The 57671-nt window shown below is 28.2% G+C and carries 50 protein-coding genes and 1 other annotated feature; of the genes, 37 read left to right on the forward strand and 13 right to left on the reverse strand.

Features of this window, described 5'->3' with window-relative positions; translation table 11 throughout:
- The first annotated feature begins 179 nt into the window (after nucleotides 1-179).
- The 23 genes from AC4FQV_RS01355 (at nucleotide 180) to AC4FQV_RS01465 (ending at nucleotide 28913) form a co-directional block, all read left to right on the forward strand.
- On the forward strand, nucleotides 180-614 hold the full coding sequence (locus tag AC4FQV_RS01355) for a globin domain-containing protein (protein WP_491139257.1): 435 nt from the start codon (nucleotides 180-182) through the stop codon (nucleotides 612-614).
- A gap of 451 nt (nucleotides 615-1065) precedes the next feature.
- Nucleotides 1066-2064: a tyrosine-protein phosphatase gene (locus AC4FQV_RS01360; RefSeq protein ID WP_491139256.1), complete on the forward strand. Its 999-nt coding sequence runs from the start codon at nucleotides 1066-1068 to the stop codon at nucleotides 2062-2064.
- Nucleotides 2065-2241: 177 nt separating this feature from the next.
- Nucleotides 2242-5814 (forward strand): multifunctional 2',3'-cyclic-nucleotide 2'-phosphodiesterase/3'-nucleotidase/5'-nucleotidase, encoded by a 3573-nt coding sequence (locus AC4FQV_RS01365; RefSeq protein WP_491163960.1) that lies wholly within the window; start codon nucleotides 2242-2244, stop codon nucleotides 5812-5814.
- A 187-nt stretch (nucleotides 5815-6001) separates the two neighbouring features.
- Nucleotides 6002-9574, forward strand: a complete 3573-nt coding sequence (locus AC4FQV_RS01370; RefSeq protein WP_491163964.1) for a multifunctional 2',3'-cyclic-nucleotide 2'-phosphodiesterase/3'-nucleotidase/5'-nucleotidase — start codon at nucleotides 6002-6004, stop codon at nucleotides 9572-9574.
- A 112-nt stretch (nucleotides 9575-9686) separates the two neighbouring features.
- The gene (locus AC4FQV_RS01375; RefSeq protein ID WP_491163968.1) at nucleotides 9687-10277 is read left to right on the forward strand and encodes a hypothetical protein; all 591 of its coding nucleotides are present in this window, start codon (nucleotides 9687-9689) and stop codon (nucleotides 10275-10277) included.
- Nucleotides 10278-10490: 213 nt separating this feature from the next.
- Entirely contained in the window at nucleotides 10491-11096 is a 606-nt protein-coding gene (ruvA, locus tag AC4FQV_RS01380; RefSeq protein WP_491139252.1) for a Holliday junction branch migration protein RuvA, read from the forward strand.
- A gap of 13 nt (nucleotides 11097-11109) precedes the next feature.
- On the forward strand, nucleotides 11110-12150 hold the full coding sequence (gene ruvB, locus AC4FQV_RS01385) for a Holliday junction branch migration DNA helicase RuvB (protein ID WP_491139251.1): 1041 nt from the start codon (nucleotides 11110-11112) through the stop codon (nucleotides 12148-12150).
- Between the two features lie 20 nt (nucleotides 12151-12170).
- Complete coding sequence (gene queA / locus AC4FQV_RS01390) at nucleotides 12171-13196, forward strand: tRNA preQ1(34) S-adenosylmethionine ribosyltransferase-isomerase QueA (protein WP_491163971.1); 1026 nt, start codon at nucleotides 12171-12173, stop codon at nucleotides 13194-13196.
- A 22-nt stretch (nucleotides 13197-13218) separates the two neighbouring features.
- On the forward strand, nucleotides 13219-14361 hold the full coding sequence (gene tgt / locus AC4FQV_RS01395; protein WP_491139249.1) for a tRNA guanosine(34) transglycosylase Tgt: 1143 nt from the start codon (nucleotides 13219-13221) through the stop codon (nucleotides 14359-14361).
- Between the two features lie 35 nt (nucleotides 14362-14396).
- Entirely contained in the window at nucleotides 14397-14666 is a 270-nt protein-coding gene (yajC, locus tag AC4FQV_RS01400) for a preprotein translocase subunit YajC (protein WP_491139248.1), read from the forward strand.
- Between the two features lie 196 nt (nucleotides 14667-14862).
- Nucleotides 14863-15003: a six-cysteine ranthipeptide SCIFF gene (gene scfA, locus AC4FQV_RS01405; protein WP_003451489.1), complete on the forward strand. Its 141-nt coding sequence runs from the start codon at nucleotides 14863-14865 to the stop codon at nucleotides 15001-15003.
- 68 nt (nucleotides 15004-15071) lie between these two features.
- On the forward strand, nucleotides 15072-16445 hold the full coding sequence (scfB, locus tag AC4FQV_RS01410; RefSeq protein WP_491139247.1) for a thioether cross-link-forming SCIFF peptide maturase: 1374 nt from the start codon (nucleotides 15072-15074) through the stop codon (nucleotides 16443-16445).
- 97 nt (nucleotides 16446-16542) lie between these two features.
- On the forward strand, nucleotides 16543-17802 hold the full coding sequence (gene secD, locus AC4FQV_RS01415; protein ID WP_491139246.1) for a protein translocase subunit SecD: 1260 nt from the start codon (nucleotides 16543-16545) through the stop codon (nucleotides 17800-17802).
- A complete protein-coding gene (secF, locus tag AC4FQV_RS01420) occupies nucleotides 17795-18664 on the forward strand; it encodes a protein translocase subunit SecF (protein WP_491139245.1) in 870 nt (289 codons plus the stop codon). Before secD ends, secF begins: the two co-directional genes overlap by 8 nt.
- Nucleotides 18665-18863: 199 nt before the next feature.
- Nucleotides 18864-19718 (forward strand): DHH family phosphoesterase, encoded by an 855-nt coding sequence (locus AC4FQV_RS01425; RefSeq protein WP_491139244.1) that lies wholly within the window; start codon nucleotides 18864-18866, stop codon nucleotides 19716-19718.
- A gap of 43 nt (nucleotides 19719-19761) precedes the next feature.
- Nucleotides 19762-20280: an adenine phosphoribosyltransferase gene (locus AC4FQV_RS01430; protein ID WP_491139243.1), complete on the forward strand. Its 519-nt coding sequence runs from the start codon at nucleotides 19762-19764 to the stop codon at nucleotides 20278-20280.
- 143 nt (nucleotides 20281-20423) lie between these two features.
- A complete protein-coding gene (locus AC4FQV_RS01435; RefSeq protein ID WP_491163973.1) occupies nucleotides 20424-22604 on the forward strand; it encodes a RelA/SpoT family protein in 2181 nt (726 codons plus the stop codon).
- Between the two features lie 15 nt (nucleotides 22605-22619).
- On the forward strand, nucleotides 22620-23069 hold the full coding sequence (dtd, locus tag AC4FQV_RS01440; RefSeq protein WP_491139241.1) for a D-aminoacyl-tRNA deacylase: 450 nt from the start codon (nucleotides 22620-22622) through the stop codon (nucleotides 23067-23069).
- Between the two features lie 159 nt (nucleotides 23070-23228).
- Complete coding sequence (locus AC4FQV_RS01445) at nucleotides 23229-23849, forward strand: MBL fold metallo-hydrolase (protein ID WP_491139240.1); 621 nt, start codon at nucleotides 23229-23231, stop codon at nucleotides 23847-23849.
- Complete coding sequence (locus tag AC4FQV_RS01450) at nucleotides 23839-25281, forward strand: coproporphyrinogen III oxidase (RefSeq protein ID WP_491163976.1); 1443 nt, start codon at nucleotides 23839-23841, stop codon at nucleotides 25279-25281. The genes AC4FQV_RS01445 and AC4FQV_RS01450 overlap by 11 nt, the downstream gene beginning before the upstream one ends.
- A 30-nt stretch (nucleotides 25282-25311) precedes the next feature.
- Complete coding sequence (gene hisS, locus AC4FQV_RS01455; protein ID WP_491163979.1) at nucleotides 25312-26562, forward strand: histidine--tRNA ligase; 1251 nt, start codon at nucleotides 25312-25314, stop codon at nucleotides 26560-26562.
- Between the two features lie 17 nt (nucleotides 26563-26579).
- The gene (gene aspS / locus AC4FQV_RS01460; protein WP_491163983.1) at nucleotides 26580-28373 is read left to right on the forward strand and encodes an aspartate--tRNA ligase; all 1794 of its coding nucleotides are present in this window, start codon (nucleotides 26580-26582) and stop codon (nucleotides 28371-28373) included.
- Between the two features lie 267 nt (nucleotides 28374-28640).
- Nucleotides 28641-28913, forward strand: a complete 273-nt coding sequence (locus AC4FQV_RS01465; RefSeq protein WP_491139236.1) for a metal-sensitive transcriptional regulator — start codon at nucleotides 28641-28643, stop codon at nucleotides 28911-28913.
- 17 nt (nucleotides 28914-28930) lie between these two features.
- Here the strand turns inward: AC4FQV_RS01465 and AC4FQV_RS01470 are convergent, their stop codons facing one another.
- Nucleotides 28931-29452 carry a threonine/serine exporter family protein gene (locus tag AC4FQV_RS01470; RefSeq protein ID WP_491163986.1) on the reverse strand — a complete coding sequence of 174 codons (522 nt, stop codon included), beginning with the start codon at nucleotides 29450-29452 and terminating at the stop codon, nucleotides 28931-28933.
- A complete protein-coding gene (locus AC4FQV_RS01475) occupies nucleotides 29453-30223 on the reverse strand; it encodes a threonine/serine exporter family protein (protein WP_491139234.1) in 771 nt (256 codons plus the stop codon). It lies immediately after the preceding gene.
- A 178-nt stretch (nucleotides 30224-30401) separates the two neighbouring features.
- Here AC4FQV_RS01475 and glyA point away from each other — a divergent pair, with 178 nt between their 5' ends.
- The 3 genes from glyA to ymfI all read left to right on the forward strand — a co-directional run bounded on the left by glyA (nucleotide 30402) and on the right by ymfI (nucleotide 33597).
- Nucleotides 30402-31637 (forward strand): serine hydroxymethyltransferase, encoded by a 1236-nt coding sequence (gene glyA, locus AC4FQV_RS01480; RefSeq protein ID WP_491163990.1) that lies wholly within the window; start codon nucleotides 30402-30404, stop codon nucleotides 31635-31637.
- A 194-nt stretch (nucleotides 31638-31831) separates the two neighbouring features.
- Complete coding sequence (locus AC4FQV_RS01485; RefSeq protein ID WP_491163993.1) at nucleotides 31832-32794, forward strand: dipeptidase; 963 nt, start codon at nucleotides 31832-31834, stop codon at nucleotides 32792-32794.
- 56 nt (nucleotides 32795-32850) lie between these two features.
- Nucleotides 32851-33597 carry an elongation factor P 5-aminopentanone reductase gene (gene ymfI / locus AC4FQV_RS01490; protein ID WP_491163997.1) on the forward strand — a complete coding sequence of 249 codons (747 nt, stop codon included), beginning with the start codon at nucleotides 32851-32853 and terminating at the stop codon, nucleotides 33595-33597.
- A gap of 57 nt (nucleotides 33598-33654) precedes the next feature.
- Here ymfI and AC4FQV_RS01495 read toward each other — a convergent pair whose 3' ends face one another.
- Both AC4FQV_RS01495 and AC4FQV_RS01500 read right to left on the reverse strand, forming a co-directional pair.
- Entirely contained in the window at nucleotides 33655-35178 is a 1524-nt protein-coding gene (locus tag AC4FQV_RS01495) for a HAMP domain-containing sensor histidine kinase (protein ID WP_491139230.1), read from the reverse strand.
- The gene (locus tag AC4FQV_RS01500) at nucleotides 35178-35849 is read right to left on the reverse strand and encodes a response regulator transcription factor (RefSeq protein WP_491139229.1); all 672 of its coding nucleotides are present in this window, start codon (nucleotides 35847-35849) and stop codon (nucleotides 35178-35180) included. Before AC4FQV_RS01500 ends, AC4FQV_RS01495 begins: the two co-directional genes overlap by 1 nt.
- A gap of 94 nt (nucleotides 35850-35943) precedes the next feature.
- Between AC4FQV_RS01500 and AC4FQV_RS01505 the strand changes: the two genes are divergently transcribed.
- From AC4FQV_RS01505 to AC4FQV_RS01515, 3 genes are read left to right on the forward strand one after another with little or no spacing between them, the layout of a single operon-like run.
- A complete protein-coding gene (locus AC4FQV_RS01505; protein WP_491139228.1) occupies nucleotides 35944-37188 on the forward strand; it encodes a M16 family metallopeptidase in 1245 nt (414 codons plus the stop codon).
- Between the two features lie 5 nt (nucleotides 37189-37193).
- On the forward strand, nucleotides 37194-37832 hold the full coding sequence (gene recX / locus AC4FQV_RS01510) for a recombination regulator RecX (protein WP_491139227.1): 639 nt from the start codon (nucleotides 37194-37196) through the stop codon (nucleotides 37830-37832).
- Between the two features lie 5 nt (nucleotides 37833-37837).
- Nucleotides 37838-39004, forward strand: a complete 1167-nt coding sequence (locus tag AC4FQV_RS01515; protein WP_491164000.1) for a transglutaminase-like domain-containing protein — start codon at nucleotides 37838-37840, stop codon at nucleotides 39002-39004.
- A gap of 69 nt (nucleotides 39005-39073) precedes the next feature.
- Here AC4FQV_RS01515 and AC4FQV_RS01520 read toward each other — a convergent pair whose 3' ends face one another.
- Nucleotides 39074-39424 carry a tetratricopeptide repeat protein gene (locus AC4FQV_RS01520; RefSeq protein WP_491139225.1) on the reverse strand — a complete coding sequence of 117 codons (351 nt, stop codon included), beginning with the start codon at nucleotides 39422-39424 and terminating at the stop codon, nucleotides 39074-39076.
- A gap of 195 nt (nucleotides 39425-39619) precedes the next feature.
- Nucleotides 39620-39836: a binding site (T-box leader), on the forward strand.
- Nucleotides 39837-39961: 125 nt separating this feature from the next.
- Here AC4FQV_RS01520 and AC4FQV_RS01525 point away from each other — a divergent pair.
- From AC4FQV_RS01525 to AC4FQV_RS01535, 3 genes are all read left to right on the forward strand, one after another.
- Nucleotides 39962-42604 carry a valine--tRNA ligase gene (locus AC4FQV_RS01525; protein WP_491164003.1) on the forward strand — a complete coding sequence of 881 codons (2643 nt, stop codon included), beginning with the start codon at nucleotides 39962-39964 and terminating at the stop codon, nucleotides 42602-42604.
- Between the two features lie 170 nt (nucleotides 42605-42774).
- Nucleotides 42775-44097 carry a bifunctional folylpolyglutamate synthase/dihydrofolate synthase gene (locus AC4FQV_RS01530; protein ID WP_491164006.1) on the forward strand — a complete coding sequence of 441 codons (1323 nt, stop codon included), beginning with the start codon at nucleotides 42775-42777 and terminating at the stop codon, nucleotides 44095-44097.
- A 108-nt stretch (nucleotides 44098-44205) separates the two neighbouring features.
- Nucleotides 44206-45777, forward strand: a complete 1572-nt coding sequence (locus AC4FQV_RS01535) for a ClC family H(+)/Cl(-) exchange transporter (protein WP_491164009.1) — start codon at nucleotides 44206-44208, stop codon at nucleotides 45775-45777.
- Nucleotides 45778-45832: 55 nt separating this feature from the next.
- Here AC4FQV_RS01535 and AC4FQV_RS01540 read toward each other — a convergent pair whose 3' ends face one another.
- Nucleotides 45833-46309: a cupin domain-containing protein gene (locus tag AC4FQV_RS01540; protein ID WP_491139527.1), complete on the reverse strand. Its 477-nt coding sequence runs from the start codon at nucleotides 46307-46309 to the stop codon at nucleotides 45833-45835.
- 131 nt (nucleotides 46310-46440) lie between these two features.
- Between AC4FQV_RS01540 and trhA the strand changes: the two genes are divergently transcribed.
- The gene (gene trhA, locus AC4FQV_RS01545; protein ID WP_491164011.1) at nucleotides 46441-47082 is read left to right on the forward strand and encodes a PAQR family membrane homeostasis protein TrhA; all 642 of its coding nucleotides are present in this window, start codon (nucleotides 46441-46443) and stop codon (nucleotides 47080-47082) included.
- A gap of 40 nt (nucleotides 47083-47122) precedes the next feature.
- Here trhA and AC4FQV_RS01550 read toward each other — a convergent pair whose 3' ends face one another.
- From AC4FQV_RS01550 to AC4FQV_RS01560, 3 genes are all read right to left on the reverse strand, one after another.
- The gene (locus tag AC4FQV_RS01550; protein WP_491164013.1) at nucleotides 47123-48499 is read right to left on the reverse strand and encodes an LCP family protein; all 1377 of its coding nucleotides are present in this window, start codon (nucleotides 48497-48499) and stop codon (nucleotides 47123-47125) included.
- Nucleotides 48500-48713: 214 nt separating this feature from the next.
- Nucleotides 48714-49823, reverse strand: a complete 1110-nt coding sequence (locus tag AC4FQV_RS01555; RefSeq protein ID WP_491139219.1) for an AI-2E family transporter — start codon at nucleotides 49821-49823, stop codon at nucleotides 48714-48716.
- A gap of 64 nt (nucleotides 49824-49887) precedes the next feature.
- Nucleotides 49888-50418 (reverse strand): DUF4364 family protein, encoded by a 531-nt coding sequence (locus AC4FQV_RS01560; protein WP_491139218.1) that lies wholly within the window; start codon nucleotides 50416-50418, stop codon nucleotides 49888-49890.
- Between the two features lie 107 nt (nucleotides 50419-50525).
- Here AC4FQV_RS01560 and AC4FQV_RS01565 point away from each other — a divergent pair, with 107 nt between their 5' ends.
- Nucleotides 50526-51302 (forward strand): polysaccharide deacetylase family protein, encoded by a 777-nt coding sequence (locus AC4FQV_RS01565; protein ID WP_491139217.1) that lies wholly within the window; start codon nucleotides 50526-50528, stop codon nucleotides 51300-51302.
- Nucleotides 51303-51417: 115 nt separating this feature from the next.
- Nucleotides 51418-52074: a single-stranded DNA-binding protein gene (locus tag AC4FQV_RS01570; RefSeq protein ID WP_491139216.1), complete on the forward strand. Its 657-nt coding sequence runs from the start codon at nucleotides 51418-51420 to the stop codon at nucleotides 52072-52074.
- A gap of 35 nt (nucleotides 52075-52109) precedes the next feature.
- Here AC4FQV_RS01570 and dapD read toward each other — a convergent pair whose 3' ends face one another.
- Nucleotides 52110-52820: a 2,3,4,5-tetrahydropyridine-2,6-dicarboxylate N-acetyltransferase gene (gene dapD, locus AC4FQV_RS01575; protein WP_491139215.1), complete on the reverse strand. Its 711-nt coding sequence runs from the start codon at nucleotides 52818-52820 to the stop codon at nucleotides 52110-52112.
- Nucleotides 52821-53016: 196 nt separating this feature from the next.
- On the opposite strand from dapD, the gene AC4FQV_RS01580 reads away from it, so the two are divergent.
- On the forward strand, nucleotides 53017-53553 hold the full coding sequence (locus tag AC4FQV_RS01580) for a cob(I)yrinic acid a,c-diamide adenosyltransferase (RefSeq protein WP_491139214.1): 537 nt from the start codon (nucleotides 53017-53019) through the stop codon (nucleotides 53551-53553).
- Nucleotides 53553-54695, forward strand: a complete 1143-nt coding sequence (locus AC4FQV_RS01585; protein ID WP_491164017.1) for a pyridoxal phosphate-dependent aminotransferase — start codon at nucleotides 53553-53555, stop codon at nucleotides 54693-54695. The genes AC4FQV_RS01580 and AC4FQV_RS01585 overlap by 1 nt, the downstream gene beginning before the upstream one ends.
- 156 nt (nucleotides 54696-54851) lie before the next feature.
- Here AC4FQV_RS01585 and dapB read toward each other — a convergent pair whose 3' ends face one another.
- The 3 genes from dapB to AC4FQV_RS01600 all read right to left on the reverse strand — a co-directional run bounded on the left by dapB (nucleotide 54852) and on the right by AC4FQV_RS01600 (nucleotide 57561).
- A complete protein-coding gene (gene dapB / locus AC4FQV_RS01590; protein WP_491139212.1) occupies nucleotides 54852-55613 on the reverse strand; it encodes a 4-hydroxy-tetrahydrodipicolinate reductase in 762 nt (253 codons plus the stop codon).
- Between the two features lie 71 nt (nucleotides 55614-55684).
- Nucleotides 55685-56560, reverse strand: coding sequence for a 4-hydroxy-tetrahydrodipicolinate synthase (gene dapA, locus AC4FQV_RS01595; RefSeq protein ID WP_491164020.1), 876 nt, complete (start codon nucleotides 56558-56560; stop codon nucleotides 55685-55687).
- A gap of 23 nt (nucleotides 56561-56583) precedes the next feature.
- Nucleotides 56584-57561: an aspartate-semialdehyde dehydrogenase gene (locus tag AC4FQV_RS01600; protein ID WP_491139210.1), complete on the reverse strand. Its 978-nt coding sequence runs from the start codon at nucleotides 57559-57561 to the stop codon at nucleotides 56584-56586.
- Between the last annotated feature and the right edge of the window lie 110 nt (nucleotides 57562-57671).

Here is a 57671-nt window from a genome sequence, read left to right on the forward strand (position 1 = left end):
ACTTAATATGTGCTTTTTTATTTAAGAATAGTATTTAAGCATATTAAAATAATAGTTTTTTGATAGTTAACATAATAGTAAAGCATAGTTAACAATTATACTATTGTAAAAAATAAATTATAATATATAATGTAATTAATAATTGTTATCAATTAATATTAAATATCATGGAGGAAAAAATGTTAGATCAAAAAACAATAGATATAATTAAAAGTACAGTACCAGTTTTAAAATCTCATGGATTAGAGATTACTAAAACTTTCTATAAAAATATGTTTGAGCAAAATCCAGAGGTTAAGGTTTTATTTAACATGGACAAGCAACAATCAGGAGAGCAACCAAAAGCTTTAGCAATGACAATATTAGCTGCAGCTCAAAATGTAGACAACTTACAGGCTATTAAACCTGTTATAGATAGAATAGGGCTTATACATTGTAATGCAGAGGTTAAGCCAGAGCATTATCCAATAGTAGGAAAGCACTTATTAGGTGCTATAAAAGAGGTTTTAGGAGATGATGCAACAGAGGAAATTATAGAGGCATGGGCTAAAACTTATGAAGTAATAGCTGAAGTATTTATAAACAATGAAAAAGAAATTTATTCTAAAAGATAAATAAAATATAAGACGAGCTTATAAAAATAAGCTCGTCTTTTTTTATTTACAATAAACTTATAAAATAGATTTAATTTTAATCTATTTTATAGTGTCTCTTAGTGAGGTTGAGAATGCTGTCATAAGCATTATTAAAAATAGTAATATAAGTAATAATTCCATGGTACCTCCTTAAGCATAAATAAAATATATTTAAACCTATATAAAGTTTTATATAATTTAAAGTTAAAAACAAATAGTAAAATATAAAACAGATAAGGTTTACATCCTTTAATAATATATTACCATACATATTATGGAAAAACATTAATTCTTATAAAAAAATTTAAAAATTAAGAAGTTTTGTGAAATTTAACGAAGGAGATTAACTATTAAAATAATAATTAACAAATTATAAAGAGAAGTAGTATAATTAAAAAAAGAATTTTACTTGTATAGGAGATGATACTTTATGAAGAGGTTAAATGGAAATTTAATAAGAGTCTCTAAGGAAGTTTTAAAAATAACCTTAAATAAAGAAATTAATGGTAAATTATATTATTCTAATAAATTAGATGGAGAATTAAATTTTATTAGAAATATAGAAAGTGAAAATGAGTTTGAGTTTAAAGACCCAGAGGTAAGAAATAGAACTTTCTATTTTATAAAAGGTGAAAAAGAAAATCTTATGTTAGCAGAAAGATTAGTTCCTCTTAAAAAGTTCTGTAATTTTAGAGATTTAGGTGGATATGAAACAAGAGATGGAAGGTTTATAAAATGGGGATTATTTTATCGTTCCGAAGCTTTAAATAAATTAAGAGGAGAGGATTTAGAATATTTTAAAACCTTAGGAATAAAAAATATCTTTGATTATAGGTCTATAGAAGAAGTAAAGGTAAGTCCTGATAGAGAGGTTGAAGGAGTAAATAACATACATATATCTGCAATGAAGAATTTAGATAATCAAAATTTAAATATGGAATCATATTTAAAAGGAATATTATTAAAGGATAGTAAACAAGAATTACCAGAAAAAATACTTATGGATGGTTATACTGAAATGCCTTTAGATAATTTAGCTTTTAAAGAACTTATAAAAACAGTAGAAAATCCTGATAATTTAGCTATTTTACAACATTGTACATCAGGTAAAGATAGGACAGGCTTAGGCTCTGCCTTAATCTTATTACTTTTAGGTGTTTCAGAAAAAACAGTAATTGAAGATTATATGCTAAGTAATAAATACCTAGAAGGAGAAAATCATAAAATACTTCAGTTTTATGAAAAACATATCTCAAATGAAACCATAAAAGAATTAATTGAAGGGGTTTTAGGAGTTAAAAAGAAGTTTATAGAGCTTAGTTTAAATAGAATAAAAAGTACTTATGGAACTTATGAAACCTACTTTTTAAAAGAATATGGATTAAGCAAAGAGAAAATAGAATTAATAAGAAATAAGTATCTTTATTAGAGAAAAATAAGACTTAGAATATAAATAGTTTATTTTTATATTCTAAGTCTTATTTTTTGTTATATGTACTTTATATTAAAATATGTAACAAATTATTGAAAAAGTATTAATATATGTTACAATTAGTATGTATAAAATTTACTTTTATAACAAATAAAACTTCAAGGGGGATAATTTATGTTAAAGAAGCTTAGTAATAAGAAGATTACAGCTTTAATGGTTGTAATTGCTATGGTATTTAGTATTATATTACCAATACCAGTTAAGGCTGCTGAAATTTCTGAAAAAAGCAATTTAGCTTTAGCAGAAAGTTCAGATAAAAAAACTGTGGATATTCAAATACTTGCAACCTCTGATTTGCATGGAAAGTTTATGAATTATGATTATGCACAGGGAAGAGAGTATTCAGGTGGATTAAATCAAGTAGCTACTGTAGTTAAGGAAGCTAGAGAAAAAAATCCAAATACTTTAGTTTTAGATAATGGAGATACTATTCAAGGAAATTATAATCATTTATTTATGGATAAAGAAAATCCTATGATACTTGCTATGAATAAAATAGGTTATGATGTATATTCTTTAGGAAATCATGAATTTAATTTTGGAATGGATAAGTTAAACAATATTATAAGTCAAGCTAATCCTAATCTTCATGTTTTATGTGGTAACCTTTACAAAAGTGGAAAGAGAGTCTTTAATCCTTATACTTTAAAAGAAGTTGGTGGTTTAAAGGTAGCTATAATAGGAGTAGTAACTCCTCATATAATGAAATGGGACTCTCAAAATTTAAAGGGGTATGAAGCAAAGGACCCAACAGAAGAAGTTAAAAAAATAATAGGTGAAATAAAAGAAAATGGTGGAGCTGATTTATATATTGTAACTTCTCATGCAAGTTTAAATGGAGAGTATGGAGACGGAGATAGTGCAGCTAAAATTGCTGAAGAAAATCCAGAAGTAAGTGTAGTGGTTGCGGGACATAGTCATGATGCTGTTAAATCAGAGTTAAGAGGAAATGCTATAATAAGTGAGCCTGCATGTAGAGCTAAATATGTTTCTAAATTTGATTTAACTTTAGAAAAAGAAAATGGAAAAGTAAAAGTTGTTGATAAAAAAGCACAGCTTATAGACCTTAAGGATGTTAAGGAAGATGAAGAACTAAATAAAGTACTTAAACCTTTCCATGAGGAAGCTATAAATGATGCAACTGCAAAGATTGGAGAACTAAAGGGTGGGGATTTAGCAAAAGCTGATGAAGTTAAAGGAATTCCTCAATCAATAGTTGAAGATCAAGGGGTTACTGATTTTATAAATGAAGTAGAATTATATAACACTAAAAAGTTTTTAGAGAAAAAAGGAATAGATACAAATAATGCCTATATGGTTTCTTCAGCTGCATTATTTAGTCCTAAAGCTAACCTTAAAGAAGGGGCAATAAGTAAAGCTGATGTTTCTAACATATATAAATTTGACAATAAGTTATATATTGTAAAGACTACAGGAAAACAATTAAAAAAATATATGGAAGAAAACTCTAAATTCTTTAACAAGTATAAAGAGGGAGATTTAACTATATCCTTTGATGAAAATGTCAGAATGTATAAATATGATATGTTTGAAGGGGTTAATTATGAAATAAATATATCTAAAGAACCAGGAGAAAGAATAGAAAATTTAAAATTCTCTAAAGATGGTAAAAATGTTGAGGATAATGATGTTCTTTATTTAGCAGTAAATGATTATAGATATAATTCAGGCTTAGCTGCAGGAATAATGGATGAAGGTCAATATGAAAAAGTATACGATACAGTAAATGATGATATATCAGCTATAAGAGATTTAATAAGTGATTATATAATAAATGTTAAGCACGGAGAGATAACTAGAAATGTAGATAACAATTGGAAAATAACAGGTAATAATTGGGATGAAAATCAAAGAGCATTAGCTGTTAAGCTTATAAATGAAGGTAAAATAAATTTACCAACTTCTTCAAATGGAAGAACTCCAAATATTAAATCTATAACTGTAGAAGATATTTCAAAGTTTAATGAAGAAATGCCAAAGGAAAATAAAGAGGTTGAAATTCCTATTTTAACTTTTAATGATTTTCACGGTTCTTTAAAAGAAAATGGTGGAAACCCTGGTGCAGCTAAATTTGTTGGAGAAGTAAAAAGATTAAAAGAAAAAAATCCAAACACTATAGTTGTAAGTGGTGGAGATATGTATCAAGGTAGTGCTTTATCTAATCTTTTAAAGGGTAATCCAATTAGTGATATGAACAAAGCCCTAGGTGTTGATTTTTCTGCAATAGGAAATCATGAATTTGATTGGGGATATGATTTAATTCCAAGTTGGGCAAAAGCTGGAGGATTTGATTTCTTAGCCTCAAATATTTATGAAAAATCTACAGGAGAACCTGTAAAATGGGCTAAGCCTTATGGAATTATTGAAAAAGAAGGAAAGAAAATAGGATTTATAGGTCTTGCAACTCCTGAAACAGCTTATAAAACAAATCCAGATAATGTAGAATCTTTAGAGTTTAGAGACCCTAACAAAGAAGCAGAAAAGTGGGTTAAATATTTAAGAGATGTAGAAAAAGTTGATGCTGTAGTTGCTTTAACTCATATAGGAAGTCAACAAGATAAGGATACAAAGGAAATAACAGGAGAAGTTACAAATCTTACAAAGGTTAAAGGGCTAGATGCAATAGTATCTGCACATAGTCATATGCCTGTTAAAGGAATTGTTAACGGAGTTCCAATAGTACAAGCTTATAAAAATGGTCGTTCTATTGGTCTTGTAGATTTAAAATTTGATAAAGAAGGAAAATTAAATGTAGAAATAGACCGTATGGATATTTCAAAAAGAATAAGTGAATTACCAGTAGATAAGGATATGGAAAAAACTTTAGAAAAATATGAAAATGAATTATCACCAATATTGGATGTTAAAGTAGCTGATTTAAGTGAAGACCTTCCACATGATAGAGATTTAGGTCTTAGTAAAATGGGAGCTACTGTTACAGAAACTATGAGAAAAATAACAAATGCAGATATAGCAATAAATAATGGTGGTGGAGTAAGAGCACCTCTTAAAAAAGGAATAGTAACTGTAGGAGATATGTACACTATACTTCCTTTTGATAATACTATAGTAACTATGGAACTTAAAGGTAGCGAAATAATTAAAGTTTTAGAGCATGGAATAGCACCTAAAAACTTTGGATGGGGTCAGCATGCTGGGGTAAAATTCTGGTACAATAAAGATGCTGAAGAAGGAAAAAGAATAACTTCTATAGTATTATTAGATGGAAGTAAATTAGAACCTGATAAATACTATAAAGTAGCTACTAATGATTTTATGGCAGCTAATGGAGATGGATATGATTTCTCTAAAGCTAGAAATTTTAAAGATACTAATAAAGTATTAAGAGATGAAATAAGTAATTATTGGAAAGAAAATGGAATAAATCCAATAAGTGATTTATCAACTCTTATTGAAGAAGGAAATAATAATGAAAATTCTGCACCTGTAATAGAGGAAACTAAAAAAGATTCACAAGGTGTAGGTCAAGAAGAAAATAAAGATAACACTATCATTAAAGATAAAGATTCTAAGGGAGATACTGTAATATCTTTACCTAATACAGGAAATCCTATAGGTATAGAAGCTTTAGCAGTTATTGGATTTATATCAACTCTTACTGGTAGTATAATTATTAAAAAGAAAAATAATAAAGATGTAGCTTAATAAATAAAAAAGTAGCAGAGAAATCTGCTACTTTTTTATTTTAATAGCTTTTTAGTTATGTTAAAAAGTTAACTAAATTTAACGGATATTTAACAATAAAATGTTGAAAAATATTCGTGAAATGATATAAAATACATATGTATAAAATTTACTTTTGTAATAATAGGAAACCAAAAGGGGGAAAAATATGCTTAAAAAAGTAAGGGATAAAAAAATTACAGCCCTAGCTGTTGCAACTTCAATGGTTTTTGGAATTGCTACACCTATGACTACTGTAATGGCATCTGAAAATTTAGCACCGGAAAACTTAGAAGAGAAAAAAGGTGAAGGTACAAAAAAAGAAGAGGGAGATGTAACTATTCAGATTTTAGGAACATCAGACCTTCATGGTAAATTCATGAATTATGAATATGCTCGTAATGAAAAATCTGATGGAGGATTAAATCAAATATCTACATTAGTTAAAGAAGCTAAAGAAGCAAATCCTAATACTATAGTAGTTGATAATGGAGACACTATACAAGGTAACTTCAATCACTTATTTAGAAATGGTCCAAACCCTATGATTATGGGAATGAATGCAATAGGATATGATGTTTTTTCTTTAGGAAATCATGAATTCAACTATGGAATGGACAACCTTAATAATGTGGTTAGCCAAGCTAATGAAAATTTAGATGTATTATGTGCAAACTTATATAAAGATGGAGAAAGAGTTTATGATGGATATACAACTAGAGAGTTTGATGGAGTTGAAGTAGCTTTAATAGGTGTTGTAAGTCCTCATATAATGAAGTGGGATTCAGAAAACTTAAAGGGATATGAAGCTAAAAATCCTGCTGAAGAAGTTAATCTTGTAATAGATGAGATTGAAAATAGACCAGAGGGTGGTGCTGATGTATATGCAGTAGTATCTCATGTAGGTTTAGAAAGTGAATATGGAAATGGAGATAGTGCAAGAGCTATAGCTGAAATGAATCCAGAGGTATCTGCTATAGTAGCAGGACATAGTCATACAAATATCCCAGAAGAGAAGATAAATAATGCAGTTATAAGTCAACCTACAAGTAATGGACAAATGGTTTCTAAAATAGAATTAACAGTTAGAAAAGATGGAGATAATGTAGAAGTTGTAGGACAAGAGGCAGACCTTATAAGTACAAAGGGAGTAGCTGAAGATGAAAAAATAAATTCCTTACTTTCAGATTTTAACAATAGAGCAATTGCAGATGCAACAGCACCAGTTGGTCAATTAGTTGGTGGAAATTTAGCAGATAAAAATGAAGTAAAAGGAATACCTCAATCTTTAGTTGAAGACCAAGGTATAACAGACTTTATAAATGAAGTGCAATTATATAATAGTAGAAAGCACTTAGAATCAAAAGATATAAATCCAGAGGATGCATACATGGTATCAGCAGCAGCTTTATTTAGTGCTTCTTCAAATTTATATGAAGGAGATATAAGCAAAGCTGATATATCAAATATATATAAATATGACAATAAATTATATACTATAAAAACTACAGGAAAACAATTAAAAAGATACATGGAAGAAAACTCTATGTACTATAACACTTATAAAGAGGGCGACTTAACAGTATCCTTTAATGAAGATGTTAGAATGTATAAATATGATATGTTTGATGGTGTAAGTTATGAAATAAACATATCAAAAGAGCCAGGTGAAAGAATAGAAAATTTAAGATTTGAAAAAGACGGAAAAGTAGTTGAAGATTCAGACGTAGTTTATTTATCAGTAAATGATTATAGATATAATTCAGGCTTAGCAGCTGGAATTATGGAACCAGGTCAACATGAAAAAATATATGATACAAATAATGATGAAATATCAGATATGAGAGATTTAATAGTTGATTATATTCAAAATGTAAAAGGTGGAAAAATTTCTAAAAATGTTGATAATAACTGGAAAATAACAGGAAACGATTGGGATGAAGAACAAAGAGCATTAGCTGTTAAGCTTATAAATGAAGGAAAAATAAAATTACCAACATCAGAAGATGGAAGAACAGCAAATGCTAAAGCTGTAACTTGGGATGATGTATTAGCTGTCGTTGGAGATGGACAAGAAAGTGATGTTGAAATTCCAATAGTTACTTTCAATGATTTTCACGGTTCTTTAGCTGAATCTAAAAGTGATGTAGGGGCAGCTAAATTAGTTGGAGAAGTAAAAAGAGTAAAAGAAGAAAATCCAAATACTATAGTTGTTACAGGTGGAGATATATATCAAGGAAGTGCTATGTCAAACCTTTTAAAAGGAGAACCAGTTACTGCTATGCTAAGAGAAATGGGACTTGAATTTGCAGCAGTAGGTAATCATGAATTTGATTGGGGATATGAGTATATTCCAGATTGGGCAAAAGCAGGAGAGTTTGATTTCTTAGCATCTAATATATATGAAAAAGAAACAGGAGAACCTGTAGAGTGGGCTAAGCCATATGGCATTGTTGAGAGAGAAGGTAAGAAAGTTGGATTTATAGGACTTGCTACACCTGAAACTGAGTACAAAACTAAACCTGATAATGTTGCTCATTTAGAATTTAAAGACCCTGTAGCTGCAACAGAAACTTGGGTAGATTATTTAGAAAATGAAGAAGATGTAGATGCTGTTGTTGTTTTAAGTCACTTAGGAAGTGAACAAAACAAAGAAACAGGAGAAATAACAGGAGAAGTAGTAGATATTGCAAAAGTAGAAGGTGTAGATGCAATAATCTCAGCTCATAGTCATCAAAGTGTAGAGGGAGAAGTAAATGGGGTTCCTGTTATACAAGCTTATAAAAATGGTAGAAACTTAGGTTATGTTAATTTAAAATTTGACGAAAATGGAGAATTAGAAGTTTCAACTAAGTTAGACGATATTTCAAAGAGAAAAGATACTCTTCCTGTTGATAAAAATATGGAAGAAATTTTAGCTAACTTTGAAGAAGAGTTAGGACCTATAATGAATGAAAAAGTTACTGATTTAGCAGTTGATTTACCTCACGACAGAGATGCTGGAGTAAGTCCAATGGGTGCTACAGTAGCAGAAACTATGAGAAGAATAGTTGATGTTGATATAGCTATAACTAATGGTGGTGGTGTAAGAGCACCTTTAATGGCTGGAACTATAACAGTTGGAGATATGTATACAATTCTTCCTTTTGATAATACTTTAGTTACTATGGAAATGAAAGGTTCAGACATAATAAAGGTATTAGAGCATGGAATAGAACCAGAAAACTTTGGCTGGGGACAACATGCAGGAGTTAAGTTCTGGTATAATCCTGAAGCTGAAAGTGGAAATAGAATAACTTCAGTTAGATTAGCTGATGGAACTAAGTTAGAAAATGATAAGTACTATACAGTAGTTACTAATGACTTTATGGCTACAGGAGGAGATTCTTATGATTTCTCAGCTGCTAAAAATGTAGTAGATACAAATTTAGTTATAAGAGATGAAATGACAAATTATTGGAGAGAAAATGGAATTGAGCCAATAACAGATTTATCAACTTTATTAGAAAAAGGTGAAGATACAACAGTTGATGAAGAAAAGCCAGAAACACCAGAAAATCCAGAGTCAGGTAATGGTGGAAACCAAGATTCAGAAAATGGTGAAAATCAAGACTCTGAAAATAATGGAAGCTTACCAAATACAGGTATGCCTATAGGAGCAGGGGCAGTAGGTGCTATAGGAGCTGTTCTAGCTTTAGGTGGATTTATGATATTTAAGAACAATAAAAATAAATCAGCATAAAAAATAAACAATTAGAGAGTGATAGATAATATCACTCTCTTTTTTATTAGTAAAATAAAAAAAGTTGTATAAAAAAAATAAAACTGTTAATAATCACCAATGAGGTGATGGTATGAATTTTAATAAGCTAAAAAATAATAAGAATCTTAAAGGTATAATTTTTATTATTTTAGGAATTTTTATATTTGCAGGTAGTTATATGTTATCTTATTCTTATAATAGTAGAAAAATACAAAAAACAAATGCTAAGGTAATAAAAGAAGAAGAAAAATCCTTAGTAGAAAATTTAAATGTAGTTTTTACAAGAAGAACTTTAGATGACCATGTTGTAGTAGATTATAGAACTACCTTTTCAGAAATGGCTAAAAATGAAAATTTTGAAGGATATAGTGTAGAAGAATTTATTTCGTCTATGGAAGAAGAAGGATATGAGTTGGTTGCTTCTACTGAGGAGGAAATAGTATTTTTAACTGATATGGGAATTTTAGAGCCTAATAAATATTACATAGGAGAAAAGGATGGGTATATAGCTATTTTTAAAACAGGAGAAGACGGAAGAGCCTTTATTGAAAACCCAGAAGATGTTAGTACAAAAAGTATAGAGGATTTACCAGAGGTTGATAGAGAAAAAATAAGTAGTTTTGAAAAAATGTATGATACAAGAGAAGAATGCGAGGAAAACATAACAAATTACATAAGTTAAAATAAAGGTTATTTTTAAAATTTAACTTAAAGGCTATATCTTATTTAAGATGTAGCTTTTTGTATTTTAAAAAAAGCATTGTGTAGTAAAATAGAGTGTTTAGGGTGTTTTTAATGAATAGTAAATTTTGTTTAATTCATTGATAATATTCCTTCTTCATGTTAAAGTATTATATAGATTTAAAGAACTTATTATACACATGGGAGCAAGAATATGTACGAATATATAAGAGGCAGATTTAAAGGTATAAGTAAGGATTATGTTGTACTAGAGTCAAATAATATAGGATATAGAATTTTCACCTCTGGAAATACTATGGCAAATATGCCAAAGGTAGATGAGGAAGAAACTTTATATTTAGAACAAATAGTTAGAGAAGATTTTATAGGATTATATGGCTTTAAAGAGAGAGAAGAATTGGAAATGTTCAAACTTTTATTATCAATAAACGGAGTAGGAGCAAAGGCAGCTTTATCTCTTTTGTCTATAAGCACTGTAAATAATTTAAAATATGCAATAATTATGGGAGATGAAAAGCATATAACAAGAGCTCCTGGAATTGGTAAAAAAACAGCTCAAAGAATTATTTTAGAGCTTAAAGATAAATTAAAATTAGAAGAAATTACTTCAGAGGATGGAGAATTACTACAAGGAATTGATAATAATTTTGATTATAGCCTTAATATAGATGAAACTTTAGGAGCCTTAATGGCTTTAGGATATACAGAAAAAGAAGCAAATAAAGCTTTAGAAAAAGTTGATAAGACTTTATCAATAGAAAACATGATAAAGGAGTCTTTAAAACTTTTAATGCGATAGGAGGTGTAATTAAATGAGCGAAAGATTAGTTACCTCTAATGAAATCGAAATAGATTCAACTAATGAATACAGTTTAAGACCAGAAAAATTAAGTGAATATATAGGTCAAGACAAGGTTAAAGAGAGACTAAACATATTTATAAAGGCTGCTAAAAAAAGAGAAGAAGCTTTAGACCATGTAATTTTATATGGGCCACCTGGGCTTGGAAAAACTACATTAGCTAATATAATAGCAAATGAGATGGGTGGAAACCTTAAAGTAACTTCAGGACCTGCAATTGAAAGGGCTGGAGATTTAGCAGCAATATTAACAACTTTAAATACTAATGATGTTTTATTTATTGATGAGATACACAGATTAAATAGAAGTGTTGAAGAAATACTTTACCCTGCCATGGAAGACTATGTTTTAGACATAATAATAGGCAAGGGGGCTGCAAGTAAATCAATAAGATTGGATTTGCCTAAATTTACATTGATTGGAGCTACTACTAGAATAGGTATGTTAAGTTCACCTTTAAGAGATAGATTTGGTGTATTATGTTCTATGGAATATTACACAACTAGTCAATTAGAGGAAATAATAATTAGAAGTTCTGAAATTTTAGGATGCAATATAACTAAAGAAGGTGCCTTTGAAATTGCTAAGAGGTCAAGGGGAACTCCTAGAATAGCAAATAGACTTTTAAAGAGAGTAAGAGACTTTGCAGAAATTTTATATGATAATGAGATTACAAAAGAAGCTGCAAAAAAATCCTTAGAACTCTTAGAGGTTGATTGTGAAGGTTTTGATAGAATTGATAATAAAATTTTAGAAGCCTTAATAGACAATTTTGGTGGTGGTCCTGTGGGAATTGAAACTTTAGCTTACTTTGTAGGAGAGGAATTAGATACTATAGAGGATGTTTATGAACCATACCTTTTACAAAGGGGATTTATAGTTAGAACGCCAAGAGGAAGGGTTGCAACTGAAAAGGCTTATAAACATTTAGGAAGAAGTAAATTAAAGGAGTCTATTAAAGATTCTAATCAATATACATTATTTGAAAAATAAAATAGAGAAGGTGTAATTAGATGAAAGTAAGTGATTTTTATTTTGATCTCCCAGAGGAACTTATAGCACAGTGTCCTCTTGAAAAGAGAGATTCTTCAAGATTAATGGTTTTAGATAAGGAAACTGGAGAGATTGAACATAGAAAGTTTCATGACATATTAGAATATTTAAATGAAGGTGATACGTTAGTTTTAAATAATACTAGGGTTTTACCTGCTAGACTTATAGGAGAAAAAGAAGGAACCGGTGGAAAAATAGAATTTCTTCTTTTAAAGAGAATAGAAGGAGATAAATGGGAGTGTTTAGCTAAGCCAGGCAGAAAAGCTAAAGTAGGAACAGTTTTTACTTTCGGAAATGGAAAGCTTAAAGCTATAGTTAGAGAAATTGGTGAGGAAGGAAATAGAATAATAGAGTTTAAATATGATGGAATATTTGAACAGGTTCTAGATGAATTAGGTCAAATGCCTCTTCCACCTTATATACACGAAAAGTTAGAAGATAAGGAAAGATATCAAACAGTTTACTCTAAGGAAAAGGGCTCAGCAGCTGCACCAACAGCAGGCTTACATTTTACTGAAGAATTATTAAAAGAGATTAAAGATAAAGGTGTTAATATAGCATATTTAACTTTACATGTAGGATTAGGTACTTTTAGACCTGTTAAGGTTGATGATGTAAATAATCATGTTATGCACTCAGAGTATTATAGTTTAGATAAAGAAAATGCAGATATAATAAATAAGACTAAGGAAGAAGGAAAAAGAGTTATTGCAGTAGGAACAACTTCTTCAAGAACCTTAGAAACTATTGGTGATGAAAATGGAAGAGTTAGAGAACAAAGTGGATGGACAGATATATTTATATATCCTGGATATAAGTTTAAAATTGTAGATAATTTAATTACAAATTTCCATTTGCCAGAATCAACATTAATAATGCTTGTTTCAGCTTTAGCAGAACAAGATAACATAATGAATGCTTATAACATCGCAGTAAAAGAAAAGTATAGATTCTTCTCATTTGGAGATTCAATGTTTATAAAATAAAAGCAAAGGAAGGACTTTTTTCATGACTAAAAAAAGATATACTCTTTTAAAAAAAGACGGAAAAGCTAGAAGAGGTGAGTTTGTAACTCCTCATGGCACAATTCAAACACCGGTTTTTATGAATGTAGGAACATTAGCAGCTATAAAGGGTGCTGTTTCTTCAATGGACTTAAAGGAAATAGGGTGTCAAGTAGAGCTTTCTAATACATATCATTTACATTTAAGACCAGGAGATAAGGTTGTAAAGCAAATGGGAGGACTTCATAAATTTATGAACTGGGATAGACCTATTTTAACTGATTCAGGTGGATTCCAAGTTTTCTCCTTAGCAGGTATGCGTAAGATAAAAGAAGAAGGAGTTTATTTTAACTCTCATATAGATGGTAAAAAAATATTTATGGGACCTGAAGAAAGTATGCAAATACAAAGCAATTTAGGTTCAACTATAGCCATGGCTTTTGATGAGTGTATACCTAACCCATCAAGTAGAGAATATGTTGAAAAGTCAGTTGCAAGAACAACAAGATGGCTTGAAAGATGTAAAAAAGAAATGGATAGATTAAATTCCCTTGAGGATACTGTAAATAAGGAACAAATGCTTTTTGGTATAAATCAAGGTGGAGTTTATGAAGATATAAGAATAGAACATGCTAAAACTATAAGAGAAATGGACTTAGATGGATATGCTATTGGTGGTTTAGCAGTTGGAGAAACGCATGAGGAAATGTATAAAGTTATAGATGCTGTAGTGCCACATTTACCAGAAGATAAGCCTATATACTTAATGGGAGTTGGACTTCCATCAAATATATTAGAGGCTGTAGAAAGAGGAGTAGACTTCTTTGATTGTGTTTTACCAGCTAGAAATGGAAGACATGGTCATGTTTTCACTAAAGAAGGTAAAATAAACTTAATGAATGCTAAATTTGAATTAGATTCAAGACCAATAGACGAAGGATGTCAATGCCCTGCATGTAAAAATTATACAAGAGCATATATAAGACATTTATTTAAGGCTAAGGAAATGTTAGCTATGAGATTATGCGTTCTTCACAATCTATATTTCTACAACAAGCTTATGGAGGAGATAAGAGAGGCTATAGATGGCGGATACTTTGCTGAGTTCAAAGCTAAAAAGTTAGAAGAATGGAATGGAAGAGCTTAATAATAAATTTAAAATAAAAGAAGGGAGTGGCTAATGTGAATTTTCAACAACTAGCAACAATGATACTACCATTTATCTTAATGTTTGGTGTATTTTATTTCTTGCTTATTTTACCAGAGAAGAAAAGAAAGAAAAAGTATGATGCTATGCTAAATGAACTAAAGGTTAATGACAAAATCATAACTAGAGGTGGAATCATAGGTAAAATAGTAAAAATAAACGAAGATAGCGTTGTAATAGAAAGTACTCAAGACAGAACAAAGATTGAGTTTTCAAAACAAGGTATAAGCTCAAAAATTGACTAGTTTATTTTAATATGGATAGCTGTTTTAATGGTTTTTTAATCATTAAAATGGCTATTTTTTATTTAAAGTATTGAATTTTACAGTATAATATGAAAAAATAAGGATGATAAATCAAATTAGCTTTTTAAAAAGAACTTTAAAATTAAACCTTAACATGTTATAATATTAAAGATAGTTTTGATTGGAGGAAGAGTAAATGAAGCGTATAAAAACAGTAAACAAGTCAAGCTTAAAGAAAAGTTTATGTAAACCAGCAGATTGCAGAGAGTGTGCAAACTCATGCCAATCAGCTTGTAAAACATCAGCAACAGTAGCAAACTTAGCTTGTGAAAATTAATTATAAAAATTCTTAAGTGGCAGTAACTTTTAAAGTTGCTGCCATATTTCTAGTTAGGAGGAAATATTGTGTCATTAATTCATAAATTTATGCAAGGTGGCGAGTATTACGTAGTAGACGTAAACTCAGGAAGTGTTCATATTGTAGATGACCTTATTTACAATATGTTAGATGATGATAATAAATTAAGTAGTAAGGAAGTTTTAATTGAAAAATTAAAGGATAAATATCCAGTTGAAGAAATTGAAGAAGCATACGAAGATTTACTTCAATTAGTAGAAGAGGAAGCATTATATTCAAAGGATTTATATGAAGAAGTAGCAAAAGAAAGTGATAAAGCACCTTCTCATATAAAGGCTTTATGTTTAAATGTTGTACATGATTGTAATTTAAGATGCAAATATTGTTTTGCAGATGAGGGAGAATATAAGGGATGTAGAAAGCCTATGAGTGCTGAAGTTGGTAAAAAGGCTATAGACTTTGTTTTAGCAAACTCAGGTGGAATAAAGAACATAGAAGTTGATTTATTTGGTGGAGAACCATTAATGGTATTTGATACTATAAAGGAAATTATAGATTATGGTAAGAAAAGAGGAGAAGAAGTAGGTAAAAACGTAAGATTTACTATGACTACTAACGCTACTCTTTTAAATGATGAAAGAATTGATTATATAGATAAAAATATAGGAAATATAATTCTTTCAATAGATGGAAGAAAAGAAGTAAATGATGCTGTTAGAATAAGAGTTGATGGCTCAGGAAGCTATGATAGAATTCTTCCAAATATAAAGAAAATGGTTGAAAAGAGAGATCCAAGTAAGCAATACTATGCAAGAGGAACATTTACAAGAAATAATACAGACTTCTTCCAAGATGTAATGGCTCTTGCTAATGAAGGGTTTACTGAAATTTCAATAGAACCTGTTGTTCTTCCAGATGAACACGAACTATCAATAAGAAGAGAAGATTTAGAAACTATCTATGGGGAATATGATAAATTATATGATGAAATGGTTAGAAGATTAGAAGAGGGAGATAACATATTTAAATTCTATCATTTTAACATTGACTTAAATGGTGGCCCTTGTGTTTATAAGAGAATAGCAGGCTGTGGGGCAGGGCATGAATACATTGCTGTAACTCCAGATGGAGAAATATATCCATGTCATCAGTTTGTTGGAAATACTGACTTTTTATTAGGAAATATATATGATGGAGAAATAAAGAAGGATTTATCAAAAGAATTTAAAGAAGCTCACATATATAATAAGCCAAAATGTAAAGAGTGTTGGGCAAGATTTTACTGTAGTGGTGGATGTCAAGCTAACAACTTTAACTTTAATGGAGACATTCATGTTCCTTATGAAATAGGATGTGAAATGCAAAAGAAAAGAATAGAGTGTGCTATAGCTTTAAAGACAAAAACTATGGAAGCTGAATAAAAATATAATATTAATATTGGTTGCCATATATTGACTATATGGCAACATATTAATATAATTTAGTTTATCAGAGAAAATTTTACAGAGGGGGATAACCATGAAATCAAAATTAGGTAGCTTCATATTATTTATTATCTCCATAGCAATAATAAGTTTTTTAGCTCTAGCAGGGTTTAAAGGATTTACTTTAGGGGACTATCACTTTAAAACGTTTAATGAGGTTATAACTAAAGGGTTAGATTTACAAGGTGGAGTTTCTGTTCTTATGGAAATCCAAAGTAATGATGTAACTCCAGAACAATTAAACACAACAAAGGAGCTTTTATCTCTAAGAGTTAATAAAGTAGGAGTTTCAGAAACAACAGTAACAACAGAGGGAAAAAATAGAATAAGAATTGATATTCCAGGGCAATATGATTCACAATCTATAGTAAATTCTCTTCAACAAACAGGAGAGTTAACCTTTGTAGGTCCAGAAGATAATGTTATCTTAACAGGAAAAGATGTAGCAAAATCAAGTGTCTACATAGATTCACAAACTGGAAAACCTGTTATAAAATTAGAGCTTAATAAAGAAGGTAAAGAAAAATTTGCAGAAGCAACAGAAAAGTATAAAGGTCAAAAGATTGCTATAAAAATGGATAATGAAACATTAACAGATCCAGTAGTAAGTGACATAATTTCTAATGGTGAAGCAATTATACAAGGAAATAGCTCAATTGAAGAAGCAGAAAGAATATCAGGAATTATAAATGCAGGAGCTTTACCAGTGCCTGTTAAAGCAGTTTCAGTAGAAACTGTAGGAGCTCAATTAGGAGCAAATGCTCTTCCAAATGCAATGAAAGCAGGAGCTATAGGAATAGGTATAATATTTATCTTTATGATACTATACTATAGAGTTCCAGGATTTATTTCTTGTATGTCATTAAGTGTTTATGTTTTATTAGTTCTTTATATATTCACTTTAGTTGGCGTAACTCTTACACTACCAGGTATAGCAGCATTCTTATTAACAGTAGGTATGGCTGTAGATGCTAATGTACTTATATTTGAAAGAATTAAAGAGGAAATTAGAAATGGTAGAAGCATAAAATCAGCTATGAAAACAGGATTTAGTAATGCTTTAAGATCAATAATGGACTCTAACGTTACAACTTTAATAGCTGGTTTAGTTTTATACTTCTTTGGTTCAGGTCCTGTTAAAGGATTTGCATTAACTTTACTAATAGGTATTGCAGTAAGTATGTTTACAGCTATAGTAATGACAAGATTCTTTATGAATTTAGCATTTAACATGGGTATATTAAACAAGCCTTCAATGTTTGGACGTATAAAAGGAGGTAGACATAATGCTTAAAATAGTAGAAAAGAAAAAAATATGGTTTACTATATCTATTCTTATAATTGTTGTAGGTTTAGGATTTATGTTTACTAAGGGTATGAATTTTGGTATAGACTTTAAAGGCGGAACTCAAGTTGTAATAAACATGGGAGAGAATTTTAATAAGACCGATGTTGATAAAATAGTTCATGAATATTCAAAAGATGCAGTAACAAATCAAGTAAATGAATCTGAACTTCAAATAAAGGCTAGTAATTTAAATACAGAGGAAGTAAATGAGATATTTAATGCACTTAAAGAAAAGTATAATTTAAAAGATGATGCTTTAGTATCTCAAAATGAAATTGGTGCATCTGTAGGAAAAGATTTAACAAGAAGTGCAATAATAGCTTTAACTATTGCAGTAATTGGTATGCTTATATATGTAATTATAAGATTTAAATTTTCCTTTGGTGTTGCAGCAATAATTGCTTTAATACATGACGTTTTAATAACTATAAGTGTATATGCTATCTTTGGAATTTCAATAAATACTCCATTTATAGCAGCAATACTTACAATAGTAGGATATTCAATAAATGATACCATAGTTATTTTTGATAGAATAAGAGAAAATACTAAAAAACTTAGAGGTAAGTCTGTTGAGGAAATAGCTGATATAAGTATAACTCAAACTATGTCAAGGTCTATAAATACAACACTTACAACTTTAATAACTATAGTTTGTGTTTATATATTTGTTCCTACAGTTAGAGATTTTGCTTTCCCATTAATTATCGGTATAGCATCAGGGGCATGTTCATCAATATTCATAGCAAGTCCAATTTGGTGTATGATAACTAATAGACAAAAAAAGAAAAAAGCAAAAAATAGATAATAGTATAAAAATGCTAAAAATTCTTTGGATTTTTAGCATTTTTTTATTTATACTTTAAAAATACATGTATTTGTTAAAAAAAAGATAAAATCTAATAAAAATAATCAATGTATACGTATTTATTTGAAAAGTATTTGTCAAAAAGGTAATTTTAAATTATAATATACTTGTTTTCTTAATTTTATGGAGGAGTTAAATTATGCAGAAGGCTTGGAAAAACATATATTGCACTAATTACATATCTGGGTATAGTCCCTTTAACATTAAAAATATGAATAAAGCAATAGAGAGACTAGCGTCTGCAATTAACAATAGAGAAAAGATAGTCATATATGGTGGATGTGATTTAGATTCCATATGTGCAATATCTTCCCTAATGCTTATATTAAAATATTTAAATGCTGATGTTGAATATTGTGTAAGTAAGGAGCATGAAGAAAAAAAGTACGATATAGATAAAGATACCTTAAAAGAAGATATTGCTTTTTTAGGTGCACAACTTTTAATTACAGTAGGCTGTGGACTTAAAGATAAGGAAGTTGAAAATCTAGCAAAAAACCTTTGCATAGATTTGATAATTATGGAAAATAAAAGGACAAAATGTATATATGACTCAATTTATATAAATCCAAGTGAAGAAAAATGTTCATATAGATATAAGGATTTGACTAATTCGGGAGTAACTTTTAAATTAATGCAAGCTATTGCTATATACTATAACATGAAGAGAATCAATAAGTATTTAGATTTAATACTTATAGGAAGTGTTTCTAAAAATGTTAGAAACAAAGGAGAAAATGGCATAATATTAAAAGAAGGAATTCAATATTTAAGATATACTAATAGTATAGGATTAAATGCTATTAAGAGTTTTTTTAATATTAGTGATATAAACATAGAGAGTATTAATAAAATAGTAAATGAAATAACTCCAAGAGAAGGGGCAATTAGCAAAAAGGATAATGCTAAGATAATTGTGGAGCTATTAACTACTAATGATAAGGACAGAGCGGAGCAAATAACTAAATATATTTATAATGAAAAGATAAGATAGTAATTAAAATTTATATATATTTATTGATTTTGGAGGCAAAGTAATGAGTTTAAAGGATAAAATAAGAGTTATAGAAGATTTCCCTAAAAAAGGAATAAGTTTTAAAGACATAACTACTTTAATTGCAGATGGAGAAGGTTTAAGAGAGTCAGTTAATGAAATGGCAGAGTTTTTTAAGGATAAAAACATTGATGTTGTTGTAGGACCAGAAGCTAGAGGATTTATATTTGGTGTTCCTGTAGCATATGCTTTAGGTGTTGGATTTATTCCAGTTAGAAAACCTGGTAAACTTCCAGCAGAAACTGTAAGAGTAGAGTATGATTTAGAGTATGGAAAAGATGCATTAGAAATACACAAAGATGCTATAAAGCCAGGAATGAGAGTTGCTATAGTTGATGACCTTTTAGCAACTGGTGGAACAATAGCTGCTGTTGCTAAATTAGTAGAGCAAGCTGGAGGAGAAGTAGCTGGATTAGCATTTACTATTGAATTAACAGAATTAAAAGGAAGAGATAAATTAAAAGGATATGAAGTTAAATCTTTAGTTGATTATGAAGTTTAATTTATTTTCTCTTAAAATTTTATAAGAGTTTAAAATGGCTGGTTTATTGACCAGCCATTAATTTTATTGGTTTATTTTATTTTTTTGTTATATAATAATATAATATATTAAAAGAAATTTTAAGTAGGGGAGAATAATCCAGTATGTTAGAAGAACTAATTTCTAAAATAAAAGCTAATGGTAATAATGTTGATATAGATTTAGTTAAAAAAGCATATGATTTAGCTTTTGAAGCACACAAAGAACAAAAGAGAGAATCAGGAGAGCCTTATATTATACATCCTGTTAGTGTGGCTATGATTTTAGCTGATATGGGAATGGATACAAACACTATAGTTGCTGGGCTTCTTCATGATGTTATAGAGGATACGGATTATACTTATGAAGATATAAGTAAGATTTTTAATGTTGAGATAGCTAATTTAGTTGATGGTGTTACTAAGCTTGGTAAAATAAAGTATAAAAGCAAAGAAGAACAGCAGGCTGATAATGTAAGAAAAATGCTTTTAGCAATGGCTAAAGACATAAGGGTAATAATTATAAAATTAGCAGATAGACTTCATAATATGAGAACCCTTAAGTATATGAAGCCAGAGAAACAAAAGAAAAAGGCTCAAGAAACTTTAGATATATTTGCACCTCTAGCTCATAGACTAGGTATATCTAAAATAAAATGGGAATTAGAAGATTTATGTCTAAGATATATTCATCCTGAGGAGTATTACGATTTAGTTAATATGATTGCAGAAAAAAGGGTGGAGAGAGAAAAGTTTATTTCTCGTATAATTGAAGAACTAAAAGAAAATTTAAATAAAGCTAATATAGATAGTGATATAGAAGGACGACCAAAACACTTTTATAGTATTTATAGAAAAATGGTAAACAAAAATAAAAGTATAGAACAAATATTTGATTTAACTGCCATAAGAATTTTAGTAAATACTGTAAAGGATTGTTATGCTGCCTTAGGAATAGTACACACTATTTATAAGCCAATACCAGGTAGATTTAAAGATTACATAGCAATGCCAAAGCCTAATATGTATCAATCTTTACATACAACAGTAATAGGAAGTGAAGGAAAAACCTTTGAAATTCAAATAAGAACCTTTGAAATGCATAGAACAGCTGAATACGGTATAGCAGCTCATTGGAAATATAAAAATGGTGTAAATAGTACTGATTCAAAGGATATGACCTTTGAAAATAAATTAACTTGGCTTAGAGATATACTTGAGTGGCAAAAGGAAGCTGTAGATGCGACTGAGTTTATGGAAGGATTTAAGCTTGATTTATTTTCAGATGAGATATTTGTTTTTACTCCTAAGGGAGTTGTTATAAATTTACCAGCAGGTGCAACACCTATAGACTTTGCATATAAGATTCATACTGATATAGGTAATAAATGTGTAGGTGCTAAGGTTAATGGGAAGATAGTAACTTTAGATTATAAACTTAAAACTGGAGAAATAGTTGAAATTTTAACCTCCTCTTCTTCTAGAGGACCCAATATAGATTGGCTTAACATTGCAAACAGTAATCAAGCTAGAAGTAAAATTAAGCAATGGCTTAGAAAGGCTAGAAGAGAGGAAAATTTAGAAAGAGGTAAAGAAATTTTAGATAAGGAATGTAAAAAACAATCCTTAGTTTTTTCAGACCTTTGTAAAGGCCCTTTATATGAAAAGTTATTAAAAAGGTATCATTTAAATAATATTGAAGAGATATACGTTGCTGTAGGTGAAGGGGAGTTATTATCCTCTACTGTAATATCAAAACTTAAAGAAAATGTAGTAAAAGAAGTTACAGAGGAAGAATTAAATAAAAATATTGAAGACCAAATAGCTAAGACAGAAAGACAAAGAAAGAAAAAACAAAGTTATGGAGTAACTGTAAAGGGACTAAATAATATAATGGTTAGGTTTGCAAGGTGTTGTAATCCTGTTCCTGGAGATGAAATAGCAGGTTACATAACTAAAGGAAGAGGTGTCTCTGTTCATAGAAAGGATTGTTCTAACTTTAAAGCAATAGTTGAAAAGCAAAAAGAAAAGATTGTAGATGTTACCTGGGGTAGTGAAAAAGGTGCTGCATATGTTGCCGAACTTGAGGTTAAGGCAGAAGATAGAATGTGCTTACTATCTGATGTTATGTTAGTTATAACAGATTCAAACTTAAGTTTAATTTCTTTAAATGCTAAGTCAGGAAAAAATTCTATAGCTCATATAAATATTCAAGTTAAGATTGATAGCATAGAGCAATTAAAAGATTTAATGAAAAAAATAAGAAGACTTCAAGGAATAATAGATGTTTATAGAGTAAATAAATAAAAGGGGGATTAAAAGGTGAGAGTTGTTGTTCAAAGAGTTAATAAATCTTCCGTTAAGGTTGATGAAGAAATAGTTGGAAGTATAAATAAAGGCTTTAATGTGCTAGTTGGAATTGGGAAAGATGATACTTTAGAAGATTTAAAATATATGAAAGATAAAATTTTAAATTTAAGAGTTTTTGAAGACGAAAATGATAAGTTGAATTTATCTTTAAAGGATGTTAAGGGAGAGCTTCTTTTAATATCACAGTTTACTCTTTATGGAGACTGTAGAAAGGGAAGAAGACCAAATTTTATGAATGCCTTAGGAGGAGAGGAAGCTAAAACTCTTTTTGATAACTTTGTAGCTATGTGTAAAGAAGAAGGCGTAAAGGTTGAAACTGGAGTATTTGGAGCCCATATGGTAGTCGATATAGAAAATGATGGACCAGTAACTTTAATTTTAGATAGTAAAAAGAATTTCTAAAGAAATATTACTATTTTTCAAATAAAGCATTATAATAAATATAGGCTTTATAAATAAAGTTAAACATTGAAGTTTTTTATAGGAGTTTAGCTTAATAAGTTAAACTCCTATAATTTGGTTAAAAATATAAATTAAACTTTATTTTTAGGAGGGATTTATGTGTTAATAAAAACAATACCAGTAGGAATGTATCAAGCTAATTCCTATATTATTATGGATGAAGAAACAAAGGATTGTATAGTTGTAGACCCAGGCGAAGAAGCTTTAAAAATAGAAAATGCAATAGAAAATTTAGAAGCAAAACCAAAGATGATTTTATTAACTCATGGACATTTTGATCATGTAGGTGCTGTTAAGGCTCTTTCAGAAAAATATGATATACCTTTTTATATAAGTAAAAATGATGCTGATATGATAGAAAAGAAGGTTGATGTTTTTGGAACTATTCCTAAAACTTATAGATATATAAAAGATGGTGAAGTTTTAGATTTTTCAAAAAATTATAAGGTTAAGTGTATAGAAACACCAGGACATACTCCAGGAGGATTATGCTTTTTAATAGACAATTGTTTATTTACAGGAGATACTTTATTTAGAGAATCTATTGGAAGAAGTGATTTTGTTGGAGGAAATTTAAGTAGTCTTCTTAAGAGTATAAAAGAAAAATTACTTCCTTTAGGTGATGATATAGTAGTTTATCCAGGTCATGGACCAAGTACTACAATTAAACATGAAAAAGAAAGAAATCCATTTTTAGCAGGAGATTTTTATGTATATTAAAATATATCTTAATGACTTAAAGTATAGATATGATGTTTATCAAATGTTTAATATATTCTATACCTTTAAGGAATTAAAATTTGTAAATAAAGATGAGGAAAGAGATTATGATGTCCTTATAGAAAAGGATAAGCTGAATATATCAGATAAAAATAATAGCTTTTCATATAAATTTAAAGAAGGATATGGTTTTAAGACAGAACTTAAAAAAGGAATATTTAAGTTTTTATCAGAAGCTCTTAAGGATGAATATCCATGGGGGACCTTAGTTGGTATAAGACCAAGTAAAATAGCTTTATCTTTGATAAGAGAAGGTAAATCTGAAGAAGAAATAATAAAATATTTTGAGGAAAATTATCTAGCTAAGGAAGAAAAAGCTAAACTTTGCATAGAGGTTGCTGAAAGAGAAGAAAGTTTTGTAAATAAGGATGAAAAAAACATAAGTATATATGTTGGTATGCCATTTTGTCCTACAAGATGTTTTTATTGTTCCTTTGCTGCAAATCCTATAGCAGGTTGTAAAAAAGAAGTTAATCCATATTTAGAAGCTTTAAGTAGCGAAATTTCAGCTATAAGTAATTACGTTTTAGATAAAGGTTTAAACATAGAAACAGTTTATTTTGGAGGGGGTACTCCAACTTCAGTAGATAATGAACAATTTGAAGTTTTAATGAAACATATTTATGAGAGTTTTGTTAAGAATAAAGGAATAAAAGAGTTTACTGTTGAATGTGGTAGACCTGATTCAATAACTGAAGAAAAATTAAAAACTATGAAAAGATATGAGGTATCTAGAATTTCTATAAATCCTCAAAGTATGAACGATAAAACCTTAAAATCTATAGGTAGAGGTCATTTAACAGAGGATGTAGTGGATAAATTTAATTTGGCAAGAAGCTTAGACTTTGATAACATAAATATGGATATTATAATAGGACTTCCAAATGAAGATATAAAAGAGGTTAAAAAAACTTGTCTAATGATAAAAAATCTTGAGCCAGATAGTTTAACTATTCATGGAATGTCAATTAAAAGAGCATCAAAGCTTCATGAAAATTTAGTTTTACATAATACTATAACTATAGCAGAGCAAAAAAATCTTAATAAGATGTATGAAATGAGTAAAAACTTAGGAAGAGAGTTAAATATGCATCCGTATTATATGTATAGACAAAAAAATATGGTTGGTAATATGGAAAATGTAGGATATTCAAAGGAGCATAAAGAGTGTATATATAATATACAAATGATTGAAGATAAGCAAACAATAATTGCATTAGGAGCAGATGCAGTTTCTAAGGTTGTATTTTTAAAAGAGGGTAAAAACCGTATAGAAAGATTTGCAAATGTTAAAGATGTAAAAGAATATATAAAAAGAATAGATGAAATGGTTAAAGGTAAAATTAAATTACTTGATACCTTATATAAATAAAAAATTTAATAATATGTAGGAGGAGTTTTTATGGCGATACAAGCTCAAAAGGGTACAAAAGATATGTTACCTAATGACGCTTATAAATGGCATTATATAGAAGAAAAATTAAGAAAAATATCAGCTGAATATGGAATTAGAGAGATTAGAACTCCTATGTTTGAAGCAACTGAACTTTTTAAAAGAGGTGTTGGAGAAACAACTGATGTTGTTCAAAAGGAAATGTATACTTTTGAAGATAAAGGTGGAAGAAGCATAACTCTTAAGCCAGAGGGAACAGCACCAGCTGTTAGAGCATTTATTGAAAATAGTTTATACGCAGATGCTCAACCAACAAAAATGTTCTATTTTACTCCATGTTTTAGATATGAGAAAATGCAAAAAGGAAGATTAAGAGAATTTCATCAATATGGAATAGAAGTATTTGGTTCTCAAGAAGCTTCTATTGATGCAGAAATATTATCTTTAGTAATGAGAGTTTTAACAGAGGATTTTGAAATAAAAGGATTAAGCTTAAACATAAATAGTTTAGGATGTCCAAAATGTAGAGCAAAATTTAATGAGGCTTTAAAGCAGTATTTAAAAGAAAACTACGATAATCTTTGTGAAACTTGTAAAACAAGATTTGAAAAAAATCCTATGAGAATAATAGATTGCAAAGAAAAAAGATGTAAGGAAATTGTTAAAGAAGCTCCTTCAATATTAGATTACATCTGTGATGAGTGTAGTGAACACTTTAGTAAGTTAAAAGCTTACTTAGATGTTATGGGAATAGAATATAACATAGACCCACAAATAGTAAGAGGATTAGATTACTATAGCAAAACTGTTTTTGAAGTTATAAAAAATGGATTAACAGTTTGTGGTGGAGGAAGATATGACTACTTAGTAGAAGAAATAGATGGTCCTAAAACTCCAGCTATGGGATTTGGTTTAGGTTTAGAAAGACTTCTTTTAATATTAGATGAAGAGGGAATAGAAATACCAGAACCTGTTAGATGTGAAGTTTATATTGGTTCAATGGGAGATAAGGCTAAACTTGAAGCAATGAAATTAGCATTTAATCTTAGAAAAGCTGGAATAAAAGCTGAAATAGACCATTTAGGAAAAAGTGTTAAGGCTCAAATGAAATATGCAAATAAAATAGGGGCTAAATACACTTTTGTTATAGGAGACTCTGAAATAGAGGAAAATAAAATTAAAATTAAGAGAATGAGCGATGGAGAACAATTCGAAGTCAGCTTAGATATAAATGAAATAGTAAATATAGTTAAATATTAGACAGGAGGAGAATTAAAATGGGTGAAGCTTTAAATGGATTAAAGCGTAACATTATGTGTGGCGACGCTAGAGAAAGCCATATTGGACAAAAAGTAACCGTAATGGGTTGGGTTCAAAGAAATAGAAATCTTGGAGGTCTTCAATTTATAGACTTAAGAGATAGAGAAGGAATTTTACAGGTTGTATTTAATGATGATTTAGGAGAAGAAATCCTAGAGAAAGCAAAATCAATAAGACCTGAATATTGTATTGCTGTAACAGGTGAAATAGTTAAGAGAGAGTCAGTAAATCCAAATATGCCAACTGGTATGGTGGAGTTAAAGGCTGAGGAATTAAAGATTTTATCTGAATCAGATACTCCTCCAATATATATAAAAGAAGATTTAGATGCTGCTGAGAGTATTAGATTAAAGTATAGATACTTAGATTTAAGAAGACCAGATATGCAAAATATCTTTAAAATAAGACATAAAACAACTAAGGCAATAAGAGATTATTTAGACCAAAATGGTTTCTTAGAAATGGAAACACCAATACTTACAAAATCAACACCAGAAGGAGCTAGAGATTATCTTGTTCCATCTAGAAATTATCCAGGAATGTTTTATGCACTACCTCAATCACCACAATTATTTAAACAATTATTAATGGTATCAGGTTTTGATAGATATTTCCAAATAGTTAAATGTTTTAGAGATGAGGACTTAAGAGCTAATAGACAACCAGAGTTTACTCAAGTTGATTTAGAAATGTCTTTTGTTGAACAAGATGATGTTATGGCTTTAAATGAAGGTTTAATAAAACATGTATTTAAAGAAGTTATAGGAGTTGATGTGAAAACACCTATAAAGAGAATGACATTTAAAGAAGCTATGGAAAAATACGGTTCAGACAAACCAGATTTAAGATTTGGAATGGAAATTACAAACTTAAGCGATGTTGTTAAGGATTGTGGATTTAAAGTATTTACAGATGCTGTAGCTAATGGAGGTTCTGTTAGAGGTTTATGCCTAGAAGGTGGAGCTTCTATGGGAAGAAAAGATATTGATAGACTAGGAGAGTTTGTTAAAACTTTTAAGGCTAAAGGCTTAGCATGGATTCAATTAAAAGAAGAAGGAGTTAAATCACCAATAGCTAAATTCTTTAGTGAAGAAGAATTAAATAAAATAATTGAAACAATGGGAGCTAAAACAGGTGATTTAATCCTTATAGTTGCTGATAAGAATTCAGTTGTTTTAAAAGCTTTAGGAGAATTAAGATTAGAGCTTTCAAGAAAATTTGATTTAGTTAAGGATAAAAATGAATTTAACTTTACATGGATAACAGAATTTGACCTTCTTGAGTATGATGAAGAAGAAGGAAGATACTTTGCAGCTCACCATCCATTTACAATGCCAATGGATGAGGATATACAATACTTAGATACTGACCCAGGAAGAGTTAGAGCTAAGGCTTATGATTTAGTATTAAATGGAGAAGAATTAGGTGGAGGTTCTATAAGAATACATGATACAAAACTTCAAGAAAAAATGTTTGAAGTTTTAGGCTTTACTCAAGAATCAGCTTGGGAAAGATTTGGATTCTTATTAGAGGCATTTAAGTTTGGACCACCACCACATGGTGGATTAGCTTTCGGTTTAGATAGAATGATAATGTTCTTAGCAGGAACTGAAAATATAAAAGATGTTATAACATTCCCTAAAAACCAAAATGCATTCTGTTATCTTACTGAAGCACCTAATATAGTAGATGAAGAACAATTAAAAGAATTAGGAATTGAAACAATAAAGAAAGAAGATAATGCACAATAATTTTTAAGCAATCTAAATTGAGATGTTAAAATAAATTTTCAATTAGCGTGAGTTCTTTTTACTCACGCTAATTTTAATAAATTTATACTTAAATTAATAGTTTTTTATATTTAAAAAATTATTAAAAGTAATCTTAATTATTAGATTGCTATTTTTTTATTGACTTTTAAGAATAATTTAAGGTATATTAAATTATTAATATGAAATAATAATATAAATAGAAAATATTATATATTAGACTACAATAAATGGTATGAGGTGTAAGTTTTGAATGATAATGAAGCTTTAAGAAAAGATATACTTGTAAGATTAAGAAAGATAGAGGGTCAAGTAAAAGGCATTCAAGGAATGGTAGAGAAGGATGTCTGTTGTAGAGATGTTTTAACACAAATTTCAGCTATAAGAGCTGCTATAAATAAAGTTGGTGTGCTTCTTATAGAAAACTATGCAAGAAACTGTATGGGCATAGGAGAAGAAGATAAAGATGAATTAGCAGGATTAGAGCAACTTATGAAAACATTAAATAGTTTTATAAAATAATAGACCACCTTTGTGGTCTATTTTTTTTCATCAAAATCTATATCTTTTTTGTTTTTTAGCTTTTTAAAAAGTAAAATGTTTTTAGGATTTAAAGAAGCATGTGTGTATTGTTTTTTTCTATTTGTAATTAATCTAGTTATAGTAGATACAAATAAAACTCCTAAAGCTAAAGCACCAGAGGAAGAAATAGTCATTATAGCTTGATTCCAAGTAGACATAGCATCTCCTTTTATAGCTTCATACATTGTATTATACATTCCACCACCAGGAACTAAGGGAATTAAAGCACATACTACTAAAGTAGTAACAGGAGTTTTTAAAATTCTTGCATATATTTCTGAATATGCACTAAAGGCAATAGCAGAAAAAAACATTGATAATACAACATTTAATCCACAATATAATCCTACCTTATAAACTAACCAGCCTAAAGCACCACCTATTCCAGCAAAAAATAAATTTTTACCATGTATATTAAATAAAACTCCAAAGGCTATAGTAGCTATAAAGGTAGCTAAAACTTCTTTTATTAAAACCATTTAAATTCCACCTCCAAAGTAAATCCAAATACTCATAACCATACCAGTACCTACAGCTATTGAAATAGCAACTAAAAAAGCTTCAGCAGCTCTTATAAGTCCTGAAATTAAATCACCAGCTATGGTATCTCTTATAGCATTTGTAATTGATAAACCAGGAACTAAAAGCATTATACTACCTATTATCATAGTATCTAAATTGCTACCTATACCAAGGTTATAGGCTATTAAAGATAAAAGAGCAGCTATAGCACCACCTAGAGTATTTATAAAAAAAGTATTTATACCTAGTTCACCAGCTTTAAAGGTGGCAAGCTTTACAAACATACCTACAAAAAAAGAAACTAAACAATCCTCTATAGTACCTCCTAATATAGTTGTAAAACCAGCAGCTCCAATAGCTGAAAATATTAGGGTTGTCTTAAAATCGTATTTAGGACAATTTTCATTTATATCTATTAATTTTTCTAAAACTTCATCAAGGGAATATTTTTCAGTATATAATTTTCTTGAAAGTTCATTAACTAAATGTATTTTTTGAAGGTCTACTGTTCTGTTAGTTACTCTTTTTACTAATGTTGTAGTGTAATTATTTTCATCATATATAGAAACTATAATTCCCGTTGGAGTAACAAAACTTTCAGCGTATCTAACGCCATAAGCAGCACAAATTCTACAGATAGTTTCTTCAACTCTATAAGTCTCACCGCCACTTTCAAGAATTATTCTTCCAGCAAAAGTTGCAATATGTAAAACTTTGTTAAAATCCATATTATTATCTCCTATGTAAATTTATAACCAATATAGTAATTATAACATAGTAAAACTTAAAATAAGTTACTGAAAATAATTAAATTCAATTAAAATATAAAAAATTATTATAGTTGATAAAAAGAATTAATAAATTTATAATAAGTAATATAAATTTTAAGTTTGGGGTGAAATATTAATGAATTTTGATAACCTAAAAAGAGAAGATGAGCAGATTGAAAAGCTTATTGAAAAAGAAAAAGAAAGACAAGAAAATAGTATAGAACTTATAGCTTCAGAAAACTTTGTTAGTAAAGCTGTTATGGAAGCTATAGGTTCATATTTAACAAATAAATATGCAGAGGGATATCCTTCAAAAAGATATTATGGAGGATGTCATGTAGTAGATGAGGTTGAAGATTTAGCTAGAGAAAGAGTAAAAAAATTATTTGGGGCTGAACATGCTAATGTGCAACCACATTCAGGTTCACAAGCTAATATGGCTGTTTATTTTTCAATTTTAGAGCCAGGTGACACTGTTTTAGGCATGGATTTAAGTCATGGAGGACACTTAACTCATGGCTCACCAGTTAATTTTTCTGGAAGATTATTTAACTTTATTTCCTATGGTGTTGATAAAGAAACAGAAACAATAAATTATGAAACTGTAAGAGAGTTAGCTCTTAAAAATAAACCAAAGTTAATAGTTGCAGGGGCTAGTGCATACTCAAGAATTATAGATTTTAAAACTTTAAGAAAGATTGCAGATGAGGTAGGAGCATATTTAATGGTTGATATAGCACATATTGCAGGTCTTGTAGCTGCAGGATTACATCCATCACCTGTTCCTTATGCTGACTTTGTTACATCAACAACTCACAAAACTTTAAGAGGACCAAGAGGAGGATTAATACTTTGTAAGGAAAAATATGCAAAGGTATTAGATAAGAATATATTCCCAGGAATACAAGGAGGTCCTTTAATGCATATAATAGCTGCTAAAGCTGTTTGTTTTAAGGAGGCTTTAGAACCAAGTTTTAAAGAATATATGAAACAAGTTGTTAAGAATGCAAAAGTTTTAGCAGAAACCTTAGAATCCTATGGATTTAAGTTAGTTTCAAAGGGAACTGACAATCATTTAATATTAGTTGATTTAAGTAACAAGGATATAACAGGAAAAGATGCTGAAATACTTTTAGACAGTATAGGAATAACTTTAAATAAAAATACTGTTCCAAATGAAACAAGAAGTCCTTTTGTAACTAGTGGAGTTAGAATAGGAACTCCTGCCGTAACAACTAGAGGCTTTAAAGAAGAAGAAATGAAAGAAATAGCTTCAATAATAAATGATGCTATTAAATGCAAGGATTTAGATTTAGAACCATTAAAAGAGAGAGTAAAGAATTTATGTAATAAATATCCTCTTTATAAGTAAAGAATAATTTTAAAATCTTTAAATATTAATATTTAAGGTCATGTTACAATTAAATTTTGTAGCATGACTTTAATTTTTTTAAAATAATATTAAAGGGAAGAATTTAAAATAAGGTATTTTTTAATAGAGCTTATATTGTTAAAATAATAATATTAATAATTGAAAGAGGTGAGAGTTCAAGGGGAGTTTTTCCTTTGAGAAAGCTTATGAAATTTATAGATTTTCATTGTGATACTGCATCTAGAATGCTTAAAGACAATAAAAAACTTTTTGAAAATAATTTAAAAGTTGATATAAAAAAATTAAAAAAGGGAGGTGCCTTAGCACAATTTTTTGCTTTGTTCATAAATAAAGATTGGAATGTTAACACCTATTCTTATTGCAAGGAAATGTTGAAGAATTTAAAAGAAGAAATAGATAAAAATTCAAAGGATATTATGCTATGTAGAAATATAAATGATTTAAATATTGCTGAAAAGGAAAAGAAGATAGGAGCTTTTATAACTATTGAAGAGGGAGATGCAATTAAGGGAGATATTGAAAAATTAAAAAAATTTAAGAAAGAAGGTGTGTCTTTAATAACATTAACTTGGAATCATATAAATGACTTAGGATACCCTAATTATGAATTTCAATATAAAGATAAGGGTCTTACTAAAAAAGGTATAGAGGTTGTTTATGAAATGAATAATTTAGGAATGTTAATAGATGTTTCTCATCTTTCAGATAAAGGTTTTTATGATGTAATAAATTATTCTAAAAAACCTATTATAGCTTCTCATTCAAATAGTAGAGAAAAGACAAGGCATAGTAGAAATTTAACTGATGATATGATTAAAGCTCTAGCTAATAAGGGAGGAGTTTTAGGAATTAATTTTTGCAATGCATTTTTAAAAGAGGAATGGGAAGAAGAATTTGAGATAGCTACTATAAAAAATATGATTAGACATATAAAACATATAAAAAATATTGGAGGAGTAGATGTTATCTCTTTAGGTTCTGATTTTGATGGCATAGAAAATGAAGTTGAAATAACAGATTCTAGTAAAATGAATTTATTATTAGAGGCTTTCTATAGTGAAGGATTTAAAGAGGATGAAATAGAGAAAATATACTATAAAAATGCAAAGAGGATAATAGGAGATGTTTTAATTTAAAATATTGATACTAATTTATAAAAAATTAAACTTATAAAGAAAAGGATGAAATATTAATGGAGAAGAGTTTACTTGGAAAAATAGCCTATATAACAGGAGCTTCAAAGGGGATAGGAAAAGGCATAGCCATAGAATTTGGAAAAGCTGGAGCCTTTGTTTTAATAGGTTATAATAGTGATTTAAAAGGAGCAAAGGAAACCTTAGAGATTATTAAATCTTTAGGAGGAACAGGAGAGGTTTTAGGAGGAGATATAGGAAATAGACTTCATAGAGAGAATATAATAAATTTTATTAAAGATAAATTTGGAAAACTAGATATATTAGTAAATAATGCAGGTATATCAAAGATTGGATTATTTATGGATTCTACTGATGAAGATATTGATAGTATTATGAATATAAATTTAATAGGCGCTATGAAGCTTACAAGAGATGCTATGGATTTATTAAGAGCAGGAGGTAATTCTTCAATTATAAACATATCTTCTATATGGGGAAATGTTGGAGCTTCCTGTGAAGTTTTATATTCAATTACTAAGGGAGGAATTAATTTGTTTACTAAGGCCTTATCAAAGGAAGTTGCTCCTTGGGGAATAAGAGTTAATTGCATAGCACCAGGGGTTATAAACACAGAGATGAATTCATGGCTTACTAAAGAAGAAAAGGAAGAATTAGAGCAAGAAATACCTATGGGTAGATTTGGAGAGGTCTTTGAAATTGGAAAGATTGCAAAATTTTTAGCTTCTGAAGATTCATCTTATTTAACAGGACAAATTTTAACTGTAGATGGTGGAATGCTTTAAAAATATAATTATAAAAAAAGAAGAGAAAAACTCTTCTTTTTTTATAATTTAAAAAGGTTATATTTCTTCTAAATTATCAATTTCCTTAGATTTTTCTAAGGTGAAGAAAAATTTAACACCATTTTCTGTGTTCATAACTCCAAATTCACTTTCATGAGCTTGAAGTAGATTTTTAACTATAGATAAGCCAAGACCAGTACTTCTAGTACCTCTATTTCTTGAACTATCTCCTCTATAAAATTGGTTCCAAATTTTATTTATATCTGAATCAGGAATATGAGCTCCTGTGTTTTCAATAGAGAAATATACCTTATCATCATCAAGAGGTTTTATATCTATTATAATTTTACTATTAGGTTCAGAATATTTAATAGCATTAGTTACAAAGTTAGTTATTACTTGTTCAATTTTAAAATCATCTCCTTTTACATAAAGGTCTTCACTAGGAGAGTAATTTTTTACTATGGTTAAATTATTTTTGTTTATATCTACAGAGTTTTTTACTAGGACTTCTTCAGTAAGGTCATTTAAGGAAAAATCAATTATATGAAGGTCTATTTTCCCAGATTCTAACTTTGAAAGTTCTAGCATATCCATAACTAATTTATTCATTTTTTCTGCTTCATCTATTATTATATCTAGATAAATTTCTTGATCTTTATGGTCTACTATTCCATCTTTTATGCCCTCTGCATAACCAGATATTATACCAATTGGAGTTTTAAGTTCATGAGAAGCACCAGCTATAAAATCTTTTCTAAGCTTTTCTAATTCTCTCTCTTTTTCTATATCTTCTTCTAATTTTTTATTTTTAATTTTTAAATCATCTAAAGCATTAGAAAGATTTTTTGAGAGGAAGTTTAAAGTTTTAGCTAGGTTACCTATTTCATCTTCTCTATCTATATCACATTTTTCAGAAAAGTCCATAGCACTCATTTTCTTAGCTGAGTTATTTAATTTTACTAGAGGCTTTGAAATTAAATTTGAAAATACATAAGACAAAATAAGACCAATAACTATTACTATAAGAATTATGTATTTGTAAAAATCTTTTATTAAAGCACTAGCTTCTTCAATAGCTTGAAAAGAGGTTATGGCTATAATTATTGAGTCATTTTTAGAATTAAGAGAAAAAGGAACCATATAAACAATATATTTAGTAGAATATTTTCTACTATTAAATTCTGTTGTTACCCCAGAATTTGAATTTAATAAGGTCTTTGCAAAATCTGGATCACTATAAAGTTCGTTAAAAATATCGTTTAATAAATCTACTGCTTCCGAATTTTTATTATTTGGGTCAGGGACATATTTTGGGGTGCTATCTATAGAGTAAATTCCTATTTTAGCATTGTTTTCTAGTTCAAAAAGACTTAAAGCTCTATATAGAGAATCTGTATTTTTTATGTCATAAGAATATAGAGCTCTAAATTTTAAAACAGCACTACTTAAATCACTACTTTTTCTTTTATAATAAAATTCTTGGAAAAAAGTAATCTGAAATATCATAGTAAACAAGGTTAAAAATATTATTATACCGAAGGTTATTATAAATAGTCTTTTAGAAATACTTTTTTTCACTATTTCACCTCGAATTTATATCCGCTACCTCGTACTGTAGCTATATAATTAGCCTTATCTAGTAATTTTTCTCTAAGTCTTTTAATATTTGTATCTACTGTTCTTATGTCTCCAAAGTAGTCATATCCCCAAACATTATCTAATATTTTATCTCTTGATAAGGCTATACCTTCATTAGAAGATAAATATATAAGAAGGTCATATTCTTTAGGAGAAAGAAGAAGTTCTTCACCATTTAATTTAACTTCATGGGAAAGTTTATTTATTGTTAATCCATTAAAATCTAATATATTCTTATCATTTAAGTTTCCAGTTCTTTTTAAAAGAGCCTTTGCCTTAGCTAATAAAACTTTAGGACTGAAAGGTTTTGTCATATAGTCATCAGCTCCAAGTTCATATCCTAAAAGTTTATCCTCCTCTTGGCTCTTAGCGGTTAAAAGTATTATTGGTGTATTAGATACTTCCCTTATATTTCTACAAACAGCAAGACCATCTAATTTTGGCATCATTATATCTAATATGACTAAATCAACTATATTTTCAGAAAATATCCTAAGTGCCTCTTCACCATCTGAGGCCTCTAATACATTAAAGCCTTCTTTTTTAAAATAATCTCTTACGAGAAATCTTATTCTTATTTCGTCTTCTACAATAAGTACTGTTTTATTCATATAACCACCAACCTTTAAAAAATATTGTTTTAACTTACTTAATATTATACAATGAAAATTAAGGTTTATATAAATAATTTTAGGGGAGTTTTTAATGAAAAGATGGACATTTGATGAAAATACCATAATTTTACCTAATGGGTTAAAAGTTATAACGATAAAAAAAGATACAAGATTGGCTTCTATAAACGTTGGAATTAATATAGGTTCTTTATACGAAGAAGAAAAAGAACTAGGAATGAGTCATTTTGTAGAACATATGCTTTTTAAGGGAACTAAAAAAAGAAGTAACGAAAAATTAAATAAAGAATTAGAATTTTTAGGTGGAGATTATAATGCCTATACAGATTATATATCAACAGTTTATAGTATTACATGTTTAGATGAAGAATTTGAAAAGGGAATTGAGTTATTAAGTGATATGATTTTAAATTCCTCCTTTGATGAAAAGGAAATGAAAAAAGAAAAAGGTGTTGTTTTATCAGAAATAAAAAGTGATAAAGATGACATTGAAGATTTAAGTTTAAGTAGAACACATGAATATGCTTTTACTAAGTCATCTCTTAAAAATTCTATTGCAGGTACGGAAGAACATGTTAAGGGCTTTAAAAGAAAACAGGTTTATGATTTTTATAAAAAATATTATACTCCTGATAATTGTGTAATTGTAACTGTAAGTGCCTTTAGTCATGAACAAATGCAAAAAATAATAACAGATTTATTTGGAAAGTGGGAAGGAAAAGCACATAAAAAGGCTAAAATAATAAGAGAGGAAAATAAGGAGTTAATAAAAACAACTTATAAATCTCAAATAGAACAAGGAACTGTAACTTATCTTTATGCTTTTAAAGAGGTAGATGAAGAAGATAAACTTCCTTTAAAAATTTTAAGTTATAAGTTAGCTGAAAGTTCTAACTCTATATTATTTAGAGAGCTTAGAGAAGAAAGAGGGTTAGCTTATGATGTGTATAGTCAAATGGATTTAGATGAAAATGTAAATACTATGAATATTTTCACATCAGTTAGAGAAGAATCAATAGGTGAAGTAATTGACATAATAAATAAAGCTATATTAGATATAAAAAATAAGAATATAAACTTTGATGAAGAAATGCTTTCTATGATGAAAAAAACTCACAAAACAGGGGTTGTATCTACCTTAGAAGATTGTAGTAGCCTTTGTAGTTATGTACTAGTTCAAAGCTTAGCAGGAAAAGATATAACAGAGTTTATAAATAGCATGGAAAAATTAGAAGTCTTAACTGGAGAAGATATATATAGAGTTTGCAATAAGTATTTAAATAAGCCTACTATACATATATTAAAACCAATGGAGTAGATGAAATGGGAAAAATAACTAGTATAGAAGTTCAAAAGAAAAATTTAAATAGAGTAAATGTTTATGTAGATGATAATTTTGCTTTTGCTTGTGATGCAGAGCTTATATATAAACAAGGATTAAAAAAGGATTCTTTAATAGATATTAAAAAGGTAGAAGAAATTGTAGAGGAAGATGAATTTATAAAGTGTAAAAATTCAGCCTTAAGAACTGTTGAAAAAACTTATAAAACTGAAAAGGAAATAAGTGAAAAACTTTTTGAAAAAGGATTTGAAGAAAATACTATTAAAAGAGTAATAGATTTTTTAAAAGAATATAATCTTTTAAATGATGAGAAATATGCAGAAATGTATATAAAAGATAGACTTAGAAGTCAAGGGAAAAATAAGATAAAATATGCGCTTATAAGAAAAGGAATTAATGATGAGATAATTTTAGATAAATTATCTAAAATAGATTCTGAGTGCGAGAGAGATACTGCCTTTAATTTAGCAGAAAAAAAATATAATATACTAAAGAAAAAAGAAAGTGATAAATATAAATTATCTCAAAAATTATTTAGATTTCTTTTATCTAAGGGATACGATTATGATTGTTGTAATAGTATAGTTAGAAAGCTTGTAAATAATGAATATATGGAGTAGGTGAAATGAAATTTAACTTAGTAGATATAATTATAGTTTTTTCTTTTATACTACCTTTAGTAGTTGCATACAAAAGAAAGTTTAATATAATTAGAATGAAAAATAGCATAGAGGAGTTAGGAAGATATATATCTTTCTTTCTTGCGCTATATTTAAGTTTTATTGCGGTAAAGAGAATAGATTTAATTGAGAGAGCTGTTTCTATTTTATTAGTTGAATTTAATAGTTTAGTTTCAAAATTCAATCTTTCACCACAGGTTATAATAATATTAATAGTTTTAATACTTACTATTTTTCTTTATTTTGTTGTAAAAATTATATTTAAGATATTTAGTTTCATTATTATAAATCCAATTCTTAAAATAATAAAAATAATGGAAGCTAAAAAGGGTGAAAGATTTGGTAAGTTTGCTTCACTTATATTAAGCATACCAAAGGCTATTTTTTACATGTTAGTAGTTGCTTTAGTATTAGTTATATTAGGAAGTAGAGGATATTTAGGAAATAAAGTAGAAAATTATACCTTATCTTCAAAGGCTTATAAAATAATAAGTAACAATAAGTATTACAAAGCTTTAAATAAAGATTATGAAACTTTTTATAAGGATTATGAGAACAAGGTAGATGAAAAGGAACAGGCTAGAGAAAAAGAAGAAAAAGAAGAGTATGTTAAAGAACAAAACAAAAATATTGTTTATATTTATAATGGAGTAACTTTAGATGAAGGAATAAAGTCTAATGAAGCTATTAAAGAAAAGGCTTTAGAGATTACTAAGGGAGCAAAAACAGATAGAGAAAAAGCTAAAAGAATATATAGATATGTAAGTGAAAGTATTACCTATGATGATGAAAAGGCAGCAAATATAGGAAAAGATACATCTAAATATAAATCAGGAGCAATTGAGGCCTTTGAAAGCAAAAAGGGAATCTGCTTTGATTATGCATGTCTTTATGTTGCAATGGCTAGAGATGTAGGGCTTAAGGTTAGATTATTAACAGGAGAAGCTTTTAATGGAAAAGAGTGGGGACCACATGCCTGGAATGAAGTTTATTTAGAGAATGAAAATAAATGGATAACAGTAGACCCTACCTTTGGAGATGTAGGAAATTATTTTGATAGCAGAAGAAATGAAAGCACTCATAGAGATGGGAAAATCGTAGGAGAGTGGTAATATAAAAATAAAACTCACAAATTATTAATTAAAAAAGTATTTGTGAGTTTTATTTTATGTAAAAAATTTTTATTTAGATATTTTGTTTAAAATTAAATTTATAGCTCTTTCACAATCAGAATCTTTATTATCTAAGGCCCAAGCCAAATTAAAATATCTTAAGGCTTTTGAGTTATTATTAATCATTGAATAGCAGTAAGCTAAGTTAAAGAAATATTTAGAGTCCTTATTAAGTTCTAAAGCTTTATTTAGCATATCTATAGCTTTTTCATATTGTTTTAACTTTATATAGCAAACTCCAGAATTATAATAACTATGACACTTGCATTCATCATTATCTAGAGCTTTTTTGTAATAATTTATGGCATCTGAATAGTTTTTAGTGTTATATAATTCATTTCCCTTTGAAAAGTTGTTCATTTTTACCTCCAATTAAGTATATATATTTAATTATTAACCTATTTAGCCATAATATTCATAATAAATAATAATTATAAATTAAATAACTATGTTTATTTAAATATTAAATCTTTTAAAGTTTAGCTTATATTTAAGCTTCTTTACTTGACATAAGTTAAAATAATGGTATAAGATATATCTATAATTTAAATAAGCTTATAAACAGAGATAAAGAGGAGTAAAGATAGGAAGAGCTTTAAGAGAGGAAATCCCAAGGCTGTAAGATTTCTAAGTTTGATATCTTGAAGGTAGCTTTTGAGTTTCTTTGATGAAAAGATTAAAGTAATCAAAGACGGCATAAATTCAGTCGTTAATTTTAGAGAGCCCTTTTAATGAGGGAAAAAAGGTGGTACCGCGAGTTTTCGTCCTTTTAAGGATGGGGACTTTTTTTTATTGCCTAAAAATATTATTAATTTGTTAAAAGATGTTTCAAGATAGTTTTTGAAATGTTTTATATAAATACATAAAATGTGTTTAAATTTTAAGGAGGTTAGTCTAATGGATAATAAAAATATTTCTACAACGTATAATCCTAAAGAGTTTGAAGAAAGACTTTATAGCACTTGGCAAGAGAAAAAGTATTTTACTCCTATAGTAGATAAGAGTAAAAAACCTTATACTATAATAATGCCACCACCAAATATAACTGGTAAATTACACTTAGGCCATGCACTTGATAATACACTTCAAGATATGCTTATAAGATTTAAGAGAATGCAAGGATATTGTACTTTATGGTTACCAGGAGAAGACCATGCTAGTATAGCAACAGAAGTTAAAGTTGAGAATGAACTTTTAAAAGAAGGTCTTTATAAGAAAGAAATGGGAAGAGAAGCTTTCTTAGAAAAAGTTTGGGAATGGACAGATGAGTATAGAGAAAGAATAAGAGAGCAACTTAAAAAAATGGGATGTTCAGCTGACTTTACAAGAGAAGCATTCACAATGGATGATAGATTAAGTAAGGCAGTAAGACATGTATTTGTTAAGTTATATAAAGAAGGTTTAATATACCAAGGAAATAGAATAACTAACTGGTGTCCTAAGTGTCAAACAGCTTTATCAGATGCTGAAATAGAGTATGAAGAAAAAGAGGGCAATTTCTGGCATATTAAATATCCAGTAGTTGGTTCTGAAGAGTTTTTAGAAATAGCTACAACTAGACCAGAAACTTTACTTGGAGATAGTGCTGTAGCTGTTAATCCAAAGGATGAAAGATATGCACATTTAGTAGGTAAAATGTTAAAATTACCTTTAACTGATAGAGAAATACCTATAATTGCAGATGATTATGTAGATGTAGAGTTTGGAACAGGAGCAGTTAAAATAACACCTGCACACGACCCTAATGACTTTGAAGTTGGTAAAAGACATAACTTACCACAAATAAGGGTTATGGATGATAGTGGTATAATAAATCATTTAGGTGGAAAATACAAAGGCTTAGATAGATATGAAGCTAGAAAACAAATGGTTTCAGATTTAGAGGAATTAGGATTATTAGTTAAGGTAAAACCTCATACTCATAATGTTGGTACTCATGATAGATGTGGAACTGTTGTTGAGCCAATTATATCAAAACAATGGTATGTAAAAATGCAATCATTAGCAGACCCTGCTATAGCAGTTGTTAGAAATAAAGGAACTAAGTTTGTTCCAGAAAGATTTGAAAAAACTTACTTCAACTGGATGGAAAATATCCAAGATTGGTGTATTTCAAGACAATTATGGTGGGGACATAGAATACCAGTATTCTACTGTAAAGATTGTGGAGAAATAATGGTTGAATTAGAAGACCCAACTAAATGTTGTAATTGTGGTTCAGAGAATATAGAACAAGATAAAGATGTTTTAGATACTTGGTTTAGTTCAGCACTATGGCCTTTCTCAACTTTAGGATGGCCAGATAGAACTGAAGATTTAGAGTTTTTCTATCCAACATCAACATTAGTTACAGGATATGATATAATATTCTTCTGGGTTGCTAGAATGATATTCTCAGGAATTCATAATATGGGAGAAACACCATTTGATACAGTATTAATACATGGAATAATAAGAGATGCTCAAGGAAGAAAAATGAGTAAATCTTTAGGTAATGGTGTAGACCCTTTAGAAGTTATAGATGAATATGGTGCAGATGCATTAAGATTTATGTTAGTAACAGGAAATGCTCCAGGAAATGATATAAGATATATTCCTGAAAGAGTTGAAGCTGCAAGAAACTTTGCCAATAAGATTTGGAATGCTTCAAGATTTGTTATGATGAACTTAGATAGAGAGCTTATGGATAAATACAAAGACTGCAAAGAGTATAGCTTAGCAGATAAATGGATATTATCAAGAATGAACTCACTAATTAAGGAAGTTACAGAAAACATGGAAAAATATGAGTTAGGAATAGCTCTTCAAAAAGTACATGATTTCTTATGGACAGAGTTTTGTGATTATTATATAGAATTAGTAAAACCAGTATTATATGGTGATGATGAAAAGGCTAAGGGAGTAGTATTTAATGTTCTTTATACTGTTTTAAATACAGGATTAAAATTATTACACCCAGTAATGCCATTTATAACTGAGGAAATATATACTCACTTAAGTACAGAAACAGAGTCAATTACAATAGCTGCTTGGCCAACATATGATGAAGCTTTAAATAATGAAAAAGCTGAGAAGGATATGACATTTATAATGGAAGCTATAAAATCTTTAAGAAATTTAAGAGCTGAAATGAATGTACCACCTTCAAGAAAAGCTAAAGTTATGGCTTATGCATCAGAAGAAGCTAAAGATGCCTTTATAAATGGTGGAGCTTACTTAGAAAAGCTTGCATCAGCATCAGAGGTTACTTTCTTAGATAATAAGGATAACTTAGATGACAACTTAGTATCAGTAGTTGTTAAGGGTGGAGAACTATTCTTACCATTACTTGATTTAGTTGATAGAGAGAAAGAATTAGAAAGATTAAACAAAGAAAAGACTAAACTTGAAGGAGAAATTCTAAGAGTTGAGAAAAAGCTTTCTAATGAGAGATTTGTAAGTAAAGCGCCAGAGGCAGTAGTTAATGAAGAAAGAGCAAAGGGTGTTAAATATAAAGAAATGTTAGAGGCTGTTTTAGAAAGAATAGAGGCTCTACAATAATATAACAATAAAGTTTAGTGTATCTAAAGTGCCTAAATAAGCTTATAAAAATATTAAAAGGATTATTTAAATAAAAGTTTAGGTTATTCTTATTAATATTTATAAAAGTGTTATTTAAGTTTCTTAAGATACACTTTTCTTATATCTTTTTAAGGAGGAATAAGATAATTATGAATTATGAAGAGGCTATGGAGTATATTGTTACTGCATCAAAATTTGGAATGAATTTAGGTTTAGAGAGAATAGAGAAGGTTTTAGAGTTTTTAGGAAATCCACACAAAAATATTAAATTTATACATGTAGGAGGAACTAATGGAAAAGGGTCAACTACTGCTATGATAGCATCCGTTCTAAAAGAGGCTGGTTTTAAGGTAGGAATGTATACTTCTCCTTATTTAGAAGAATTTGAGGAAAGAATACAAATTAATGGAGAGAACATAAAAAAGAATGAATTATCAAAGCTTATGGAAGAGGTAAAAGAAGCCATAGATAAAGTTGTTAATTTAGGGTATGATAGTCCAACTCAATTTGAAATAATAACTGCATTAATGTTTTATTATTTTTCAAAAAATAAAGTTGATTATGCAGTATTAGAAGTTGGTTTAGGTGGAAGATTAGATGCAACTAATGTTATAAATCCTAAGGTTGTTGTACTTACCTCTATAAGTTTAGACCATATGAATATTTTAGGAGATACTATTGAGGAAATTGCTAAGGAAAAATGTGGGATTATAAAAAGAGGTGTTCCTGTAATATCCTATCCTCAAGTTAAAGAAGCTTTAATTGTAATAGAAAAGACCTGTGAAAAATTAGGATGTTCTTTAGAGGTTGTAAATCCTAAAGAAGTAAAAAAAGTAGTAATAAATAAGAAAAAACATATTCAAAGCATAGAGGTATCAATAAATAATGAAATATTAAAATTTGATTTATCACTTTTAGGAAAACATCAAGTAAATAATTTTTTAGTAGCTCTAAAAACTTTAATAAAATTAAGAGATTGTGGAGTTAAAATAAGCAATTATGCTTTAGAGGAAGGATTTAAAAAGGTAAAATGGATTGGAAGAATGGAAGTGTTAAAAGAAAAGCCTCTAGTTGTAATAGACGGTGCACATAATATAGATGGTATAAAAAATTTAAGAAATAGCATAGAAGAATATTTTAATTTTAAAAATATAAATTTAATTTTAGGTATATTAGGAGATAAGCAAGTAGATAAGATGGTTAAAGAAATATGCAAGGAGGTAGATAAAGTTATTATAGTTGAACCTCATAGTGAAAGAGCAGAAGATATAGATGATTTATATAATAAAGCTAAAAAATATGTAAAGGAAGTTTTTAAATTTAAGGATTATAAAGAAGCTTATGATAAAGCTTATTCTCTTACAGATAAAGAGGATTTATTATTGATTTGTGGTTCTTTATACATGGTTGGAGATATGAGAAAAACTATAAGAAATAAAGAGCATACATCATTAAGAAGTATAAAGTATTAGAGTTAAGTAGATAAATTAAACTTAACTGGTTAAATGAGGTGTTTAAAGTTTGAATTTTTATTAACAAAAGGTATATAATTTATTAATAAATGTTGTGGATGTGATTATATGGAAAAGGATAAAGATAAAGAAGTACGCGGGTTAATAAACAATTTAGAGTTTAAGATAATAGTACAAGGGATAATTGTAGGAGTAATTGTAGGGCTTATAATTATGGTTTATAAAGCTATAATTGGTTTTGGTATGGAGCATTTTAATAAGCTTTATTCTTACACAAAGGAAAATCCTAAACTAATAATTCCATTATTTTTATTACTTATTATATTAGGTTTTGTAGTTGGAATTATAGTAAAGAGAAATCCTATGATTGGTGGAAGTGGTATACCACAAGTTGAAGGAGAATTAAATGGGAAAATAACTGTAAATTGGATAAAGGTATTAAGAGATAAATTTATTGGAGGAATAATATGTATGGCCTCTGGCCTTTCCTTAGGTAAAGAAGGTCCCTCTGTCCAGATTGGAGCTTCTATAGGAGAGGGTTTTGCAAAGATTTTTAAAAGAAGTGACTTTGAAAAAAGATTATTGATAACAGGGGGAGCGAGTTCAGGACTTGCTGTTATATTTAATGCTCCCTTATCAGGGGCAATATTTGCTTTAGAAGAAGTACATAGAAGTTTTTCATTACCTGTTATGTTGGCTGCACTTTCAGCTTCTCTTACAGGAGTTTTTGTGGAGAATTTCATTTTAGGAAATGAGTTTTGTATAAAAATACCTGAAATACAAAACTTACCAATAAAATATTATTGGACACTTATTCTTTTAGGAATTATTTTAGGAGCTACTGGATGGATTTTTAATAAAGGTTTATTAAAAACACAGGAGTTTTATCTTAAAACCTTAAAGAAAATTCCTGTTCAAGTTAAAACTATAATTCCTTTCATCATGGTTGGAGTTTTAGCTTTAACAATTCCTCAAGTTATAGATGGAGGAGATTCCTTAATTGAAAGTGTTATAGGAAATAGTTTTACTATAAAATTTTTAATTATAATATTAGTTTTAAAATTTATTTTTACATTTTTTAGTTATTCATCAGGAGTACCTGGAGGTATATTTTTTCCTTTATTAGCTATAGGAGCTTTAGTTGGAAGTATTTTTGGATTAAGTTTAAGTAAATATTTAGGACTAGATCAATCTTTAGTTTTAAACTTTATAGTACTAGCTATGGCAGCTCAATTTGCATCTATAGTTAAGGCACCTATAACTGGTTTAATGCTTATAACTGAAATGACAGGAACATTTAAACATTTATTACCAGTTGCTATAACTGTTACAGTATCTTATTTAGTTTCTGATATGCTTAGAAATAAACCAATTTATGAAAGTTTATTAGAAAACTTATTAAAGAGAATGAACATTAAATTTAGTAGCGGAAGTAAGAAAAAAGAAGTATTTGATTTTGAGGTTAAAATTGGTTCAGAGTTAGATGGAAAATTAATAAAAGATATTAAATGGCCAAAGGGTAGTTTAATAATAACAATTTTTAGAGGGGCAGAGGAAATAATACCAAATGGAGAATTTAGAATAGAAGCTGGAGATGTTTTAGAAGTTATCTTTAGTAAAAAGAATACTCCTCAGTATTATGATGAAATATCTAAAAAAACATATTACCAGATTAATTAACTTAAAGAGGAAAAGTTCACATAATAAATTTATTATGTGAACTTTTTTATAGTATTTATCTAGTTAATTTTTTTATTATTTTTTCATGTTTTGGATATTTATTTATTAAATATTCTCTTTCAAATAGTTCAAAATCTTCAAAGGAAAAACCTGGTGACACCATGCAACCCACTAAAGAAAAACCATCCTTATTCATAGCTGAACCAAAAATATAATTTTTAGGAACTAAAATTTGAGGAAATTCTCCCTTTTCAATATTTAATCCTAATTTTCTTTCTATTAACTCTCCCTTAGGACTTATCATATATATAGTAAGGGCTTCTCCACAATGAAAATACCACATTTCGTCAGATTTTAATCTGTGAAAATTTGAAACTTCACCAGTTTTTAATAGAAAATAAATGCTTGTATAAAGAGAGCGACCTTCATTTATTAATAAATCTTTAGAAACATAGGATTCTTTAAAATATCCACCTTCAGGATGAGGAAGCATATTTAATGAATTTATAAAATAATCAGCAGAATATTCAATCAAGTTAAAACCTTCTTTCAGTTAAATTTATTGTTAAACATGTTTAATAATAAATCATAAATGATATAATTACAAATATAAATTTAAAATATGTATATAATAATTTAAGAAGAAAAGGGGGAGATTTTCTTATGAATGAAGAATTAAATTTCTATACTAAAAGAGAAGAAATTGCAAATGCAATAACTCATGGAATAGGAGTAGTCCTTGCTGTATTAGGAGCTATTATGCTTATGATTTTCTCTTTTTTAAGTGGTGATATCTATAAGATGATTAGCTTTACTATTTTTGGGATAACTCTTTTTTTACTTTATTTAGGCTCGACACTTTATCATAGTGTTCCAAATAAAAAGCTTAAAAGATTTTTAAGAATAATAGACCATTCCTCTATATATCTTTTAATTGCAGGAACATATACTCCATATGTGTTAGTTTGTTTAAGAAATAATAAAAAAGCTATGTTTATACTTTTAGCTATATGGGTTATAGCAATCTTAGGTATAGTTTTTAAATTTTTCTTTATAAATAAATTTGAAAAATTATCAACACTATTATATATATTTATGGGGTGGGCTGTTCTTTTTGTCGTAAAAGATGTTTGGCAAAGTGTTCCTCATACTGCAGTTATTTGGCTTCTTATAGGAGGACTTTTTTATACCTTAGGATGTATATTTTTTGTTTCAGATAAAATGCCTTATAATCATGCAGTTTGGCATATTTTTGTTTTAGGTGGAAGTGTAAGCCACTTTATTTCAATATTATTTTACTTATAAAAAAACTATAGAATCTAAAAATAGATTCTATAGTTTTTTATTATTGATTATTATTTGTAGAAATTTCTCCAGCCTCCTCTGATGAGTTAGAATTTGAAGAATTTTCTTGAGAATTTTCACTTCCTGATTGGGAAGGCTTGTCTAAAGATTCGCTATCATTAGTTTCATTATTTTTATTTTCATCATTATTAGAAGGAGTTTTTTCAGGCTCACTGTCAAAGTTATTATAATTCTCTTCAACAGTATTAAAATTTTCATTATTATCGTAAGTTTGATTGTTATCATAACTTTCAGGTGAATATTCCTTTGAGTTATTACTATTATTACTATTTGGAGAGTATTCATAGTCAGGATGACTTGTGTCATCTTTTATATTATAATCATTAAAATATTCCTCAGTTATATTTTGAAAATTACTAGTATCTGGCTCATAATTTGCATTATCATTAAATATGAATTCTTGTAAAGCCTTAGCTGTTTCTACCTTATCAATAACAAAAACCCAGCCCTTATCATCAATAATTCCTCCCTTTGAAATACTATCTAAAGGAATTCTAAATTGATTTATCTCAAAATTGCAATCTTTTCCTACTTTTAAGGCAGTAAATCCATAATTTATAGCATTTCCTAAGGATATATTTGTTTTTATATAAGGAAATAGTTCATTAAGTAAGGATACTAATTTTACAGGAGACATATCCTTTACCTTTTCTAAAGCTAATTGAAGAAGTGCTCTTTGCCTTTCAGTTCTTTCATATTCACCATTTCCTACTTTTCTAATTCTAGCATAGGATAAGGCTTGATAACCATTTAGATTATAAGTACCAGGAGCAGGAAGTAAGTCTTCTTCTGAGCCACCACCGTCTAATATATATTTGTTAAGTTCATCAAGTTCATAGTCTTTTATAGTAGTTTCAATTCCACCTATAGCATCTACAACTTTAACAAAGGCATTAAAATCTACAATTACATAATTGTCTAGTTTTACACCAAAATTGTTTTGAATAGTTTCTATAGTTTTAGTTGGTCCGCCATATGCAAAGGCATGATTTAATTTTTCTTCTCCATACCCATCTATTTCAACTAACATATCTCTCATTAGAGAAGTTACCTTTAGTTTTTTATTAACATTATCTATAGTTAATATCATAATAGAATCTGACCTAGAGGTATCTTCACCAGGTCTTGCATCACTACTTAATAAAAGTATATTTGTTACTCCCTGAACTTCTTTAAAATTTATATTTTCATCTACAACATTAACTTTAGTTTCTTCAGTATTTCCTTCATAGGAATGAGCATAAAATCTGTAGATAAAAAATCCTATTATAGAAAATAAAACTATAAAAATTAAAAGTACAGAAAATATAGTAATTTTTTTCTTTTTACTCAGTTTAGAAGATTTTTTTTCATCCATAGGTACTCCTTTTTTAAATTTAAACGTTTTAATAAGTAATAGAAACTTAATTACTTAATGATATCATAATATTTACCTTTATACATTATATTTAAATGATTATTAACAATTAGTTAAATAAATAACAGGAATAAAAATTAAATTAATTAATATTATTATATTTTTAAATTAAATAATAATATTAAAAAAAGGAGAATATAAAATTCTCCTTTTTTTAAGACTCATTATTTTTTTGTTTTTTACTTTCTAGCCTATATTCAATAAATTTCTCTGTATATATTTTTATTAGAGCAATTATAGGAACACTTAAGAACATTCCTAAAACTCCAAAGATTCCACCACCTACAGTAACTGCCAATATTATGAAAAGTGGAGAAACACCTACCTTGTCTCCTAAAATCTTTGGTCCTAAGTACCAGCCATCGAATTGTTGAAGTACAAAGATGAATAAAAGAACCCAAATTGCCATAGATGGTTCTACAATAAGTGTTAATATAAAAGCAGGAACCATACCTATGAAAGGTCCGAAGTATGGAATCATATTTGTTAATCCTACAATAAATGAAATAAGCACTGAGTATGGAGTACCCATTAACAGTAAGCCTATGTAACAAAGAACACCAATTATAAGAGAATCTATAATCTTACCTATTATAAATCTACTAAAAATATTGTGAGCTTCTCCCATAAAACTTATGAAAAGTTCAGAAGATTTAGTAGATGGCATAACTGCAATAATAATCTTTTTACAACCCTTAATAAGTTTTTCTTTATCCATTAACATGTATATTGAAATAATAAATCCAAATACAAATTTAACAACAGATGAAGTTATTTTAATAGTTTGAGTTAAAAGACTGCCTACTACATTAGATAGTAAAGTTGAAGTTTTTGAAATAAATTCTGTAGCAGAAGTATTTATGTGATTTAAATCTAAAGGAATATTTAGACTATCTAAAGTGCTATCTATCCATTTTTCAGCAGAAGATGCATATTGACTTAAATTACTAAATAGTTCTGATAAACTATCAAATATTGTAGGAACAATAATTGCAATTAATATGTAGACACATATTATAACTAAAATGTAACTTATCATTAATGAAAAAGCTCTCTTTAGTTTAAATTTTCTCTCAATAAGCATCATGAGAGGATTTATCAAATAAGCTATTCCAAAGGCCCAAAAAAAGGGCGTTAAAACTGATAAAAATGGTCTAATTCCGTCGCTGAAAATACTTTTAACATTAAAAATCAACATTATACCAAGTGTGGATATTAATATTAAAGGTAGCCAGTTAAAGTGAAAATTACGTTTTTTAAACAATTATGTCTTCCCCCTAAGTGTATAAATTTTATAAAGATTTTTGCTAATAATATAAATAGGATTATTAGTCTTCTATAAGAGCATGAATTATTTTGTTATATATATCGGAAGAATTGTTTTCCCACTTGTTACAAATAGCTTTTGCCTCAGTTTTTGAAGGAACGCTTACACTTAAATCAATTAAAATAGTATTATTTTCTATTGCTTTAAGCTTTACTATAAAGGAACTATCTTCTCCTACAGTATAATCTGCAGATATACTTAGTTCTTTTTTTATTTTTTCTTCATGTTTACGTACATATTCATCTATAAGTTTTAACTTGTTTGGGGATATTCTATCTTTAAAAAAGGATAAAACTTTATCACCTTTATCTGTTAAAACTATAATTTCTTTATTGTCATCTTGGGTTTTATATTCTAAAAAATCAGAAGAAATTAACTCAGATACGTACTGCTGTAACATAAAATAATTTATAAAGCTATTTTCTAATACTATATCTGTAAGTTGAGTGTTAGATATAGGATATTTTATAGACTTTATTATATATAAGAGAAGTAATTTATTCTCGGCTAATTCTAGTGTGCTATCATACATTTATGTTTTCCTCCATAACTGTTTTGAAATAATAATCCTATTATACCATATATGTTTTATGATAATAAAGTTATTTGATTAATATTAAATATTAAGGAGTGAATACTTTGATAAATAACAATAATTTTTTTATAAATAAAAAATCCTTACTAAGCTTTACATTAATATTTATTATTTTTACATTTTTTATTAATACAACAATCCTTGCAAAGGGAAAAAAGCCAATCCATTGTGTTCATAGAGAGGATAAAAAAATTTCAATTACCTTTGATGTAAATTGGGCTGAAGAAGATTATTTGTATGAAATTTTAGATTTACTAGATGAACATGATATAAAAGCTACATTTTTTATAATGGGAAAATGGGTTGTGTATCCTGAAGGAAATAAAGAAAAATTAATAGAAATCTATAAAAGAGGACATGAAATAGGAAACCATAGTTATGTGCATCCTGATTTTAAAAAAATAAGTAAAGAAAGAATGGAAGAAGAAATTAAAAAAACAGAAAGAATAATAGAAAGTGAAATTAATGTAAAAACAGATTTATTTAGGTTTCCTAGTGGTTCCTATAATGAGGAAGCTTTAAATTTTATAGAAGGTTTAAATTATAAAGTTATTCAATGGGATGTAGATAGTATAGATTGGATGGGAAAAAATAAGGAAGAGGAATATAAAAGAGTTCTTAATAATACAAAGGAAGGTTCTATAATTTTATATCATAATAATGGAAGATATACTGTAGAAAATTTAAGAAGAATAATTCCTAAATTAAAAGAAAAAGGCTTTAACTTTGTTAAAATAAGCGACATAATATATAGAAATAGTTACGAAATAGATGACAATGGAAAACAATTGTTAAATAAAAGGAAACAAATTAAAGGTTGAAATCGTTGAACAAAATGTATTATAATGGAAATAGTTATTAGATATACAGATAAATACAAAAAACATATTAAACTTATATGATTAAACACTAATGGGGAGAGGGGTTTAGGTTAAAATGGATAATTTAATGTTAAACAACAAAATTTATTTAGAAGGAGCAGTGGCTTCAGAATTAGAGTTCAGTCACGAAATGTATGGAGAAGGTTTCTATACTTTTAATTTAGAAGTTATGAGATTAAGTGATTCAAAAGACTTATTAAATATCACTGTCTCAGAGAGACTAATAACTACTATGGACTTAAAAATTGGAACTGAAATCATCGTTGAAGGGCAATTAAGAAGTTATAATAAATTTATAGATGGAAACAATAAGCTTATCTTAACTGTATTTGCAAGAAATATAGAATACTGTGAAGAAAGAAGCAAGAATCCTAATGAAATCTTCTTAGACGGATTTATTTGTAAGGAACCAGTTTATAGAACAACTCCTTTTGGAAGAGAAATTGCTGATTTATTATTAGCTGTAAACAGATCTTACAATAAGTCAGACTATATACCAACAATTGCTTGGGGAAGAAATTCAAGATTTTGTAAGAGTTTAAAAGTTGGAGACAATATAAGAATTTGGGGAAGACTTCAAAGTAGAGAATATCAAAAGAAGATATCTGAAACAGAAGTTATTAAAAAGATAGCATACGAAGTATCCATTTCTAAAATGGAAAAGGTTTCTTCTGAAGCTGAGGAAAAAGAATCAGGTGAAGAAATATCTTAATATAAAAAGCCATGAATTTATTCATGGCTTTTTTATTATTTTCTTAAATCATCTAAAATTTCTGTTTTATCTTTAGTCTTTTCATCTACAGATTTGATTATTTTAGCAGGAGTTCCAGCTACTACTACACCAGCTGGTACATCTTCAACTACAACAGAACCTGCTGCTACAACAGAACCTTTACCAATTTTAACACCTTCAAGTATAACAGCATTAGCTCCTATTAAAACGTCATCTTCTATTATACATGGAGTTTTGCTAGGTGGTTCTAAAACACCAGCTACAACAGCACCAGCACCTAAGTGAACTCTTTTTCCAAGTTTTCCTCTAGCACCGATTACAGCGTTCATATCTACCATTGTACCTTCGCCTATTTCAGCACCTATGTTTATTACTGCTCCCATCATTATAACAGCATTGTCTCCTATAGACACTCTGTCTCTTATGATAGCACCAGGTTCTATTCTAGCATTTATGTTTAAAAGATCTAACATTGGAATAGCTGAGTTTCTTCTATCATTTTCAAGTCTAAAGCTTACTATTTTATCTTTATTTTCTACTAAGAAAGCAGAAACCTCATCACTTTCTCCAAATAATACATAGAAATCATTATTTCCATAACATTCTATTGAACCTAATTCTACACCTTCTAAGTTACCTTTTAGATAAACTTTAACAGGAGTTGATTTTTTTACTTCCTTTATGAATCTTGCGATTTCATATGGATCTGTAAAGTTATAACTCATATTAAATTACATCCTTTCTATTTTTTTAATGCATTTTGTTTATATATTTATTAAAATATAACATACAATATAAATTATTATAAACAAAAATGATTATCAATAAAAGAGAAAATCGTAAAATTTATATTATTTAATAAATATAGTGTTTAAAAAAACAAAATATATTATAAAATATAAAAAAAGGAGTGATTGTTTTATGGCAAAACTTAAAGAAGGATATGTTCAAGTATATACTGGAAATGGAAAAGGAAAAACTACAGCAGCTATGGGTTTAGCTTTTAGAGCTGCTGGAGATGGTATGGAAGTTAGAGTGGTTCAATTCCTTAAATCTTGGAAAACAGGAGAATTAGAATCAGCTAAAAGATTTGATAATTTACAAATCTTAAGATTTGAAGAACTTAAAGGATTTACTTGGGAGCTAAATGAAGAAGAGTTAGCTAAGCTAAAAGAAGAAGTTAGAGTAGGCTTTGATTTTGTGAAAAAATTAGTTAAAAATAGAGAATGCGATATATTAATTTTAGATGAGGTTATGGCGGCTATATCAGGAGGATTCATAGGAGAAGAGGAGATTTTAGAACTTATAGAAAATAAACCTAAGGATATGGAATTAATACTTACAGGTAGAAATGTGCCTGAAAAAATAATGGATAGAGCTGATTTAATAACTGAAATGAGGGAAATAAAACATTATTATAAAAAAGGTGTTCCTGCTAGAGAGGGGATAGAATTTTAATGAATAAAAATGTAATGGGGGTAGAAATATCAGGTATTAGAAAATTTTATAATGAGGTTATAAAATATCCTAATGCCATATCTTTAACTTTAGGACAGCCAGATTTTAAGGTGCCAAAAAAGGTTAAAGAGGCAATGGTTAAAGCTATATATGAAGATAAAACAACTTATACTGCTAATGCTGGAATAGTAGAATTAAGGGAAGAAATAAGTAGCTTTTTGAAAAATAGCTTTAATATTAATTTTAATAAGGAAGAAATAATTATAACTGTAGGTGGAAGTGAAGGATTATATGCTGCTATGACAGCTATTCTAAATCCAAAAGATAAGGTTTTAATTCCATCTATTGCCTATCCAGCTTATGAAAGTATAAGTAAAATATTAGGTTGTGAAGTTTTAAATTATGATTTAAACAAGGATTTTTCAGTTAATATAGAAAGCTTAAAGGAAGGAATAAAAAAAGGAGGTAAACTTTTAGTTTTATCTTATCCATGTAATCCAACGGGAGCTTTACTTACTAAAGAAAGTAAGGAAGAATTAATAAAGATAATAAAAGAAAATGATGTTTTAGTTTTAACTGATGAAATTTATTCTTCCTTATGTTTTGAAGAAAAATATTATTCTATAGCACAGTGTGATGAAATAAAAGAAAAAATAGTATATGTAAGTGGATTTTCTAAGATGTTTTCAATGACAGGACTTAGAATAGGGTATATTGCTTGTTGTAAGGATATGTATAATGAAATTATAAAGGTCCATCAGTATAATTCATCCTGTGCAACATCAATCTCTCAATGGGGAGCTTTAGAAGGATTAAAATCTTCTATGGAAGATGTTTATAAGATGAAAGAGTCCTTTAAGGAAAGAATGAATTTTACTTATGAAAGATTAGTAAATATGGGATTAGAAGTTGAAAAGCCAAGAGGTGCCTTTTATATTTATCCTAATATAAGTAAATTTGGGCTAAAATCAGAGGAATTTTGTCATAGATTACTTAAAGAAGAAGGTGTAGCCTGTGTGCCAGGAGATGCCTTTGGAAAGGGTGGAGAAGGATATATTAGAATTTCTTACTGCTATAGCAAGGAAGAACTTGAAAAAGCTTTAGATAAATTAGAAAGTTTTATAAAAAAGTTAAAAAAATAAATTTTTAAAGTAAATAAAAAACTTATAAATATACTTTAAGAAAAAATTTTTCTTAATAATATTTATAAGTTTTTATTTAAGTATTTAAATTTTTATGAATAGCTTAAGTCTTTTATATCAAGCTTTAAATATAAAAGATATTTTTAAGAGTTTTTATTAGAATTTTAACTCTAAAACATCATCCATAGAGTATTTTCCAGGTTCGGTTTTATCAGCCATGTATTCACAAGCTTTTAAAGCTCCTATAGCAAAAACATCTCTTGAAATAGCTTTGTGATTTATTTCTATAACTTCACCATCACCTGCAAAAATAACTTCATGGTCTCCTATTATTCCGCCACCTCTAACTGTGTTTACGCATATTTCATTTTTTTCTCTTTTTGCAATTCCTTCTCTTCCATAGATTAGGTTTGTTTTTTCATCAAGAGAATCTTGAATGCTATGGGCTAATAAAAGAGCAGTTCCACTAGGTGCATCAACCTTTTGATTATGATGTCTTTCAACAAGTTCTATGTCGAAGTTTTCATAAAGAATTGGTGCAACTTTTTTTAATAAATTATTTATTAAATTAATTCCTATGCTCATATTAGCAGATCTAAATATAGGAATTTCCTTTGAGGATTCTTCTATATATTCTAAATCCTCAGGAGTATAACCTGTAGAACATAATATAAGAGGTTTTTTAGTTTTTTTAGAAAATTCTATTAGATTTTTTAAAGCACTAGCTCTTGAGAAATCTAATAATACATCATAATCTACATTACAATCTTGTAAGCTTGAGAATATTGGATAAGACCTTTGAGCCTTATTATTATCTATACCTGCAACTATTTCTATGTTTGGGAATTTTGTTTCTGCTAAACTTGAGATTACACTACCCATTTTTCCAGAACAACCATTTAATATAACTTTAACCATAAATTATACCTCCAAAGTATTATTTTTAAATAAGCATAATCTTAAAAAGATTATGCTTATTATATAATAAATTATTTTATTAAACCATTATCTTTTAAGCTTTCTTCTAATATTTTTAAATTAGAATCATCCATATCACATAATGGTAATCTTAATGGTCCACAGTTAAAATCCATTAAGTTCATAGCAGTTTTAACTGGTATTGGATTTGTTTCTATAAATAAAGCATTTACTAGTGAAAGATATTTAAGTTGAAGATTACGAGATTCTATAACCTCACCTAAGAAGTATTTTTCACATATATTATGAGTTTCTTCTGGTAAAACATTTGCTAAAACTGAAACTACACCAGCACCACCTAAAGATAGTATAGGAACTATTTGATCATCATTACCTGAATATATAGCAATTCTATCACCACATAGTTCTGCCATTTTAGCAACTTGTGAAAGGTCTCCACTAGCTTCTTTTATAGCAGTAACATTTTCAAGATTTGCAAGAGTATCAAGCATTAAAGGAGTTATATTCATTCCTGTTCTTGAAGGAACATTATAAAGCATAATAGGTATATTTATTGAATCATTTATAGCTTTAAAATGAGCATATAATCCTTTTTGAGAAGTTTTATTATAGTATGGAGTTATTATTAAAACCATATCTGCTCCAACTTCTTCTGCATATTTACTTAATTCTATTGATGCTTTAGTATTGTTTGTTCCAGTTCCAGCTATTAAAGGAACTCTTTTATTTATAACTTTAGCAGAGAATTTTATAACTTCCTTTTTCTCTTCTAAGGTCATAGTAGAACCTTCACCAGTAGTTCCGCAAACTAAGATAGCATCTGTATGATTTTTTATATGCCATTCTAATAATCTTTCTAATTCTTCATAATTAACTCCATCTTCAGTAAAAGGTGTTATTAAAGCAACACAAGAACCTTTAAACATAGGTATTACCTCCTTAAAATAAATTATTTTTTATCTATAAGTATTTCAGCAATTTGAATTGCATTAAGAGCTGCCCCTTTTCTTATATTATCAGCCACAACCCATAGGTTAAGGCCATTGTCTAAGCTAAAATCTCTTCTTATTCTTCCAATAAAGACTTCATCTTCACCACTAAGTTCAAGAGGAGTTGGATATTTTGTGTTTTTTAAGTCATCATAAACTACAATTCCCTTTGAATTTTCAAATAAGTTAAATACATCTTTAATTTCAAATTCTGATTTAAGCTCAACATTTATACTTTCACTATGGCCATTTAAAACTGGAACTCTAACAGTAGTTGCAGTTATTCTTAAGGTATCGTCATGAAGTATTTTTTTTGTTTCTTCAATCATTTTAATTTCTTCTTTTGAATAGCCATTATCTAAAAATACATCTATATGAGGAATTACATTTCCTAATATAGGATATGGGAATTTTTTTGTAGTTCCTTCTTCAAGGTCTAAAATACCTTGTATTCCAGCCCCTGATACTGCTTGGTAAGTTGAATAAACTATTCTTTTTATACCATACTTATCATATAGTGGTTTTAAAGCTACCATAGCTTGAATTGTAGAACAATTTGGATTAGCTATTATTCCTTTATGCCATTTTACATCTTCAGGATTAACTTCAGGAACTACTAAAGGTACTTCCTTATTCATTCTCCAAGCACTACTATTATCTATTACAATAGCTCCATGTTTTGAAAAAATAGGAGCAAATTCTAAACTTACATTTCCACCAGCTGAGAAAAGTGCAAAATCTATTTTTTTATTTTTTATATTATCTTCACATAGTTCTTCAACTATGAAATCTTGCCCCTTAAATTTTAAAACTTTTCCCTCTGATCTTTTAGATGCAAATAAATATAATTCTTTAACGGGGAAATTTCTTTCTTCAAGTATTTCAAGGAATTTTCTTCCGACATTTCCAGTGGCCCCAACTATTGCTACATTATACACAATATCCCTCCTAAATATAATCTTAATATATTCTATTTCTATATATTAAATATAGTTCAATGATAAACACTTTATCAAGTATATTTTATGATTAATTTGAAGGATTTAAT

It is taken from the genome of Clostridium sp. TJA038 (assembly GCF_058310255.1).

What these genes read in the sequence shown, in the direction of transcription:
- AC4FQV_RS01355 (WP_491139257.1), top strand. Translation starts at nt 180, where the DNA reads ATGTTAGATCAAAAAACAATAGATATAATTAAAAGTACAGTACCAGTT.
- AC4FQV_RS01360 (WP_491139256.1), top strand. Translation starts at nt 1,066, where the DNA reads ATGAAGAGGTTAAATGGAAATTTAATAAGAGTCTCTAAGGAAGTTTTA.
- AC4FQV_RS01365 (WP_491163960.1), top strand. Translation starts at nt 2,242, where the DNA reads ATGTTAAAGAAGCTTAGTAATAAGAAGATTACAGCTTTAATGGTTGTA.
- AC4FQV_RS01370 (WP_491163964.1), top strand. Translation starts at nt 6,002, where the DNA reads ATGCTTAAAAAAGTAAGGGATAAAAAAATTACAGCCCTAGCTGTTGCA.
- AC4FQV_RS01375 (WP_491163968.1), top strand. Translation starts at nt 9,687, where the DNA reads ATGAATTTTAATAAGCTAAAAAATAATAAGAATCTTAAAGGTATAATT.
- ruvA (WP_491139252.1), top strand. Translation starts at nt 10,491, where the DNA reads ATGTACGAATATATAAGAGGCAGATTTAAAGGTATAAGTAAGGATTAT.
- ruvB (WP_491139251.1), top strand. Translation starts at nt 11,110, where the DNA reads ATGAGCGAAAGATTAGTTACCTCTAATGAAATCGAAATAGATTCAACT.
- queA (WP_491163971.1), top strand. Translation starts at nt 12,171, where the DNA reads ATGAAAGTAAGTGATTTTTATTTTGATCTCCCAGAGGAACTTATAGCA.
- tgt (WP_491139249.1), top strand. Translation starts at nt 13,219, where the DNA reads ATGACTAAAAAAAGATATACTCTTTTAAAAAAAGACGGAAAAGCTAGA.
- scfA (WP_003451489.1), top strand. Translation starts at nt 14,863, where the DNA reads ATGAAGCGTATAAAAACAGTAAACAAGTCAAGCTTAAAGAAAAGTTTA.
- secD (WP_491139246.1), top strand. Translation starts at nt 16,543, where the DNA reads ATGAAATCAAAATTAGGTAGCTTCATATTATTTATTATCTCCATAGCA.
- secF (WP_491139245.1), top strand. Translation starts at nt 17,795, where the DNA reads ATGCTTAAAATAGTAGAAAAGAAAAAAATATGGTTTACTATATCTATT.
- AC4FQV_RS01425 (WP_491139244.1), top strand. Translation starts at nt 18,864, where the DNA reads ATGCAGAAGGCTTGGAAAAACATATATTGCACTAATTACATATCTGGG.
- AC4FQV_RS01430 (WP_491139243.1), top strand. Translation starts at nt 19,762, where the DNA reads ATGAGTTTAAAGGATAAAATAAGAGTTATAGAAGATTTCCCTAAAAAA.
- AC4FQV_RS01435 (WP_491163973.1), top strand. Translation starts at nt 20,424, where the DNA reads ATGTTAGAAGAACTAATTTCTAAAATAAAAGCTAATGGTAATAATGTT.
- AC4FQV_RS01450 (WP_491163976.1), top strand. Translation starts at nt 23,839, where the DNA reads ATGTATATTAAAATATATCTTAATGACTTAAAGTATAGATATGATGTT.
- hisS (WP_491163979.1), top strand. Translation starts at nt 25,312, where the DNA reads ATGGCGATACAAGCTCAAAAGGGTACAAAAGATATGTTACCTAATGAC.
- aspS (WP_491163983.1), top strand. Translation starts at nt 26,580, where the DNA reads ATGGGTGAAGCTTTAAATGGATTAAAGCGTAACATTATGTGTGGCGAC.
- AC4FQV_RS01470 (WP_491163986.1), bottom strand. Translation starts at nt 29,452, where the DNA reads ATGGTTTTAATAAAAGAAGTTTTAGCTACCTTTATAGCTACTATAGCC.
- AC4FQV_RS01475 (WP_491139234.1), bottom strand. Translation starts at nt 30,223, where the DNA reads ATGGATTTTAACAAAGTTTTACATATTGCAACTTTTGCTGGAAGAATA.
- glyA (WP_491163990.1), top strand. Translation starts at nt 30,402, where the DNA reads ATGAATTTTGATAACCTAAAAAGAGAAGATGAGCAGATTGAAAAGCTT.
- ymfI (WP_491163997.1), top strand. Translation starts at nt 32,851, where the DNA reads ATGGAGAAGAGTTTACTTGGAAAAATAGCCTATATAACAGGAGCTTCA.
- AC4FQV_RS01500 (WP_491139229.1), bottom strand. Translation starts at nt 35,849, where the DNA reads ATGAATAAAACAGTACTTATTGTAGAAGACGAAATAAGAATAAGATTT.
- AC4FQV_RS01505 (WP_491139228.1), top strand. Translation starts at nt 35,944, where the DNA reads ATGAAAAGATGGACATTTGATGAAAATACCATAATTTTACCTAATGGG.
- recX (WP_491139227.1), top strand. Translation starts at nt 37,194, where the DNA reads ATGGGAAAAATAACTAGTATAGAAGTTCAAAAGAAAAATTTAAATAGA.
- AC4FQV_RS01515 (WP_491164000.1), top strand. Translation starts at nt 37,838, where the DNA reads ATGAAATTTAACTTAGTAGATATAATTATAGTTTTTTCTTTTATACTA.
- AC4FQV_RS01520 (WP_491139225.1), bottom strand. Translation starts at nt 39,424, where the DNA reads ATGAACAACTTTTCAAAGGGAAATGAATTATATAACACTAAAAACTAT.
- AC4FQV_RS01525 (WP_491164003.1), top strand. Translation starts at nt 39,962, where the DNA reads ATGGATAATAAAAATATTTCTACAACGTATAATCCTAAAGAGTTTGAA.
- AC4FQV_RS01530 (WP_491164006.1), top strand. Translation starts at nt 42,775, where the DNA reads ATGAATTATGAAGAGGCTATGGAGTATATTGTTACTGCATCAAAATTT.
- AC4FQV_RS01535 (WP_491164009.1), top strand. Translation starts at nt 44,206, where the DNA reads ATGGAAAAGGATAAAGATAAAGAAGTACGCGGGTTAATAAACAATTTA.
- trhA (WP_491164011.1), top strand. Translation starts at nt 46,441, where the DNA reads ATGAATGAAGAATTAAATTTCTATACTAAAAGAGAAGAAATTGCAAAT.
- AC4FQV_RS01550 (WP_491164013.1), bottom strand. Translation starts at nt 48,499, where the DNA reads ATGGATGAAAAAAAATCTTCTAAACTGAGTAAAAAGAAAAAAATTACT.
- AC4FQV_RS01560 (WP_491139218.1), bottom strand. Translation starts at nt 50,418, where the DNA reads ATGTATGATAGCACACTAGAATTAGCCGAGAATAAATTACTTCTCTTA.
- AC4FQV_RS01570 (WP_491139216.1), top strand. Translation starts at nt 51,418, where the DNA reads ATGGATAATTTAATGTTAAACAACAAAATTTATTTAGAAGGAGCAGTG.
- dapD (WP_491139215.1), bottom strand. Translation starts at nt 52,820, where the DNA reads ATGAGTTATAACTTTACAGATCCATATGAAATCGCAAGATTCATAAAG.
- AC4FQV_RS01580 (WP_491139214.1), top strand. Translation starts at nt 53,017, where the DNA reads ATGGCAAAACTTAAAGAAGGATATGTTCAAGTATATACTGGAAATGGA.
- AC4FQV_RS01585 (WP_491164017.1), top strand. Translation starts at nt 53,553, where the DNA reads ATGAATAAAAATGTAATGGGGGTAGAAATATCAGGTATTAGAAAATTT.
- dapB (WP_491139212.1), bottom strand. Translation starts at nt 55,613, where the DNA reads ATGGTTAAAGTTATATTAAATGGTTGTTCTGGAAAAATGGGTAGTGTA.
- dapA (WP_491164020.1), bottom strand. Translation starts at nt 56,560, where the DNA reads ATGTTTAAAGGTTCTTGTGTTGCTTTAATAACACCTTTTACTGAAGAT.